Raw genomic sequence first — 57,671 nt, 5'->3', positions numbered from 1 at the left:
AACCAGCAACAGCAGCTCAGTAATGCCGCTATCCAGATCACCCGCAGGGCCTGGTACAACCCCAATGTCGAGTCACGCTGGAGCATGATGACCGCCATGGTGGCGACCCTGAGCATTATTCAGACGCTGATGTTGGCGGCCTTGTCGGTCGCCCGTGAACGCGAACAAGGTACCTTCGATCAGCTATTGGTAACGCCACTGGCTCCGATGCAGATCCTGGCAGGCAAGGCGATTCCGGCGATTATGGTGGGGCTGGTGCAGTCGACTTTGGTGTTGCTGATAAGCCTGTTCTGGTTTGGTATTCCGTTCCGCGGCGAACTCTGGCTGATGTATCTGGCGTTACTGGCTTTCACCGGTGCCGGCGTTGGTATTGGCCTGACGATTTCAGCGATATCCCTGACCATGCAGCAGGCCATGCTGTACACCTTTCTGATTATTTTGCCGCTGATGTTGTTGTCCGGGCTGATCACCCCGATCGACAACATGCCGGAAATTCTCCAGCTGAGCACCTGGGCCAACCCACTGCGTTTTGGTATTGAGCTGATCCGGCGGATCTATATGGAAGGGGCTGTTTTTGCGGATATCGCCCACGACTTCATCCCACTGCTGATCATGGCGGCATTTACCCTGCCACTGGCAGCCTGGATGTTTCGCCACCGATTGGGCTAGTAATCGGCAGACCAGCAAGATCTTTGCACAGTCCGTGAAATGCAAAAATGTCGTCAGATTATTGGTGGCCATTGGCGGTATTCTGAGAATGGATTTCAGCATCTTGGATCAGCCTGCCATGACCTTCCCCGCCACGGCCTCCCGGACGTGCCTTTTTGCTATCCATCATTGTTGCCGTTGGTGCTGGCCAGGGCTACCGGCAGCGTTGCATGCAAGCATCTGGTTCGGTGTTTTCCTGCTCTCCAGCCTGGGCCCCGGCAGCGCCCATGCGACCCTGCAATTGAACAGCGACCAAAGCTATTCTTTGTCCGGTCAGCTGCAGCAATTGCAACCCGAGATCGCAACCAATGACATCAATCTGGTTGCAAGTGGCCAGGCGGGTACTTTCCTCCCGCTCCCCGGCCAGTTGATTGAGGGAGTCGGCGGCACTCGCTCAATCTGGTTACGGTTTTCCCTGCAGCGAACCCGCAGCGGTCCAGATAAACTCTATTTACGCATCACACCACCCTTGCTCGACCATATTGAGTTCTATCAGCCCGGCCCTGATGGCTGGGTCCGAATGGTCAGTGGCGACCAGGTTCGCCATTCCGAATGGCCTGAAGACGATCGCACTCCCGGTTTTCTGATTGATCTGACCCGGCAGCAAACAGGGACAGATCCGCAAGACTACTACATCCGCTTGCGTCAGAACGGCTTGATGAATGCCTATTTCATACTCTACCCAGTCAGCCAATACCAACAGCGTCAACAGGATGAATCACTGCTGTTCGGATTGTATTTCGGCGTATTCTTTTCTCTGATTCTGATCAATCTGCTGCACTGGATCAGCTTGCGTGAGCGTATTTTCGGTGAGCTGACGATCTACCTGGCCCTGCGTGCTGCCTTTTACCTGAGCTTTAACGGACTCATTTTTCAGTGGTTATTGGGTGATGAGCCACTGCTGAACGAGTATGTGCTGAAAACCCTTACGGCACTGACCGTCGCCAGCCAGATTTTCCTCACTGCCAGGGTACTGGAACTGACAAGCAGTTATCCGCGCATGGCCCGGCTTTACACGGCACTGGGAATATTGTCACTGGCCATTGGGGTGTCGGTCTGGTTTGGCTGGTTCACCCTGCTGATGGGAGGGCTGGCATTGGCGCTGGTACTCACCGGAGTGCTGAATGTTGTGATTGCCCTTGACCAGTTGCGCCAGCAGCGGCCATTGGGACGCCTGCTCCTGGCGGTGATGACCATTTTGTTGTTTTGTCAGCTGGCCATTTCGCTGCCGTCATTACGCATTAATTCCGGCATGATGGTGGACTTGTACGGCAGCCAGGTTGGCTCGCTGATTATCTCAATGGCAATTCATGTGGCCGTTGCCATGCGGGTTTCCCAGTATAAAAAAGCCCGCAACGCCAATGCGGAAAGCGCCCGCATCGCCGCGGCCGAAGCAGATTCCGAACGAGCTGCAAGACAAGAACAGGCAGATTTTGTCGCCATGCTGTTTCATGAGATCAAGACACCGCTGGCCGAAATTGATTCAGCCACAACCATACTGGAGCATCTGGACGATGGGACTGTTCGAGGTACCGGTGACCGTTATGACACGATTCATAGTGCCGTGGAGCGACTGAACCGGCTGGTCGAACACAGCCTTTCGCGCGACCGCCAGGGGCTCGACGCGGCCCACCTGAACCGCACTCCCACCCGCTTGCGGCCGCTGGCAGAAACCGTAGTGAATGATTTTCGCGGCTTTCGCAGCAACCCCTTGTTGCTCTGTGGCGGCGAAAGCCTGGCCGCGTTGCACATTGACCCGGAAATGGTGCGGGTTGCACTTGCCAACCTGATCGACAACGCAATCAAGTATTCGCCGGCTGGCAGCACGATTCGTATCGATCTTGATCAAACCGTTCAATCCCAGACATTGTCTGTATGTGACAGTGGCCCTGGCATGGATGCTATAGCGGCAGACCGGGCCTTTGACCGCTACTGGCGTGGCAACACCAGTGGCAGCACTACAGGCGCCGGGCTGGGGTTATATCTGGTACGCAAGATCGTGTTGGCCCATGGCGGCCAAATCCAGATTGATTCCCGGCCCGGGGTTGGCAGTCGATTTATTCTGACCCTGCCGGAGTTTTCCACATGAATCCTGTTTCCCCCTCTGCCGCCAGCATTCGCTGTCTGGTGGTTGAAGACAATCCCAGCCTCAATCGCGATTTACTGTTTTACCTCAACAGTCAGGGGATAAATACCACTGGCGTAATGGACGGCAAGGCCATGGACCTGGCACTACAGCAGCAGGCTTATGATGTGGTTATTCTTGACCTTGGCCTGCCCGGCGAAGACGGCCTGAGTATCGCCAGCCGACTGTCGGCCAACCGCAATCTGGGGCTGATAATCCTCACCGCGCGGGACATCCTGACAGATCGTCTGGCTGGCTGGGAAAGTGGTGCCCATGTCTATCTGGTCAAGCCGGTGCCACTGGAAGAAATCACTGCAGTCATCAACTCGGTCTATCGCCGCTTGAACCCTGCGCCAGTTGATCCGCAGTCACAGGCCTGGCGTTTTTATCCGTTACGGCGGGAGTTGATTTCACCGCTTGGTGCCACCATCCCACTGACTTTTCGTGAACGCCTGCTGATCAATGCCATGGCTGAAGCACCACAACAATACATACCGCGCGACATGGTGCTGGAACAAGATACCGGCGGGGCCATCGACGCCCTCATTCATCGGCTACGCCGCAAGCTCAAACAGCATGGTGATCCGATCAGGACTGTCTATGGAGAGGGATTTGTTTTTGAGGGTGAGCTTGCGCTGTGCCTGCCTGAAAATAATTAGCCATCCGCCACGCCTTGGCCATCAAATGCAAGGATTTCGTCAGAATTGCCACTGGATGGGGGGTTAAAGTCAATTGCCACTGGATAACAACAATCAGGCAAGGAGTCCCGCATATGTCATCACCCCGCCAGCCCAACATCTTGCTCATCATGACCGATGAGGAGCGATTTCCACCGCATTACGAAGGACAGGAGGTTGCCGATTATCGCGCCAAACACATGCCTGGTCGTCAAAAAATCCGCCAGGCATCGGTTAGTTTTCAGCGCCACTACGCCGCCAGCACCGCTTGCGAACCGAGCCGGGCATCGCTGTTTACCGGTCACTACCCATCCCTTCACGGCGTTAGTCAAACCAGTGGCATGGCCAAGAGTTCATCCGATCCCGGCTTGTTCTGGTTGCCACCCAATACCGTGCCAACCATTGGTAACTGGCTCAAAGCCGCTGGCCAATATCGCACCTATTACCACGGCAAATGGCACATATCTGATCAGGACCTGACGATTCCTGGTAGTCACACGGGATTGCTGACCACTGACAGCCAGGGAAATAACTTCCCGCAACGCGAAGCTTTATATCGCAATGCCGATCGCTTGCAAGACTACGGTTTCCATGGCTGGATCGGCCCCGAGCCTCACGGCTCGCTGGCCGCCAACTCTGGCACCATTCGAGACCCGGGCTTCGCCCAACAAACTATTGAGATGCTGAAAGAGCTTGAAGCGGAAGCCAGGGTAAATGCCGATTACCAGCCGTGGATGGCAGTCTGTTCGTTTGTGAACCCACACGACATCGTATTCTCTGGCCAGTCATGGAAGATGATCGGCCTGCAACAACCGGACCTGTCAGGCATTCCGGTGATCAATCCACCAACCCGCCATGAAAATCTGGCCACCAAGCCTCGCTGCCAGAAAGACTATGTGCTGGATTACGGTTTGATGTTCTATCGCCAGCCCACCATGGACAGCTATTACCAGCTGTATCTGTACCTGCAATCAAAAGTTGATGCCCTGATTGACTCGGTCTACACCACCCTGAGCGAATGCCCCAGCCTGTTCAGCGACACCATTGTGATCTTCACCTCGGACCACGGTGATGTGCTTGGTGCCCATGGTGGAATGCACCAGAAATGGTACAACGCCTATGATGAGTGCCTGCGCGTGCCGCTGTATATCTCCACCCCACAGCAGCGGGCTTCGGGCACAGCCCGCACTGAAGACGGCCCCACCAGTCATGTCGATTTGCTTCCAACGATTCTACAGCTGGCCGGAGTGGACACCGCAGTGACAGCCCACACCCTGGCTGAAGATCACACCGAAGTTCATCTTCCGGTTGGTCGCAGCCTGGTACCGCAGCTGAACGGTGACAGCACTGCTGACAAGCCGATTTATTTCATGACCGATGACGAAGTTGATGAGGGGCTGAACGAAATCAGCGCGCCCAAAATCACCGAAATGTTTTTTACCGAAGCAGCCGCTGGCGACAACAAAAGCTGGCAATCAGCACTGACGTCAGGACTGGCCCAACGAGCAACACAACAGCCCTATCGCCCGGTTATTGAACCCCACCATATTGAAACTGTGATTGCGCGTATTGATGGCACCCTCTACAAACTGAGTCGTTACTTTGAAAACCCGCGTTTCGTCGGAAATGCCGTCGGCAACCCGGACCAGACAGCGGCACAATACTACGTGCCTGATGAGTGGGAAATGTATGACCTGGACCGCGATCCATCCGAGACCAACAATCTGCTGTCCGGGCTGGCCTCACCAGAACCTTGTGCACAACTGATAGCGCAATTGAAAGCCTTGCTGGTCGAACAGCGCCAAACCAAGCGCTTGCGCCCAACTACATTAAACATCAACGCAGAAATGCCCCACTGACCTCTTTTGAGTAGCGCCGGTTTCGTCTGCACCACCAATCCCGCAGTCAGGCCGGTTAGCTACTCATCCCATCAGCCATCCACTGTTTCACTGACATAAGATGACACGTCAATCTTCGACAAACCGTTAAACTCCTGTCGATGAAAAGAAGCTATTTCCTTCGCTTCACATTTGCGCAAACGACGTAAGGAATACAGTAGTGGGCTTGATTGATGCATGGAACAAACGTAAGGCTGTGAGAGTTTTTGAGAAAAAACTGGGAGATCAACTGGGGGTTGAATGGGGAGTAAAAAATAGATACCAGCGTCAGCAGGTAAAGCAAACCATTGCCCGGCACTACCCGGAACACGCAATCTATACCTCCTCTGCTGTGTATTTCTGGTGCAGCAAGCAGCAATACAAATTGTACTGTACAGAGCATGGCATCCCGCTGGATGCCAGAGAAGTCCCTCGATCATCCCCTCGGGATAACACCCTTTATGGAGATGACGGTGACTCCTCCTTCGATGGCGGAGGCGACTCCAGCGACTGTGATTTTTCCAGCGACTGCGGCGGCGGAGGCGGCGAATAAACATCCGCCGCCATGAAATTGCTTCAGTCAGATTTGGACGATTTAACAATCATCACCAGCATCAGCTTTTTGGGGCCCCGGCAATCGCCGTGGCAGTGCGTTCAAAAGTAAAGCCAATACGCTCCATCATGCCTTCAACCAAAGTCAGATTGGCAGTCGATACCCCGCTACTTGCAAGCGCCTGCCGTAAGTTGTCGCTGGCCCGGCGAAAGTTGGTGTTGAGCTGGCCATCAGCGCTGAGCAAATAGGCTTCAGACAACGCCTGTTGCCACTCCTGCAGACATTGCTGCACTGGCGGCGTAAAGACTTCATCAGTCACCAGCCGTCGCAATCGCATGGATACATGCCCAAGGTTCAGGCCAGTCAGGCCCAGGTCGGTAATGTGTCGCTGCGAACTGCCACTGCTGCGATCAGACAAGGCCAGCTTCAGCAAGCGATCTCCCATACGACTGTTAAACCAATCCTCCGGCCGTTCGCGGGGTTCGGCAAGCTCCAGCAGATCCCTGGCAGTTGCCTTCAGCAGACGCTGCTGCATGGTGTGATCTCCCGGTGGCGTTATCAGTCGAAAAACCCAATAAAGAACCACTACACCGGTCAGCACACCAAATGCCGTACTCAGTGATGAAGCCGCATTAAAAGCCATGCCATTACCGGGTTGCAGAATAATGGTCATGGGTATCAGGAAACCCAGGCCATAAGGCAGCGTTGGCCGATTGGCCAGCGCCAGCAAACCCGGGAAATACACTGCTGACATCACCAGAATCAGCATTTCCCAGTCACGGCTGGATTGTGACAACAACCCCAGCACCAGCATGCCAACCACTGCAGCAGCCATAACGCCATGCACCAGTCGTGTTACCACCACAGGAATCATTGCTGAAGGCAACCGGGCGAACATAATCGAGAAGACTACCGGCATGATCATTAACATCATGGCCGCAGTACTGGCGGTGTAGACCCAGACCACCGCACCGATGCCAAACACCAACATGGAGCGGGATGCATTGACTGCCGCAACCAGCCAGTCGCGATAGCTTTCGATACTGCTGGCTTTCAGCAAGGTTTGGTCCGGGTATTCCAGAGCCTGATAGGCGCGCAAAACCACGATCAATTCAGCGACCAGGTCAGCAGCAATTTTGGCCAACCGAAATTGCAGCGGCGATGAAAATGTTTGCTCCTTCTGCAAGCGGCGCAGTTGCTGGCGTAGCTCTTGCGCCTGCTTACGGGCGACTTCGTAGTCGCGGGTTTCACGCATGGCATCAAAGCTGGTCACCATAGTCGCCAGCCACTGCCGATACCAGGCTTCAACCTGATCGGGATAGTTGCGCTGGAAGCGCCCAAGAATCTGCACTTCTGCCAGCAACGACATTACCCGATTGCACAGCAAACTGGCCGCTCGTCCATGCCCTGGCCCTTCCGGGCCTTCAAAGGTCACCGCGCTGGCGTCATCCGTGACGGCCATCAAGCCGTCGAGAATCAGGTCTGCGTGCGCATGACGTTCTTCATGAGAGCTGTTCTCGCTGAGTTCCAGCGACATATAGGCCAGCGTCTCATTAACAATCAGCTGGCCGCCTTTACGCAGTCCGGCCTTCACACTGACAGGCCACAACAACTGGCTCACCAGCACCGCGCAGGCCGCGCCGACAATCAGCTCGGCAACCCGTGCATGGGCGATTTCATAGACACTGGCACTGCTGGCTGATGACGCATCCAGCATGGTCAGCAATACCACCAGAGCCGCCGACATGCCCGCCATTGCAAAACCATAGGTGTAATTTACGCTGCGAACTGTCGTTGACAATGCCGAGTGCAGGCCGATCCACAGAGCTACCGCGCCCAGTGCCAGGGCTGGATATGGCATAAATGCCGCCAGAATACCGATGCCAACCAGAGCACCAATCAGTGTACCGCCGATCTGGATCAGGCCCTTCTGGATCACCAGACCGGTTTCCGGTCGCACCTGCAAAAACACAGCAGAAACGACTGCCCATGACGGCCGCTCCAACCCCAGCGCCATGGCGACCAGCAAGGCCAACGCCATGGAAATCACACCTTTGATGGCAAAGATCAGCGCACTTCGGTCCGGTAGCAACAAGCTTCCTGTCAGCGGGTGCATAACACGTGTCAGTCTTGCTGCAAATGTATAGATGCGGTCATGCCAGCACTGAGATGAACGCCATCAGGAACAGATTCCAGTTCGATATCAACGGGGATCCTTTGTGCCAATCGTACCCAGTTAAAGGTTTGCTGAATCTGTGGCAGCAACTGACCATCCGCAATCGTATTGGCATTGGCGATGCCCTGACCAATGGTGCGAACCCGACCAATCAAAGGCTTGCTGTAACCCATCAGATAGATAGTCGCCAGCTGTCCTTCACGCACGCGCTGGATTTTGGTTTCTTCAAAATAGCCAGTGACATAAAAAGACCCGGCTTTGACCATCGACAGCACTGCCTTGCCCTGAGCAACATAGTTGCCACTGTTCAGATTCAGGTTAATGATGGTGCCGTCTGCTGGCGCCTGTACCCGGGTACGAGTAAGGTTGATCTGATCCGCTGCGAGTTTCGCTTGTGCCAGCGCCAGACTGGCTTGTGCCGAGTCGGTTTTGATGCGGTAGGATTCCAGGTCTTCTGAGCTGATTGCTTTTGAGGAAGTCAGCTGCTGTCGCCGCTGGTATTGGTGTTGGGCCAGTTCAAGGGCGTAACGTGCTTCTTCTACGGCAGCTTTGTCTTCAATTACTGCCGCCTGATAGCGCTGGTCATCCACTGCAAAAAGCAAGTCGCCCTTTTTTACCGCCTGGTTGTTGGCCGCAGACAGCTGTGTAATCCAGCCAGAGACGTCCGGCGCAATCGTAATAACATCGGCCCGAATTCGACCGTCGCGAGTCCAGGGAGAATACAGATAATGATCCCAGACCCATTTGCCTGTCAGTAAGGCTGCCGCCACGACGACTAACGTGATAGCAATCCGGATACTGTTTTTCATCGCCTCAGCGCCCTCCTATCCACACAACCAGGCCGATGTAACACACCAGCATCGACAGATCGAACCAGGCTGGCTTCCATATCCATTGTCTTAAATTAAACTTGTGCATCAGCCATTGCGTCAGCCAGTACAACAAGAATGCGATTGGAACAAACACCACCATCGGGCTGAACAGCATCCCGGCAAACGAAAATTCATGCAGCATTGTTTCATCTCCAGGTGCGGCAATTACCCCAGAGAATAATAGAGGATAGTTTCAGTTCCCTGCCAGCACTGCATATCACTGTTCCCAATACCCTGCAGTGCCGTGGCTTGTTACTCATCAGCCGTTTTATCGGTAGTCAACAAAGGGGCTCGACCAGCTCCTAAATGTCGTTCAATGATTTTGCTTGGCAAGGACGACTTGCCATCCAGATAACGCATAGCGGTGCGGGTATCGCGCCAGCCAATCCATTCCGTCAGCTCGGCCACGGACGCTCCCGAATCGATAATCCAGTTGGCCACACCACGACGCATACTATGACTGGAGTATTCGGTAGCATCGACACCGGCTTTCTGGAACAGGCTTTTAATCATTTTATTAACGGAGTTCGGATGAATGTGCTGGCTGGAGATTTCACCCCAGCGCGAAACCGCAGCAAACAGCGGCGCATCACTATTCAGAAAGGTCGGCCGTGCGACTCCATGAAAACCAGCTTCCAGCCAGGTTCGGATAGCCTCCATCGGGCACAGGTTCGCCAGCGACTCCAGCTTTTTAACCTGCCCCAAGCCTTCACGATCCGTTTTCGACTTGGCTAGATAGAGTTCCATATATGGCACTTCAGCATCCCAGTGCAGCGTCACATCACACACCCGCAGGCCAATTAGCTCGCTGGAGCGCAGGCCAAACCAGAAAGATGTCAATAACATTGCCTTGTCTCTGAGTGCCTGGCGAAAAACTGGCGGGCTCTCAGTGTTATGCAGGGCTTGTTGATCCAGCCAATTCACCACCTGATGAATAAGTCGTAAAGGAGCCGGCCGGGCCTGTTTTTGTTTTCGGCCGTATTTACGCCGAATGCCTCGCATCACCTGCCGCACCAGCTCACTGTCATTTGGATTGGTCGCAAAACCATTTTCCTTATGCCAACGCCCCAGCAAAACCCGCCGCTGTTCCAGAGTCGCGACACTTAACTCGCCCGCGTAACGAACCAGATAGTTTTTCAACTGCTCGCCGGTGCATGGCAGCAAACCACCGTATTCCAGGGTGAAGTGATTCACAGCCCCCTCTATCGCCCGCCGGGTATTAACACTTTCGGATGCGTCCAGAATCGCCGCTTCCTTGGCCAATATGTCCAGCTCGGCGGCGCGGCCTTGATGGAGGGCATCTTGCTGATCGGATTGTTTGTTCATCTTGCACTCCTGGCTTCACCGCAATGCTATCCCAATCCTTACAAAAAATTAAGACGTGATAATGTTCTATTATCAAGTCTTTACTTTTTAAATAACTGGTCGTTTAAAAATAAGTTTCTTATCTTTTTTCATGTCACATGAAATACTACAATTAAAACACTTTTGAGATGCCAGTCAGCCCGGAGCGCAACCATGGCCAGACCCCCAGTAATCGGCTACAACGACGTCGAAAGCGCCGTCAAAACCCTCCGGGAACAACACAAACCGATCAATCCCTATCAGATCCGCCAGCTATTGGGAAAAGGCTCGGAAGCCAAAATTCTGTACTTTCTGAAAGGCATGGATCTTGACCCCGAAGACATGCAAACAGACCCCCTCACCCGCCGTCTGGCTGGACTACTCAAGCCAGTAGCCATGGAACTGCGAGAGGAGTTGTCAGACCAGCTCGAACAGTGCCGAGCAGAATTCGAGCAACAACTGCAACAAGCCAACAACAAAGCCAATGAGCAAAAAAACCTTGCAGAAACCCTGCAAAAGGAACTCAACGAACTGAAAAAGCTGGCCCAAAACCAGGCAGAAACCATCGAAAAGCAGCGAGAAGCAGAAAAAAGACAGACAGCCGAGCTGGCCAGCAGTCATCACCAGCAAGAACTATTGAGGCGGGATATACAGAACCAACAGACCAAACTCGCCGAGAAAAATGAGCAGATGCAGAAGCTGCAAGCAAATCATCAACACCAACTAACCAGCCTACGAGATGAACATCAGCAGGATAAACAAGAAAAGCGTCAGCTGATTGAACAGCTCAACCAATCCATCCAGCAGCAGGCTATTCACACACAACAGGAAATGGCCAGTCACCAGACCACCCGACAGGAACTACGCCAGGCTTATGAAAAGTTGGGAGCCAGCATGGAGAAAAACCAAAGCCTGAGTGATCAGATTGTTGAGCTTCGAGAGGATAAAAAGCACCTTGAAGTAGAATTGGCTGAAGTCAGAGATGTGAGGCTGAAGCAGGATGAAAAAATTGCCGAGCTTGTGGATGAGATACACCTCCATAAAAATGTGCTGAAAATCTACTCCTCCAAGCTTCAAGAAAAATTATGAAATACCGTAAAGAAAGGCCACAATTGAACTATCCGACCCTATATGTACCATTTGCATGATCGCTAGTAATTTCAAAAGCATGCCAATGTTATACCGGGTTATTATTTCGATCTTAAAAGGAAGGTTATGAAAGGCATTCAATTTTTCACTGAAGATGCTGAATCAAAAAACGTAGCAAGCAAGGTCAACCTTTCAGTATTGACGGATTTGAATCAGGGCTTCGACGAACCAGATCTTATTGATGATATTGACATTAACACCCTCAATAAACGTGATAAAAAAATACTCATTATTCAAGATCCTGTTGCAAGATTCATATCGAATTATAAAAAATTAATTGAAGATGGCGTTCTCTCTTCAGCAGAGCCCCTGTCTGAGCCAAATCTAGCGACCCTCCCCAAAAGCCCATCACTAGAATATTTTATCGACAATCTCGAATCATACGAGGCCATTCCAGAGGTACACCAAAGAATCCATTCCTTAAAAAAAATTCTTAACGGCAAATCTCTAGATTTCTTCAATCATATTTATAAAACCCATAATATTGAATCTCTTCTCAGAAGCCTGCCGAATGAGGCATCCTTAAGAATCAAAGCTTTAATACCATTTTTCTCCACTGAAATTCCAAAGCTATCAAGCGAACGACTAAACAAACTTCTATCTTTTTACGAAGATGATTTCAACCTACTATTAGGGTACTACAGCAGAATAAGTACGATTGAATATCATACTGAGAAATGTTTTTCAGTAATCAGCTCCGACCTTGAAGTTCGCCCTTTTATAATCTGGACATTCAGAAGAGCCGGAGGAACCAATCTCGCAAGCGCAATGTTTAAAGAATCATACTACAGCCCAATAGAGCACGAGCCATTCAACTCAGACAGAGTTTGGGGTGATGCTGTCATTGACTGGATAAATACAAAAGATACGATTTTGCTCTTCAAGAAGATTCACCAATGCTTGGCAGAGAAGAGGCTGATTAAACATTGCATGGAGATCATGCCATCAACTTTAAATGCAGCACTAATGGAATTATCCATCCGTCATGGTTACAACCATGTTTTCCTATACAGGGAGCACCCGACAGATAGGTTATTAAGCCTTAACTATGCATCCCTGACAGGTATATGGGGCCCAATCCAGAAAAAAGAAATCAGAGTTGATGAGTCGATTTTTGATACACCTATCGATATAGATAAGCTCTTAGGACACGAGAAGGTGTGTCGTCAGAAAATGCGCTCCATATACAAAGCATTGAAAATATCCGGGCAAGCACCAATAAATCTTAGCTTTGAGCAACTATATGAAAACAAATCTTTCGAACACTCAAAGTATCTGGTTAAAAATACTTTCGAAAACCTTTCAATAAATCCAGCCTCCCTTACGGCTGGATTTTTCTCTAAAACACTAAAACGCGGCAGCCAAGGAACCAAGAATGACTACACGCGATTCCCTGGAGCAGAAGAATTCATTCAGGAATCAAAAAAGCTACCGTCCTTCTTATTAAATAAAGCTCCTGCCAAAGTAGCTTCTGAAAAGATTGAAAATATCCTTCACTTTGAAGTCTGGAAACCTGTAAATTCAGCCAGGCCAGACGAGTTCTTTTTAACCGGTATATTGCTAACGGAAAACGAATCAGAACTCCGCGCATACAACCAAGGTTCAAACCTGGAAATCAATGCCGAATTTAATCTACACTCCCAACGTATAAAAAGCCTTTTTCCAAGCATAAAAAGCGCATCGAACTGCAGATTCATTATTGGTCCAATTTCCAGAGGTGCATCAATCACAATAGAAGAAAGCCAAAATAATTCCCCAATAGCAAAATTCCATATAAAATAATAATTTTACAGCCCTTGCCAATCATGGCAAGGGTGGTTATTTTAAGAATCCATGACTAGAGATATACAAACTACAAGGACCTGATTTTTCTTTTATATTCAGATATTTTTTTTCGTATAAAGGGTCCATCAGGACGAATCTTCTCAGCCAAAAGCATTAATGATAGGGCTTTTTTTAAATCAGTATTTTCAAGCGCTACAGCACCATCCCTCAAGGCATCAGCATACTCATCAGACAAAGGGAAAACCTTTCTGTTCACTATCGAGAAAATCTCAACCATTGAGTCTATGTTAAAATCTTTATCAGACAGAGTACTATCAACAGCTTTTGAAGCTGGTTCAAAAAGCGCTCCCGAACCGCCTAAAAACGCCTCATTGACAAGCACATTTGAATCGTAAAACGTTTCGTATATTCTAACCTTGACATCTTCTGGGATGGACAACCCCTTGCCCTTGAAATTTTCGTAAATAAAATCAATTGCTTCTACTCGCGCCAAGTCGACATATCCATGATCTGTATACTTAGGCAAAACCACATTCACCGCGCGGCCCAGAAACATTCCTAGCATACTAAGAGATTCATTCTGAATCTCAAAATCTCTATTTACATATTGAGGTAGCTCATCATTTAACAGAGAGAAAAAATCATCGAGCAAATCGCCATTTCTAAAAAATTTCCGGTCAAACTTCCTAACAAAGAGGTTTTCAGATCCGAATATAGATGCCCAATTACTAAGCATTTCATAGTAGTTATAATAATTATTGTCAACACTACAGCGAGAAAAAAAGATATCTGGATCTGGATTAAGTCCCGCCTTGATGGCTGTAGAATACAACGAGTTACATGTTTGCGCCTGTTCCCGTAAGTAGCAAATGATACGCACTTGATCAAAAAATGGAGCCAGCACTTCGGACACTGCTATTATTTCAGCAAGGGTATTAGTTCTGGAATGGAAATGTTCACTGGAGATAAGTACCGTATGTATCGATTCACCCAGAGAATTTATTTCGGTCGCAAACCTATCCAGAAAATCCGCCCTGAACCTTTCTTTTAATTCAATACTGGTTATTTGACGATCTTTGAAAAAATCATCATATTTCTCATCTGCCATGCAACTGGAAGGGAAATGCCTATTATTTTTTTCACCAGCACATTGCAAGAAATGAATACCAAATCCAGACAAAAGCTCTCTATTCAAGTAGAGAGCTTCCTGAATTGAGGTGGTTCCTGTTTTTTCTGTTCCAATATGTAAAATAGCAGTTCTTTTCATTTAACCCTCGACTCAGCAGAAACCAACATTATTTCAATGCTCGCTTGCGCAAAATGTTTTCATCTACTTCCTGTTTATTCCCTTGCGAACCAGTCCGTCCCTTCTCCGATGAGAGGCGCCTCGCATTTAACGCTTTCTGAGCGAGACGCCTTTTATGTGCTCGTTTTTGTTTTCCGCCAGAGCGAAGAAGGCGCCGTCCATCAACTCCAATTTCGGTTCTCTCGACAATTTTCTTGATAGCCTCACCATCTGGTCGAAGCTTCAAAGCCTTACTAGCAACACTATGCGCCTGCGCATACTTTCCTGTACGCTCCAATAGCCGCGCAAGCTCTCTTAACACATCAGCCTGGGAAGCTTTAGGCTGCAAAACAGAGTTTAACTCATCCTGGGTCAGTCCAGCTCCACCTCCCGTTAATGAGATATCGCGAAAAGGAATTCGAAGCCAGCTGGCGAGCTGATACATTTCATAAGCATTATTACCCTCTCTCAATGCATCAAGCGTCCTGATTTTCAGGTAAGAATGTAACTGCTCATCCCCAAGAACAATCTGGGCTACATTTTCAACAGTTTCATACATAGATCCGGAAGTTGTTTCATCGCTGTACGGTATATCAATGGAATAAAGCTCTGAAATTTCATCGACTATAGGCTGATATATAGCTTTCAGCTCGTCAAAAAGCTCGTTGCCTAGAAGATCATGAAGACTAGGCCTGACTGGCAATTTTTGATCCGAGTAAGCCTGCAAAATTAAATCAAGCTTGCCGTTCAAGCGAACTTGATCACGATCTAAGATAAGATTAACAATCCGCTTAAACTCAATAGCCGCTGGAGTATAGCTATGGTTTATTCGCGGTGCTGGCTTCTCATATGGCAATCCGAGCAGCGTACAAATTTCTCCTGGAGAATCCGTGCTACTACTCTGAAGCTCAGTATAAGGGATAAGTATGACCCTATCTATTCCGAACAGCTCTGCCCACCTCAATAGAATCTTCCCGGTGACACCATCCTGAGAGCGATGCCCTTCATGCTGAGCCAAAAATGAAATTGGGTGTGGAGAATAATGCCGTTTGACACCCTGGTTATAATAACTCTTAAATGCTTCCAGTGGATGTCTGAAAAAACTTATAATCTGAACATTCAGGCCTTCCAGAACCTTGAAAATACCCTCCGGCTGAGTAAAGAATATCTCACCCGACAGGATCAACGTACAATTTTTCTTGTCAGCTTCAGACATGAAGCCATCAACGATAGCTCTCGCTTTACTGAAGTTTTCATTATCAATTTCCACCCCTATTCGCCCGTGGCCACCAGATATGCCGTTAACATCAAGACCATGAGGGGGGTAATATATCCCATACCTCTGAAAGCTTTCAGAGTTATTTGTGAAATAGTTTTGAATTGCAGAGGATCCGGTCTTGGGAGACCCAATATGCAATATTAATCTTTTTCCTGGAGAGGGCTGGGCTAGAAACTTTCCGACACCGCCAACAACAAGAGCTTTCATTTTAGAGTACATGATCGATTATCTCATAACTGGATTTTGAAAGATCGAAATTAGGATTGTAATATGGATCGCTATCAAGAGATGTTCCCCACTTACTCCTCATATACTCAATTTCTTTTCTAAATCGAGCTTTCTTTTCGGGCGTAATCTCATAGCCCCTAGAAGCAGATTCATGATGATACAGGCATGCGTATGGGGTCCATACATTTCGGTACCCGGAATCCCTGACGCGAATACAAAAATCTATATCATTAAAAGCCACAGGCAAGCCCTCATCCAACCCTCCTACTGATGTGTAAATTTCTTTTTGGACGACGAGGCATGCAGCGGTCACAGCAGATACATTATTAGTTATTAATAATCGATCAAAATATCCAGAATCAAACCTTCCAGCGCCAGAACAACTATGGCCAGCAACACCACCGATCCCTAAAATAACACCGCCATGCTGCAGCGTATTATCAGGATAGAGTAACTTGGCACCAACGCAGCCAATTCCAGGCTTCAGAGCCAATCCTACCATTTCGTTCAACCAATCAGCTTCAATGATTTCAATATCATTATTCAACAAACAAATAACTTCTCCTGTAGCCACTTCTACAGCCATGTTATTTAACCTGGAGAAGTTAAAATCAATTGGAGCTTCAACTATTTTTACTCCTTCAATAGACTTAATCGCATCAAAATATATCAACGTCTCAGTACAGTCCGATCCGTTATCAACTACAACCACTTCAAAATCCGGATAGATCGTCTTTTCCAGCAAGGAGTCAATACACACCCTCAGTAAATCCACTCTGTTCTTTGTCGGAATTATAATGCTGACCTTAGGCAGACAACCATGATATTCCAGTCTGTAGGTATTAGGAGAAACTCCAAACTCAGCTTTAAATGGTATTTCAGAGATCTTACAGTAATCTTTCAATGACTTGAGCCCCGCATTCCATGTGTACGATTTCTCACTTCCAGACAAGGCTGTAGAACCAGGGTGTGCCCGCCAGTGATATAGAATTTTGGGGATATGAATAACATTTTGAGGATCTAGAAAGCAGGATACACGAAGCAGTAAATCATAATCCTGAGCTCCTTCATATCCCTGCCGCAAGCATCCAACTTTTTTTATTAAACTAAGCTTCAATACTGTTAAATGCGAGATATAGTTCTGGGAAAGCAATGTTTCCGGGCTATAATCAGGCTTAAAATGTGGAGAATATCGAACATCATTCTCATCAACCTTATCTTCATCAGAATATATCAATAAGGCTTCTGGATTATTAAGTAAAGCATTCTGAATTTCAGCTACAGCATTGGGGCTAAGAAGATCATCCTGATCCATAAACGCGACATATTCTGAATCAGCAATCATCAACCCAGAATTGGTTGCCTCTGATATATGCCCATTAACCTCTCGCCGTACCATTTTTATTTTTTGACAAGATCTAACCAACTCTTCAAGATACTTAACGACTTCAGGATCAGTCGAACAATCATCAACAACTACAAGCTCCCAATCTAAAGATGTCTGATTCAATACGGAGTTGATGGCCCTTTTCAAATACCTGAGATCAGGGTTATAAACCGGTATAACTATACTTATAGTGGGGATATTTTTGGAAGAATCCTTCATCACCCACATAAACGGTTCGACGTATTCAATCCATCCTCTATAGTCAGCCAAGGTTCCCATAGAAAATTTCAAATTATATTTATCAAAAATAGATTTAATCTGGCTACGTGGAAAATGTCCACCCAGCTTTCGATTCATTCGTGCGCAGGCGAATTTACGGGATACCTTTACGAATCTGAGCTCCAATACAGTGGCATCAGAATTATCCAGGCAAAGAAAATCTAGACTCTTTATACTATTTTTGAAATATAATATTCGCTTATTCGTTGAGTTCGCCTTCAATACTGGCAACGCCATCCTGACTGATGGATTATCACACAATACCAAACAGGCTTTAATACTAGATGATGAAGGATTGGTAATTTCTATCATGTACCATCCACTAAACACTCGACACCAGGAGTCCAGTAAAACCTTATAAACCCCAGAGACTTTGGCAGACTCATTCAGAGCAAGAAAAGCTCTCCTCCTCGCAAAAAGCCATGCCATCAAGCTATTCATCATACTATTAGAACCCAAGCTAACCACAGAGACAGACAAATTCAATGAAAAGAATCCAGAAATATGAAGAAAAACAGTTTCTGGTCATATTTTTCCCTACTAAAAGATGCTTAAACAGGATACCCGGACTGTTTCGAGCAGACCAGGTATCTCTCCTAGCCTACAACTCAATCAGTAGTGGTAAATACCTTATCCATATACCCACTTTCAACCAGAGAAGATGAGCCATGATATTTCCTGGAGCATTCAGACGAATAGATCTGATTCAAAGCGCCACTACCTAACATTTTCATATATCTCTTATACTCTTTCGCACCATTCCAGTGCTGCCCAGCTTCAACCTCTCGAACAACCTTTCGATGAAATCCCGAATGATATTTAAAATGCATGATTGCACATTTCTGGTCAAAAACTACGCAACCATCAATAAAATGAAGACCTTCTACAAAACGCATTTCAGGATTGTAACGAATAAAGTTATATTTTTGATTCAAGTAATTGGGGGCTGGATAGAGGTTGTACTTTCCAAATATACGCTCCCTCATACCACCTGAAAAGACCATAGAATTACTAAATGGCCCATATTCAGGGAGACCTTGAATCCTCATCGTGGATATATCATCAAAGTAATCACATACATCAAAAAATGAACTTTCATCCTGTGGTAATACAGCAGCGTCCAGATGTCCTTTGGGATAAAAATCAACCATAGGAGACAAAACCGCATTAGCGCCAGACATCTCCAACTGAGAAACCAAGTCACCAATGCTACGATTTTCAAAGTCATCAAATACAAAAAGTTCATCTGAATCGATCAGCAGCGTCCACTTGCCAACACAATAATGAGAACACAATGTCTCCTGCCAATTAACCCCAAATCTTGAGAAGCGATAATCCTGACTAGCTACAAAAACAGATACATCCGACTGCTCCAACATATAACCAAGTGATTCATCACGTGAGCAATTATCTACATAAAGGAAGTGTTCAACACCAAGCTTTCTGTGATGAGCCAGCAAACCTGGAAATAATTCACTTTCATTTTTTCCAACAATAATAGCAACAACACGGGACTTTCGAATCGCCCATTCATCAACCTTCAGGATTTCAAGAATTGGAGATAACCCTTCCACTCCCAACCATTCGGGCTTCATATGATCAATAGAATCTCGATATATAAGAGCAGGTAGACTGGTATTTTTCAAATGCAAGCCTAATCCAACATTTAATCTGGTCTCGTCATCTTCGGTATGAAACACTTTTACGGGAACATCACTCCCTGGAATTAATCCGTAGTCCCATATCTGAACATCACGCCCCCCAGCAACGTTTCTTTTCACCGTAGTTCGGTAACCAGTGCCTGTTGGTTTAATGTTAGCCAATGACAATAAGTCACCGACAAGCTTATCTTCACAATAAGAGGCAGATACTAGCTGAGCAGATGATTGCAAAGACGCAACCTCCCCCAATTTTCTGATGGACTCTCGATTTAGAATATACCCAGTGGAACCATCACAATATCCTGACGTTTCAGGACTCAAATCAAGAGCACTCTTCGCTTTATCTGATTTTGATTTGGCTTGGTGCCATTTTCTATCAATCAAAGAACCGGTGGAGATTCGACCAAAATAATCACAACCCAGATAAGCCGGATCTCCGAACATATCCAGCACATTCAGAACGCAATCATCATCTATCTTATAGTAATAAGCATGATTACTGGTGTGCGAGGCATACTCGAACATTCTTAAGGTTTTCAAGGGAAGTTCTTCATAAGTGTCACCAACGGCAAGTGCCATTATATCATCTTCAATATAATCAACATCTACACCACCAACGACAATATTGTAAGAAATCCCGTAACGAGCCAAATCCTTTATCCATGTTTCTCGCAACACTTCATGTCGGGTATCCTTATATGCCTGACAACTATAGATGAGAACTTTACAGTAAGGAAACTGGCACAATTCCCTAACCAGCTTTGCGACCTTCTTACAACTCGTAGAATCTGAAAGATCAGTTAGCGTATAAAAATGTTGCTGCAGCACAGCATGCAAAGATGCCAATGCGCCGGAACAATCTTCGAACATTTGATCCAGGTCTTCTACGCCCTTAAACTGCTTTTCAGCAAGGTAAAGATATATAACTGCAAGATTATATTTATCCTGGGCGAATTCAATGTAGCACTCTTCATATTTAATCAGAAGTGCGCGAGCTTTCTCAGGGTCGAAAGACGCCAAAAATATTACTTCACTTAATGCCAGTCGAGTCAGATCAACCCTGTAATTGTAGGGCATGATTTCATAGCTCAAGCAGCTAGTCATCAGCTGTTCGATAAAACTACAAATTTGCTCATGCGAGCCATCATTATCCGCACGGGCCGTCAGTGCATCTCTGTACCAAGATGATAATGCATAGCCAGGTGAGTTATGCACCTGAAGCAAATCTTTCACCAGATAATTTTTTCTACCATCCCTTGATGCTGACAGCGCCCCCCATTTATCACCGATACTTTCCAGTACGTTAGCAACGTATCTGGAATCTGAAACACCCTTGCCATTGAGAAGAAAACGTGTCAAATCTAGAATGATTTTTTTTGCATCTGCCACCTGGTGTAGCTGATCAAGTTTAGAAAGCAAGAAAATTGCGTTTTCCACATCACCAGATGTTGTATCATCCATGCTAATGCTTTCAACAAACTCCAGTAAATGCCGACAAGGCAAATACAGATCTGCCATGACTTCATAGAGCTTCATATCAAACAGCTTTAGCCTTTCAAAATCCAGGTGAAAAGCATAATCCCGATTCATGCAATAGTGCTTTCTAACATTGCCTTCCAATATAATGGCATCATCAGTGAATTTGGAAAACCCTATATTCAAAAATCGAACAAGTACGTCGATAAAGGTTTTTTTGGTATGATCTTTTTTTTCCACGATATAGCGATGCATACTTTCAAAAGCATCTTTAAGGATGCTATATGATTTGGCATCAATATCATTATCCAAAATTTGATTAACAAGTAGCGAAAAAACATCAAGTTCAGCATAGGACTTTCTCCAAACTCCCCATGAGTATTCCCTCAACAGGGCAGCTGTGGACTCAATATTCTTGCCAAGCACATATTCCTGAGCTACCAGGTTCAGGGAATACCAACAATTTGACTTAACCAGCTCTTTAACTATTTCATTACGACCTCCTGCAACGCTACCTACCGGTAAATATATTGCAGGATCAACAGCAATAAATCTCAAGGTTTTAAGATCTTTCTTATACACCAAAGAGCCAGCTACAACGGGCCAATAGTCCTTTTTAGTCGCTGCATCCAGTGAAGACCATAGCCTGTTCGCTTCCTTCCAGTCTGAAGGGAAATTCTCGGCGAAATTGAATTTCTGTTCTTCTCTGCCGCAGCAACGTTCGATCAACTTATCTTTAACCCTGCTACTCTCAGCCAGCGAGTTATTTATCAACTCCTTAGCTTCAAAATACACCTTCCCTTGTAGCACAGGAACTACCCGGTTAATAAAAGGATGCTTAAAACAATCATCCTGAAGAATATTCAGAAAATCGCCGATAAAATCTATGCTATATACAATTCGTTCTAGCTGTTCGAGTGCTTTTTCGTCAAGATATTCTGACTTAAAGTCAATAAATACTGCCTTTTTTAATCCAGAATAATTATCTGGTAGCAACTTAAAAAATTCTTTCTCATAAAACATATTTAGAATGAAAAGCTTCTTATCATATGAGATATAAGACAGTGACTCTTCGCCAATCAAGGGAAGGACAGAAATGTAATCATTAACATCGTAACCAAGAGGAGCAAAAATAGACTCATAAAAATCTGAAAGAGCAATGCTCTTAACCTGGCCAACCATCCCGCCCCTACGACGTACGGCTATTAAAGCTTCATCCTTCCCTACCAATGCTGGCAATATATCCTGAACAGGAATGCTTACATCAAACCCTTTGCCATGGCTTAGCTCAGGGATGTTTAACAAGTCAGGGCGATTATCTGAGGCCTCAAAAGCATGTACATGAATGCCGTTTACAAAAATATCACATGAATACTTAATTCCGTTTTTTAACGATTTCTCGTACTCTGAATCTGCGACCCATCCACGAACTCTAAGGCCATCAACTTCATCAATACAACCCAAAACCCTATCCGATGAAATTATTTCAGAAAAAGAAGATTTTACGATGTTATCTCCATCATTAGACAACATTTTCTTTTTGCTTTTTCCAAAAATTTTTTTAATATTCACAATCAAACTCCCCTAAGCCTTCCAGATATCTGGCAATATAATCTGAAGCCCGCGCACCCAAAAAAACACCTGAATTACTAAAATCTTTCGAAGCATACTCAACAATTTGAGTTATAATATCTGCATCATCTATTGATAATGGCAACAGCAACCCACTACCCAGCTTCCTCAATCTTGACCCAATTGCCCCAATGTCTAGCGCAACCACTCTTTTGCCAAGGGCAATCACCTCACTGAGCGTATAGCTGTAAGTTTCTACGCACTCTCCAGGAAAGAGAACCACATCTATGTCTTGCAACAGGTCAGGCAATTGATGCGAGCTGAATTTCCCCTTAATGTCTACCGGGCCATGAGATCTTAAAAAATCATCATTGACGGTTTCGCCAATAATCTTGATATTCAGAGTGCGACCACCATTCACCCCCACGAGCCTGCACACCCTATAAAATCCTTTATGCACACCTAGGGAGCCAACAATCGCAATGTTAACTTTACGGGAGGATATCCCATGGACGGATACAACATCCACATCTGCACTCCGGTCTATATGTGGCAAAACATTAAGATTCTCTAGCGGAAAATACCTCAAAAGACGTTTTGACACATCGACATCCGGAACAAAAATCCTCCTTGCTGAAACTAAAAAGTCTCTGAATGAGTTACGCCAGCACTCAATATCATCATTAAAGACACTTGAGCTTAAATAGATAGCATCATTAAATCCATTTTTTTTGATACATCCATTACAACCAGCAGATGAATCAGGTTCGCTACAATATTTTCCTGCCGAGTCATACATTGACAGTCTGGGGCAGGCATAGAGGTAATCATGAATCTGCACCACATAAGGCGTTCCAGTATCTGCCGGCAATGCAAGAACCTTCAGATCAAATTGTGCGATATGGTGATAATCAATCCTGACCACATTCAAACAGGCAAGAAAGTTTTTAATGTCTTCGTACTCTTGCCTGAAGTCAAAATCGATTACAACACCCGAGACTGTGTCAATGAACCTCCATAAGCCATCCTTATTCTGATTGAGGATTACCGCTCTCTGTCCACTTGAGTTCAGCAGTTCAACCAACCCATCTGTCGCTACTTTTGTCCCCCCTCCAAAATTATGGGTAACAATAAGGATAGAAGGCATCGGCTCCCACAGCTCTTGCAGCAGCCTCTTTCCAAGTAAAACCCGAGTATGCCTTAAGACATTATTATCGATAAAATCCTGCACCAGCGAGCCATATTCAGGATAAAGCTTACTAAGTTTTGCCGCATTCTCTATTTGTAGTAGCTGCGCTTCACCAGCAAAAGAAACAGACCCATGGTGATATACAAAGGAGCTGAAAGTTACAACATTTCTCCAGCCCAGTGAGGCCGCCCTCATAGACAGATCATTTTCTTCTCCATACCCCCTCCCCCACAGCTGCTCATCAAAGCCGCCGACTTCATCCAGCATAGTCCGCTTCAGATACATACAGAAGCCATGTGCCGAAGGAATGTCTACAACATTCAGTTCAAGAAGTTGACATTGCTCATTTACCTTAGAAAGCATGCCAATATCTTTTGGGAAATCATTGACGACGCCTGGGACTGGATAGCCATATAAGGTTGCATTATTTGATGTAGGAGTGACCGTTCCGATAAATTGGTCAGTATTAGCAGCTTTTACCAAAGCATCAATCCACCAATCTGAAACCAACGTATCCGCATTGAGTAATATAACATCACACTCAGGATACATATCGATCCCCTTATTGGCTGAAAAAACAAAGCCTTTATTGACATCATTTGGGTAAAACTCAAAATTATATTCTTTGCTTAGCCTTTCCAGCTCAGTGGCCAGCCGTTTATCTGGCCCGCAGTCATATACCACTACAAGTCTATATTTGGCTTTATTTTTTGCATTAATTACACTTTCGACACACTGAATGGTTTCTAAATACCCACCATATACTGGTATAACAACACAAATCCCAGAAGCTTCTTCTGTATTATTCGAAGCGATGATTGAGGAGAATTTATCTCTTCCTCGCAAATGCCCCATCAGTGATGGCATAAGACGATTTCTAATATTACCATCAGATAAAAGCCTGCGAAGCTCTATCTGCGCCTGCATCATTTCTTTTATCAGAAATAAATCATTGGGGTTTTCATAAGATATTGGAATCAACAACTCCCTGTCAGCCGAGAAAAACTGAATTTTTCCTCCTTTTCGACTATAACAATAACTATCCACCTCAAACCCGACATGCGAGCTCTCACCATTACGGAACTCAACCCAGTTGTTACAGAAAATTTCGGCAACAACCTCACCATCAATCTCGATATATATGTTGTGAATTTGATCAGGGTTCGCAACATCTCGGATCCACCCACGATATCTCCCATTACCCAATTCGTTAAGTTCATACTCAATTTGGGCGGGCTGAACCACTAATGGAGAGCCTTGTAACATTCGGTTATCACGATGAAAACAGACATCAATAATTGCTTGTTCCGATCTCTGACAATAGCGACGTAAGTCAAGAGGAATAGCAAAAGCGCATTTACCAACCCCGGCTCGGAACAGATCTTGACGATATAAATCTGCTACTCCACTGACCGCCAAAGAACCGTTTACATACACATCCACTTCAGCGTCAGGGACTTCGCATTTAGCCCATCCCTGAACAAAGGTACCATCGTAGAAGTCAAGAACGCCTTCTGACCGAACCCCGCTTTTTTGCGTACGCTTATGCAGTCGTCGCAGCAAACTTCTTATGCTCATTATTCAGACAGCTTACAATGCCAGAGCTACGGCTGCAGACACTGCTATTTGATAGATTACCTGACTAATGTCCTTGGTCAGTTGCAAAGCCTTTAACTCCGGTTTGGCCAATACAAATATTTCGTCCCCTGGATTCACCATCCCCTTTTTATTCAAGCGCTTGTTTGCTGACACGAAGCTTCCATTGGCTTTCATAACCAGAGTATTCATATCTCCAAGAGATCTGGTTGCACCACCAGACTGTTCAATATAATCATCAATTGTTTTACCAGAGTCATAAGTTATCGCTGTAGGGAATAAAACCTCTCCATGGATCATGACCAGATTTCTCTTGGCTGGAATAACAACCTTATCACCTTGAACCAATATTACTTTGGAAGGATCATAGCCATCGGAAAGTAACACCTGACCACGAGGCTTTACTTGCTTTGCTTTCTCAATCCACGACAAGACTGATTGGGCTTCAATTTGACGTAATTCGGCCGCCTCTTTTGTCGCGGATGGCGCCGTCAACACACTTTGTTCCAGCGCAGAAAGAGATGACATCAACATGTCTTTTTGACGCCTCGCTACCTCTTCTCGAAAGAGCTGAACCCCGTTTTTATTAGAGAGAGCCGTGTATTCAATTCGATCAAGCAGATCTTTTAATGTCGCTCCCCAAGGTAACACCATTTCCATGGCAGAGTTGTGTTCACCAAGCACTGCAACACTGATACTTTCTGATCTAAGCTGAGAAGATATCTTTATTGTTGATCCAACTTTAACGGTGACTCCTTTCAATTCTCCCAGCTTGTACTGAGCAGCCGAAACAGTGCCATCATCAGGAGTAACAACAGTCACATGAGTCGCTTGCTCACTGACAGAAATGGCTGATATGACATTTTCAAGCGGCGTATTTTGATCTGCAAGTTCATACCGCCCCTGAAACCCCGCCAACCCTTCAATAGCAACCAGTCCAACCCTTGAGCCGACAAAAACCAAATCACCATCCTGCAGCTGAATCTGGGGCATATCGCCATGGTTAAGAAATTGGTACAAATCAACATCAGCAACAACTTTGTTGTTCCTCTTGACCTGTATATTACGATAGCTTCCTAATTCTTCTTTAATGCCACCTGCTTTATCTATGTATCGGAGAACACTGTCTGCGCTCTGTCCTTCATAGATTCCTGGTTTTTCTACCATTCCAGTAACAAATACTTTGACTGTTTGACTCGAAGCAAGGGTCACGTAGGCCTCTACATTCTCCTTGTAAACACGTTTGATAGACTTCAGTACAACCTGGTTTAGATCTTTATTTGCAACACCAGAAACTCTAACAGGGCCTACCCGCGGGATAAAAATCTGTCCCTGAGCATCGACCGTTACATCCTGCTGTAACTCTATTCCTCCCCACAATTGCAGTAACAATTGATCACCTTGTGAAATACGATACTCAGGATTAACACCACTGAAAGATGTGTCAATAAAACCACCAGAAAACAACCAGGATCCAAACAAATCACTGTGATTGATATCAAGTATCGATTCAGTCTGAGCAGCTTCCGATGGAGTGTTACTAACCTCAATCGCTGCCTCTGTATTCATGACTATAGATAGCACCATGATCCAAAATACGACAATCCTACTCAACAACATAATTAGTCTCGATGCTCTTTAATAATGGACACAATAATAGTAATCATGAAGTACAAGCCAAGCAGCCCTATAGCCCAGGTAACAATTTTGTACGCACGCTGAGGATACGTCTCTTCTTCCGGCATGACAGGCCCCTGAACAACCAGCAAATGTTTCATTTTCTGGATTGCCTGAGAGCGGACAGCATCCATTCCTGCCAAAGTTGACTTGTAGAGATCGACGGCAAGCTCGGCCCCCATCGATATTTCCTGATAGTCCATATTTACCTGACTGAATCCGTCATCTCCGGACTCCGTCAGTCGGCGCTTTTCTTCATCCAGTTGTGCTCGCAAAGATCGAATCAGGTTTTTTTGTGCTTTAACCTCTGGTGCATCTTCACGCATTACCGCCACCAACTCTTTCAAACGAGCATCAGCCTTCATCACCTCGACCTGAAGCTCACCAACACCACCAAGAATGGCACCGCCCTCTTGCTCTGGATTCAACGATTTATACTTGCTTTGAAATTCCAGCAACTTGGTCTGCCAACTTCTCATAATATCATGGGTTCGGTTTACCTCACCTTCGATATAAGTCATTTGCTCCTTGATCATCTTTCCACCAAGCCCATTGATAAATCGCTCACTGATATCCATTGCTGCCTGAGACAATTTATAGGCGAACTCAGGGTCAAAAGCCTGAACCTCCAGCTTCAATATTCCTGATGCATCATCAATCACGACTTTTACATGACTTTGATAATACTCATAATAATTCTCAAAGCTCGCTCCAGCATCAAGACGACTAAACATATCAATATCGTTATTCTGATAATGCTTCCGTAGCCCCAGCTGATCATCCAAAGCCAAGGCTAGAGCACTGGAGTCTATAAATGCCTTAACAATCTGCGCATCTTTCGAGGAAGATGACACAGCCCCCAGAGAAGCAAGCCCGCTCAGCTCCGTTTGAGCTCCTGACTCCTCAATTACAAATTGGGTTTCGATCGCATATCTTGGAGTTGCAACAACACCATAATAGTAGCTGACAAGAACAAATATCAGCGCGAATACGATCCCTGGGCCGAATGCCAGTTTTTTTGACATGCTATTATTCCTCACGCTCCGACCCAGCAGAATCTTCCTGAAGTTGCTGGCGAGCTCTGTTTTTACTCACTGCCTTGTCTGTATTTTTTAACGCCTGCATAGCCATTGATTGATTTTTCCCTGGGCGGGTGAATTCATTCCGATGGACATCGCCAGGCTCTCTGGTGTCGTGATCATTCCCGGCATTCACCATGTTCGATGCGATTGATCTTTTCAGTTTTTTTTCTTGGGTAGAGTGAAGCTTTTCTGCATCTACAGATTGTTTCTGACGGCCTTCCCATTGTCGTCCCTTAGACTCAGACAAAAGCTGCGCACGCTGCCTGAATTCCTCCCCGGCGTTGCCTTTGGCTGCATCAGCCGGCGGAGTTTCATCCGATTGTTTTCGATTCTTCTTCCATTGTTGTTTCTGAGTGCCTGCCATAAGTTGCCTGCGCTGTCGCGCCCGAGCTTTATTTCCCCCCTCTGGATTGGAAATATCAGTTTCTTCAGCCGCCTTCGGACGTCTTTTCCATTTTTGCTCCCATGACACAGGCAAATGCGTTTCACGCTGAGGCTCTCTGGCAACTTGCTCATGTGCAAGCAAATCAGGCTCATCGGGCTTTTCCAACTCCTTGGCTTTGTTTTTCCACCGCTGCTCCTGAATTCCGGGTAGACGCTGATTGCTCTGTTGGTTCCAATGCTCACGCTTCCGTTTAACGGAGGCTGGACCATCAACTTCAGACAATTTCTGACGTCTGTTTTGCCATTGTGTGTCTGCAGGTTTCACCGGGCGTTTCTGATGTTGGACTCCTTCGGAAGCGGATTCATGTCTAACACCCGAACCATCCTTCTTGCTTAAGGCACCAGCTTTTTTTCCACCATTTCTCCACAGCGCCCCTGTAGTATCAGAGAACTGCTTTTGGATATTTGTCCGTTTAGCCTTGCACCGGGCTTTAATGTTCGTCAAATCCCGTACATCAGAATCATCAGGCTGGTGGATACCTGTAACTATCGATCTGTTTTCAGCTCCCTGCACTTCAAGCTGACCATCAGTTTTCCCACTATTACATTCCACACGCTTGTTAACGTTTTGCCGCGGAGACTTACAGTCGGTACTTTCAGCCCCCCCATCCCGGGATTTCAATTTGCCTGGATCAGATAACGTTTTATCTGTCGCTTTAGTATCCCCACTGTATAGGGCAATGGCATCGTTAATGTCGTCAAAATAAGTAACCTTACCTTGATCAATCCACAATCCGGCCTTACAGAACCGCCTGAGTTGATCAATCGAATGGTTCACCATGATAACTTTGGTGGATGTAAGATGCCCTTCCAGAACCCGGGCAGCTTTTTCCTTAAACGCCGCATCACCAACAGCAGTCAATTCATCTACAAGCAAAACATCAAATTTGAGCTCAAGTGATGTTGTAATACCAAGCATTAGACGAGCACGCATTCCACTAGAGTAAGATTTGACAGGCTCATCGAAATACTTCCCTATTTCGGCAAATTCTGCGACTGCTTTCTCCATCCTCTTGGTGTCTTTGAAGCCGTTAATTCTCGCAAGGAACCGAGCATTTTCTCGTCCCGTCATCGCTCCCTGAACACCACCCTGCAATCCCAGAGGCCATGAGATATTCATATCCGTAATAATTTGACCTCGAGAAGGAATGTCAGCCCCGCCAATCATTCGTATCAGAGTTGATTTTCCCGCACCATTTCGTCCTAAAACACCGACGCTCTCGTTCATAGGTATTTCAACGTTGACGTCTTTATATATGTAGTGCCTCCCTGAACGGGTTGGGTACCACTTGGATAGATTCTCCAGTTTAATCATAAGGTAATAAACCGGACACGGTTGATACGGTATAGGCTCAATGCCAAAAGCCAGGTAAAGAATAAAACTTCAAAGAGATACATCCAGGATCCAAAACCAGCATAATAAGTGGCAAAATAAGACTCGCGAATTAGTTCAATCGCGTGAAAAGCAGGGTTCCAGGACAGCAGGTACCAGTACTGTGCCGGAATCATTCCGGCACAGTACAGAACACCAGAAACCAGCATCATAGGAGTCATGACAATGCCAAGTACTTTGCTGGCATCATCCCAATAAGACACAACAGAGCACATGATTAAGCCAAACCCCAGAGCAATGAGCCCCATAAGAATCAATGCGCCTAAAACTTCAGCAGGACGGTCTGGAACTACCTCATAGCCCCAAAACCACCCCATCACAGCCATAAGAAGAATAAATACTATGATCGTAGTAAGCAGCTCAATCACGAACCGCGTCAAGAGAGGATCAATAGGCTCCACCTGACGATAGGCCAATAAGGTCTTATTAGCCTTTATTGCAAATGCAGACTGGGAAATTGTCTTCGAATAGATCTTATAGGGGATGATACCGCTGAGCAGAAAGACGGCCACTTCCACTCCCGCAATACTGTTACGCCCAACCAACGTGAACAGAGTCGCCATAATTGCAGCCTGGCCTACCGGCTCGGCCAGAGCCCAGAAATACCCAAGCCGATTGTCACCAAAACGAGTGCGTAACTCACGAATAAACAGTGCAAAAATGGTGTCGACCATTATTTGCAGCGCTGATCTCGACTTTCTCGTACTCACACATACCCCATTTAAAACGCAAGAAATCTACTGCACTTCGAGCCTTGGAAAGTATACACATTTTACTGACGTCTTCCATTTTGACTCAGCCATGCAGCTGGACAATCTCCTTATTTTTCAAACACTAATGAGATTGAATTGATACAAAACCGCAATCCTGTCGGCGCCGGACCATCCGGAAACACATGTCCGAGATGTGCATCACAGCAGGAGCAGAGAACTTCTGTTCTGACCATGCCATGCGAAGTATCCAGCCGCTCCGTTACCGCGCCATCAATCTCTTTATAGAAGCTCGGCCAGCCACAGCCGGAGTCAAATTTGGTGTCCGAATAAAACAGCGGCGAATTACAGCAAACACAACGGTACAAACCAACGTCCTTGTGGTCGTAATATTCGCCAGTGAAAGGCCGCTCAGTACCCGCCTCACGGGTAACATAGTAAGTCTGCGGATCCAGCTCCGCCTGCCATTGCTGCGGGGTTTTGACGATTTTTTTCATTTCTGTCGGCTCTCTGGAATCGTCAGACATTTCTTACTCCATTCATCAAACGTATCAAACGCACTCAATAGGTATAGCCAACGAATGCGGATGGTTACTATCGAACACAGAGTGACCAGCACTTTGTGATCAGGTTCAGACTGCGCTCTTTAAGGCGACTCGCTCAAGCGCTATCATTTCCCTCACTGTAACAGCATTTATATCCATCTCGCATCCGCTCCAAACCCTCCAAGGTGTAAAGCCAGCGTCTACACAGGCAGTTCTACCCATGCAGGAAATACGCAAGTCCGATAAGCTCGCAAATGTTTTTTATGATATTCGTGGTCCGGTTCTTGAAGCGGCGAAGCGAATGGAGGAAGAAGGGCATCGAATCCTCAAGCTCAACATCGGCAACCCAAAACCATTCGGACTGGACGCACCTGAGGAAATCATTCAGGACGTAATCTACAACTTGCCAGATTCCGAAGGCTATTCCGACTCCAAGGGTTTGTTTTCTGCGCGCAAGGCCATCATGCAGTACGCCCAGCAGAAAAAAATCCAGAACGTCGCTATTGAAGACATCATCATTGGCAACGGTGTCAGTGAGCTGATCGTGGCTTCCATGCAAGGCCTGATCAACAACGGTGACGAAGTACTGATTCCAGCGCCGGACTACCCACTTTGGACCGGTGCAGTCACTCTGGCAGGCGGCCGAGCCGTGCATTATATCTGTGACGAACAGTCTGACTGGTATCCTGATCTCGACGACATGCGCGCCAAGGTGACCGATCGCACCAAGGCAATGGTACTGATTAACCCGAACAACCCAACCGGTGCGGTTTATCCGAAAGAACTGCTGCTGGGCATGCTGGAAATCGCCCGTGAGAACAACCTGGTGGTGTTTTCCGACGAAATCTACGACAAGATCCTGTTTGATGGCGTCGAGCACGTTTCCACCGCATCGCTGGCTGACGACCTGCTGATCATCACCATGAACGGCCTGTCGAAAAACTACCGTCTGGCGGGTTTTCGTTCCGGCTGGATGATTATCAGTGGAGCCAAACACCGTGCCCGTGATTACATTCAGGGGCTGGAAATGCTGTCCTCCATGCGACTGTGTGCCAATGTGCCGGCGATGTTCGCAATTCAAACAGCTCTGGGCGGCTATCAGAGTATTGATGATCTGGTTGCGGAAGGCGGTCGCATTCGCCAACAGCGCGACATTGCCTATGAAGCACTGAACAGTATTCCAGGCATCAGTTGCGTCAAACCCAAAGGCGCGCTGTACTGCTTCCCTCGCATGGATGTCCAGAAATTCAATATCCGTAACGACGAGCGTATGGTTCTGGACCTGCTGGAGCAGCAGAAAATCCTGATCGTGCATGGCGCCGCCTTTAACTGGAGCACACCGGACCATTTCCGGGTGGTGTTCCTGCCAAGGCCAGAAGACCTCAACCTGGCCATGGATCGCGTTGGGCAGTTCTTCGCGAGTTACACCCAAATCTGATCAGAATGGATAACGGATGCTGGACGTACACATTGATGAGTTTTTCAGGGATTGTGCTGTTATTTTGCTGGCAGGCTTGCGAAATTTTCCAAGACCGCAAACCCTGTTTGTAGAAGATATATCCGGGCCAGATGAGATGGATGAATTTGGCCTGCACAGCAACCGTTATCTGTCTGCTTTTGGAACCATTTGTTGGTTACGCGAAGAAGGCTATATACGCTTCAGTGGCTTTGATCGTCAGGAATCAGTCGACGACTTTGTACTGACAGCCACAGCGTTGCGGCGCCTGCTGGCACCTTCCCGGCAAAGCCTGAAGGACAACGATACTCCCACGCCGCTGTTTCAGGTACTGGAGTATGCAACCTTGCAAGCAGACAGCATCTGGATCACCCAACTGGTGATGGAACAGGTATTCAGCCGCGAGACCCTGCTACCAGCCTGAAACCAACAAAAAACCCGCCGTGGCGGGTTTTTTGTTGTCCAATTACACTACAGGTTATTTGGTTCGAACGCTAAAGCCAGCGGATTCGAGCAATTGCTGCAACTCAACACACTTGGATGGCACACCCACCTTCAGGGTTGGAATATCACGCCGCAACGGGTAATCCCGACGCATCTCATCAAACGCTGCCTTGATGTCCTTGGCCCGATGCAAACGGGAACGCATCAAGCCATCGTCAACACGCACTTCATAGGAAGCACGAATCGCCGTGCGCAGTGCCTGATGCAATGGCACCTGATCCGAGAAGTTAACCCGCTTGATACCCGGCTCTGGCAGGAACTGCCCCAGTTTACGGCGTATCGGCAAGCCGAAATAATCACACGCGGCCTGATAAATCATTTCAGTGCCACGCATCTTGCCATCCAGGGAATAACCGGCAATGTGCGGTGTCGCCAGCAGGCAGCGATCCATCAGATCGAGATTCAGGTATGGTTCTTTTTCCCAGACATCCAGAATCGCTTCGAAGTCTTCTTCGGCGATCAGTCGCTGCAACAAGGCAGTATTATCAACAACCCCGCCACGGCTACTGTTAATCAGACAGGCATTCGGATTCATCTTTGCCAGCTGTGTTTCGTCAATCAAGTGCCAGGTTGGATGCTCACCCTCTTTGGTGAGTGGTGTATGCAGCGTGACGACATCCGCTTTCAGTACTTCATCCAGACTGGTGAGTTCACCCACCACCTGCGGATCCTTGAAAGGATCAACCGCCAGCACGGTTACGCCCATCTCTTCAAGCCGGGTACGCAAGGTAAAACCAACATTACCGACACCAACAATCCCGACTGTCAGGTCTTCGAAACGGACTGCCCGCAAGTCAACCAGCACACTGATCGCACTCAGCACATAGTCCACTACCGCCTGGGCATTACAGCCGGGCGCACTGGCGAAACCGATATTGCACTGCTGCAGATAATCCATGTCGATATGGTCGGTGCCAATGGTCGCCGTACCAACAAACTTGACCGGCGTGCCTTGCAGCAATTCCGACCCAACTCTGGTTACCGAGCGCACCAGCAGCATATCGGCATCAGCCAGGTCGGCACTGGTAAGATTGCGGCCTGGCAGCCGTACTATGTCTCCGAATTCGGAGAAAAAGGAGTCGATCAGGGGGATGTTTTCGTCAGCGACTATTCGCACTTGGGGTGGCCCGTAGCAGGATACTTGGCTGCATTCTCTCAAATGCAACCGGGTGATGACAATCCGGCACAGCTGATTGCAACGCCCGGCAAGAGAAATAGTGCAAATCAGAAACGCGCTGTTTCCGCTTTTCTGCCAATAACAGGGTTTTGTCCTTCTTTTGTCCAACAAATGATCAGCATTTCCTGTGTGAATGCCGGACATCAGTAAAAACACTTACGTGCCACGCAATTACGACCTTAGCCTTTCTTAACCAGCGCGTCGCATTCTTGTATACTCCGGGCCCTGAATTCCAAATGGAACCATAACATCTGATGGTTACTGGGCCCCTCACAAGGGGGCTCGATGTGAATCTGACGATATAGAGACGAGGAAAACACCGTGTTAGAAGCTTATCGTGCTCACGTTGCCGAGCGTGCAGAGCAAGGTATCCCACCAAAGCCTCTGAATGCTGATCAAACTGCAGCTCTGGTCGAACTGCTGAAAAATCCACCTGCAGGCGAAGAAGAAACCCTGGTAGACCTGCTGGAAAACCGCATTCCACCAGGCGTAGATGAAGCAGCCTACGTTAAGGCAGGCTTCCTGAGCGCAATCGTGAAGGGCGATGCGACCTCTCCTCTGGTTTCCAAAGAAAAAGCCGTACAGCTGCTGGGTATGATGCAGGGCGGCTACAACATTGAAACCCTGGTTGCCCTGCTGGACGACGCTGCCCTGGCCGAACTGGCTGGCGAACAGCTGAAAGGCACCCTGCTGATGTTCGACGCCTTCAACGACGTGAAGGAAAAGATGGAAGCAGGCAACGCAGTTGCCAAGTCCGTAATGGAATCCTGGGCCAACGGCGAATGGTTCTCCAAGAAGAACAAGGTTGCCGAAAGCATCAAGATGACCGTATTCAAGGTCACTGGCGAAACCAACACTGACGACCTGTCTCCTGCTCCGGATGCATGGTCCCGTCCAGACATCCCGCTGCACGCCCTGGCTGCCTACAAGATGACCCGCGACGGTCTGGAGCCAGAAGAGCACGGCGTTAAAGGCCCAATGTCCCAGATCGAAGCCATCAAGGCCAAAGGTCTGCCAGTTGCCTTCGTTGGTGACGTAGTGGGTACCGGTTCTTCCCGTAAGTCTGCCACCAACTCTGTACTGTGGTTCTTCGGTGACGACATGCCTGGCGTGCCTAACAAGCGCGGCGGTGGTGTGTGTATCGGTTCCAAGGTTGCTCCTATCTTCTTCAACACCATGGAAGATGCTGGCGCACTGGTATTCGAAGCACCCGTTGACAACATGAACATGGGCGACGTGATCGAGATCCGTCCTTATGAAGGCAAGATCCTCAACGAAGCTGGCGAAGTTATCTCTGAATTCGGCTTCAAGTCCGACGTAATCCTGGACGAAGTTCAGGCTGGCGGTCGTATCCCACTGATCATCGGTCGTGGTCTGACCACCAAGGCTCGCGAAGTTCTGGGTCTGGGCGCAACTGACATGTTCCGTCTGCCAACTGACCCGGCTGACAGCGGCAAGGGCTTCTCTCTGGCGCAGAAAATGGTTGGTAAGGCATGCGGTCTGGCAGAAGGCCAGGGCATCCGTCCAGGTACTTACTGCGAACCGAAGATGACTACCGTTGGTTCCCAGGACACCACTGGTCCAATGACCCGTGACGAACTGAAAGACCTGGCCTGTCTGGGCTTCTCTGCTGACCTGGTGATGCAGTCTTTCTGTCACACTGCTGCTTATCCGAAGCCGGTTGACATCGAAACCCAGCACACCCTGCCAGACTTCATCATGAACCGTGGCGGTGTTTCCCTGCGTCCAGGCGACGGCATCATCCACTCCTGGCTGAACCGCATGTTGCTGCCAGATACCGTGGGTACCGGTGGTGACTCTCACACCCGTTTCCCAATGGGTATCTCCTTCCCTGCAGGTTCTGGTCTGGTGGCTTTCGCAGCCGCTACCGGCGTTATGCCTCTGGATATGCCAGAATCCATTCTGGTTCGCTTCAGCGGCAAGATGCAGCCTGGTATCACCCTGCGCGACCTGGTACACGCAATTCCTTTCTACGGCATCAAGCAGGGCATCCTGACTGTTGAGAAGAAAGGCAAGATCAACGAATTCTCCGGTCGCATCCTGGAGATCGAAGGTCTGGAGCACCTGACTGTAGAACAAGCGTTCGAACTGTCTGACGCTTCTGCCGAGCGTTCCGCTGCTGGCTGTACTGTAACCCTGTCTGAAGAGTCAGTGGCTGAGTACCTGCGTTCCAACATCGTTATGCTGCGCTGGATGATCTCTGAAGGTTACGGCGACCCACGTACTCTGGAGCGTCGCGCCCAGAAGATGGAAGAATGGCTGGCTAACCCAAGCCTGATGCGTGCAGACGCTGACGCTGAGTACGCTCACGTTATCGAAATCAACCTGGACGACGTCAAAGAACCTATCGTTTGCTGCCCGAACGACCCGGACGATGCCAAGCTGCTGTCTGACGTTGCTGGCGACAAGGTTGATGAAGTATTCATCGGTTCTTGTATGACCAACATCGGTCACTTCCGTGCCGCAGGTAAACTGCTGGCTCAGCACAAGGGTGGCATGTCTACTCGCTTCTGGATGGCTCCGCCAACCAAGATGGACGAAGCCCAGCTGATGGAAGAAGGTTACTTCAACATCTACGGCACCGCCGGTGTTCGCACTGAAATGCCAGGCTGCTCCCTGTGCATGGGTAACCAGGCTCGCGTACAGTCTGGCACCACCGTACTGTCTACTTCTACCCGTAACTTCCCTAACCGCCTAGGTGATGGCGCCAACGTATACCTGACTTCAGCCGAGCTGGCTGCGGTTGGTGGTATTCTGGGCAAACTGCCAACTCCAGCCGAGTACATGGAGTTCGCGAAGAACCTGGACAGCATGTCTGCTGACATCTACAAGTACCTGAACTTCGACAAGATGGACGAGTACACCAAGAAAGCCGCTACTGCCGTTATCGCTACCGATAAGGCCTGATAGCCCTTTCAGGCGATCACCCCGGTGATCGCCAATCAATAGAAAACCCGGCCTTCGCGAGAAAGCCGGGTTTTTTTATTGGTTGTCTATTTAACGCCTGTAATACACAACTACCGGATGAATAGTCATCCCGAACGAGCTGGCGAGATTCGGAATCCATGCGATATTGATGGTTTCAGTGCGGTATAAATCCCACCTATAACGCAATACTGCTCACTTAACCAATTTGGTCTGAATCGGGAGCACAGGAATTGTGCTCAATCACGGCGCTGTCCCGACATGTCGGGACCCTACAACGTTATAAAAAATCGATTTTCTCAGGGACAAGTCAGATGTGGGCGAGACACCCCCGCTCCCGTCCAGGAGCGGTCTTAATCGCCACTTGGACCCCACGCAGCTTTATAAGAAATCGATTTCCGTAGGGGCAAGGCATGCCTTGCCTGCAATTCAGATGCGGGCGAGACGCCCGCATCTGCCAGGCTTAAGTTATTATTCAGCAGCCGTATCTGCAGCACCGCTTGTCGCAACCAGCTGACTCAATGAACCACTCAACTTGTCCCAGACCTGGCGTGAAACCTGAAACCAGCCACCGTTCGCAACATCTTGACGGCGCAACAGGAACTGGTCCCCTGCTCGCCGTCGGTTAAACACCACTTGCTCGCCATTGGCAGCAGTGACGCGCAAGTCAGTCAGTGGGCCATTGTCTGGTGATTTGGTCGCCGGTGCAGACGTTTTCGCTGCATCCAGCTGCTGCTCCACGTCGAGATTTTCAAACGCAGTCACCAATGCCAGTGCCTTCCCTTTATCGGCAGCCACATCCGTTTGACCCGACTGCTGCAGATACCAGCTGTCCTCACGCTTCACCAGCGTCAAATCCCCCTGCTGAATCGACACTGGCTGTTTGACTGACAGCAAGGCGTGATCCAGCCAATCCGATGCCTTCAGGCCCATACCAAAACGATTGACCTTGCCGGTTACCACCTCAGTGGCGCCCGTCAGACGCAAATAGCTCTGTTTGAAACCCGGTGAGTTACCGACCAGCAATTCAATCTGTTTGCCGTTAGAGAGCGCCAGCGTCAGCTTGCGATAATAATCATCATCGGCGACTTTCAGGCGCTGATAGCTGGATTCATTGGTTGCCACCGGTGCGCTTGCCTGCAGCGCCACCAGGTCATCCAGCAGCGATTTCACCATTGACGGATTGGCGGGCAAGCCGTTGTCAGATTGCCAGTGATCGCCAGATTTGGTCAGCACTTCACTGCTATTGCCATCGCTGATCGTAATCTTGCTGACATCGCCAGCCGTCAGCTCAATCAATTTGCCACTGGCAGTGGCCGGGGCATAAGCCCCGTCACCACGTCCAGCCACAAATGAACCGATCAATTGCAACACCAGCAAGGCCAACAAGCCCCACACAGCTTTTTGCATCAACCCGCCAGCCGAGGCGGAATAATTGGTCATCGTAGTCATCTCAATTTCTCCTTCAGGCTGCCGCAGCCACCAGTTGACCGTAACGCGCTTCGCGGCGACGGCGTGACAGACTCACCACACCCCACAGCACCAATAGCAACACCAGGGCTGAGCCATAGTTCAGGTATTCCCAGAATATCTGCTGCTGCTCCGTCATAGGTGGCAAGGTACGGTTGAATTCTGAACGTGAACGAATCGTCAGCAGATCGCGATCCTGCAATGACCAGTCAACCGTGTTCATCAGCATTTGCAGTGGATTCAGATAGTCCTCCTGACTGGCGCTGCGTCCAAGACGCAAGACCATGTCACGGTCCAGATCACTGGACGCGAACAGTACGATGCGGGCGCCCGGCAGCGACTTGCTCAGTAACTGATCCTGCAGCAGATTCGGTTGTTTGGCCTTGGCCGCGTTTGAATCTTTCACCGCTGCAGTAGCCGACTGTTGGGCAGCCGTATCCGCGGGTTTGTTGTCAGCAAAGAAGGAATCAAACTGACCTTCAGACACCACCCCCATCAGCTGGGCAGACAATTCCCCCTGTGGGCGATAAGGCACCACAGAATTGCCTTGCAGTTTTGGCGTGATCGACAGGGAATCAGACACCCAGCTGTCTTTTGAACTACTCAATAAAGTCGTCACCTGACGCTGTTCGGATTCAGTCACCTTGATCGGCGAGGCCCACGGCACGGTTACCTGAGGCAAGCCACTGGTAATCAAACTCTGCTGATTCAGCTGATCGCCCCGCAGGTCCGGGAAGTAGGGATAATCCAGCATTACCAGTTGCTGCATCTGGAAACCACCAATATTGCGAGTAACCGGAATCGGGAATGCCGCATTGTGAGGGTCCATTACCAGGGTGCTCTGAATATCCAGACCATTGTGCTTGAGCCAGGCCTCAAGGCCGGAGCTGTGTTTTGTCATCACCAGTGACTGATCCACCACCCGCGCCTGGAACGGTGACGTTGCCAGAATCACGGTGCCACCCTGCATCAAGAACTGATCTACGGCCCGCACCGCTGCCGCTGGCAGATTTTCCGGTGACATCAGCATCAGTACGTCGGCATCAGCGCTGACATGGCCATCACTGAGATCTTCATCCTCGACGTTGTAGTCCGCAGCCAGCAGCTGACGCAGCTGGTTGTATTGAGGCGCACTGGCCAGCGATGGATCGTACTGGGCCATTTGCGGGTCAATCACAGGAGCGACCAGCGCCAGGGTTTTGGTGCCACCGGCAGCAAAGCGCTTGATACTGGCTTCGAGGCTTTTCTGCAACTCGGCCACATCGGTGGTTTCCACCGGCACCGTAACGTTACGACCGCCCTGGCTGATCAGCAGGTTGAAGTAGAAACCCTTGTCGCTGAATAAGCCGGTTGGCACCTTCTGGAAACCGTATTGGCTGGCAATTTGGTCACGAAACGCCTGATCTTTGCTGTCCGGGTCAATCCAGTTCACCTGTAAATGACCATTAGCCTGTTTCTGCAAATCACTGATTGCCTGATCTGCCTGCTGGCGGAAATCCCGCAACTCTTTCGGCATCCGGCTGGCGTCAGAGACATAGGCATTCAGGGTCAGATCGCCAGTGAGGTTATCAAACAGCTTGCCCTTGCTCTGCCAGGCATTGAGCGTCTGACGGATTGCACGGGTCAGGTCGTATTCCGGGTTTTTCAGATTCACCTGAATGTCTTTTTCAGAGCGGGCCTGCACATCAATCAGATCGCGGAAGTTGAGCACCACGTGCTCATCACCGTATTCCACCAGAACATCAAAATAGGAGCTGACAATCGAAGACTGATAACGATCAGCCACCTGGAATGGCACGGGTTTGATGTCGTATTTTTCGGCAGCTTCTTCAGCCAGATCCTGCGATTGCTGCGGATCAACAAATTCCACCCGCACCTTGCCATGGGAAGCAATGGCGTACTCCTTCATCAGGTCCTTCAGGCGCGGAACCAGTGGGGCCAGCAGCGGATGCGTGCGCTCGCTGAAATAGCCACGCAGCAACAAGGGTTCCTGCAACCGACCAAGATAGCTGCGGGTTGCCGCTGAAATGGAATACTGGCCGCCTTGGGTTACATCCAGCCGCACACGATCAAGCTGACCCAACCAGATATTGGCAACCAACAGGTTGACCACCGCCAGCACAGTGAAAACCCGCCAGCGGGCATGACCGGCCTGGCGCGAACGACTGGCCGTTGCCCAGCGTTGTTGTTCGAGGAAATACACATTCAGGCACAGGAACACCACGGCGAGGCCGAGGTAATAGTACAGATCACCCAGATCCAGCACGCCACGGGCAATCGACTCAAAGCGCGCACCAGTGCCGATCGAGCGCATCACATCTGCTACCTGCTCCGTCGCCAGGCTGGTCAGCGTACTGCTGCCAGCCAGATACAGCGCGCCACCCAAAGCACAGGACAGCAACAGGCTGACAATCGGGTTGTCCGTCCGGGACGACACCGCCAGTCCCAGTGCGATGTACACAGCACCAAGCAACAGGGTCGCCAGATAACCGGCAACCACCGGACCCCAATCGAGTTCGCCCATCAGGCCAACAGAAATAGGCAGCGGCAAGGTCAGCAGCAGCGCCAGCGCCAGCAATACCCAACAGGCGAGAAACTTGCCAACCACAAACTGCCACAGTGGCACCGACTGAGTCAGCACGTGCTCGATGGTGCCGTTACGGCGTTCGTCACTCCACAGGCGCATGGTCAACGCGGCAGAAAGGAACACCAGCAGAATCGGCATCCACTCAAAGATCGGCCGCACATCGGCGATGTTGCGAGCAAAAAATGCCTCACCCCAGAAGAAGGCAAACAGGGTCACCAGAGTAAACACACCGAGGAACAGCCAGGCCACCGGTGATGAGAAAAACAGAGTCAGTTCCTTGCGGGCAATACGCCAGATCTGCGCACCAGCGGCTTGCTGAGCCGATCTATTGGATGCGTTAGACAGCGTCACATCAGGCTGCATGATTCACCTCCTCAGATCCATGCGCAGCAAAGGCGGCCAGGTTGTCCTGATTGACTTCGTTGAACAGACCTTCGAGATCGCGCTGCTCAGGCTGAATACGCTGCAGACTGGCACCATGGTCCAGCGCCAGACGAATCAGCGCCGTTGTGGTTGCTGCCGTCGGTACCGCTTGCAAGCGCAGACGCAAGCGACTCCAGCCCGGGCTGGAGTCCAGAATTGACAGCTGTTCGACACCCTCAAAAGCAGCCAGAGCCGTCCGGCAGGCATTATCCAGCTGACCTTCGAGAATCAGGCCGTTCTGACTGCGCAGCTGCAGCAGCGATTCATCCACCACCAGACGCCCCTGCTTCATCATCAGTACCCGTGAACACAGGGCATCAACTTCCTGCATGATGTGGGTCGACAGAATCACCGTCGCGTGTTTGGCAAGGTCGCGAATCAGCTCACGCATCTGGGCCGTTTGTTGCGGGTCCAGACCATTGGTTGGCTCGTCGAGAATCAGTAGCTGCGGATTCCCCAGTAACGCTTGGGCAACCCCCACCCGCTGCTTGTAACCACGCGACAAGGTACCGATACGCTGATGAATCTTGTCTGCGATGTCGGTTGAGGTAATCGCCCGGCGAATCTGTTTCCACTTGTGGTCATTGCCCAGCTGCTTCAGGTTAGCAGCGTAATCGAGGTAATCCACCACCGTCATATCCGCATACAGCGGCAGACTCTCCGGCAAATAACCCAGCTGCGACTGCACCCACTGGCGATGGCCCAGCAACGACTGTCCGTCCAGCAGTACCTCACCGCTATCGGATTCCAGATAACCGGTGATCATTTTCATAATGGTGGTTTTGCCGGCACCGTTGTGGCCCAGCAGGCCCACAATCTCACCTTGTTCAATCGAAAAACTGACGTTGTCGACAGCGACAAAATCGCCATAACGTCGGCTTAGCCCGCAGATTTCGAGCATGACTTATCTCCTCATTGCTAACGGCATGAGTTATTGGTTTTTTGGTGGTTAGCGGCCGAATGGCCCTGGCTGAGTGCGCCGGGAACAGTTACCCGGGCGGGGAACGGGAATAAATCACCCGTGACACGGACACGTAATACATGGATTCAATTCCTCGAGGTGTCTGCAATCCAGACATGGATTGATCGCTGTCAGAGTGATCACCGCAACAGAAAGTTCTTTGACCGGACCGTAAGGAAATGCATAGAAAAACAAGGCTATGGCAGCCTGTTTAGATGGGGCGTAAAGAGATGAGTCAGAGTGCTGATATCACAGCTGAAAAACCCTGCTCAGGCATGATCAGGGTTAACGGAAGGTTAAAACTGCCCAGCTGCAGATCGGTACAGACCCTTGCGGCGGCCTGCCGATCTCGCAGTACAGACATGACAACACTGACATGACTGCAATGACGTGACAGCCCAGGCGGGCGTCAGGATGCCTGTAGTAACGATTCGGCAGCGAGCCTGGCGGCCGGATGCAATTCATTGGCAGACTGCTGCAAGCTCAGCGTCAGCTGTTCTTTCATACGGCGCGACCAAAACTTGCGGACATGGTCAGCCACCACAGCGGCAACGGCGCTTTCGTCACCGACGCTGATGTTGTTAATGGCAATGTGATTGATCAGCTTGATCAATCGTTCCTGTTCACTCGGATACATGGGTTAATCTCGCTAATTCAGAAGTCTGGTCATGCCCGCCAGCGCGGTGGTAAACCACATGACGCCCCGGCCGGGCAAAACCAATCAGATTAATACCAGCGGCTTTGGCATGCTCCAGCGCCAGACTGGTGGGTGCAGAAACGGCGACCAGATTGGCAATCCCCGCAGCGGCACACTTGTTAACGATCTCGTAGCTGGCCCGGCTCGATACCAGTACAAAGCCGGGTTGCTGTTGCAGCCCACTGCCTTGCAAGGCACCGATCAGCTTGTCCAGCGCGTTGTGGCGGCCAACGTCTTCCCGCAACAGCAGGATGTCGCCAGCACTGCTGCACCAGCCGGCACCATGCACAGCACCAGTGACCGACTGCAGCGGCTGATTGTCCGTCAGCTGCTGCAATGCCCGCTCAACGGCGGCGTCAGACGGTAAATCCGCGCTCGAAACCAGCACCGGCGCAGCAACGGCTTGCTGCAATGACTCAGCGCCACAAAGACCGCAGCCAGTGCGCCCGGTCAGATTGCGACGCCGCTGTTTCAGCCCGGCAAAACATTCACTGGCGATTTCAATCTGTACTTCAATACCGTTGCACTGCTCGACCACTTCAATGCCGTAGCATTGATCCGGCCGGGCAATGATGCCTTCGGTCAGACTGAAACCCAGCGCAAAGTCTGCCAGGTCGAGTGGCGAACTCATCATAACGGCATGGGAAATGCCGTTATAAACCAGTGCCACCGCCACCTCTTCGGCCAGCAGGTCCTGAACCCTGGCAGCTTCACCACGCTGCCAGCGTTCAACCGGATATGACTGACTGCCAGTCGACATCATTCAACTTCCGGCTGGGCCTGCCGCAGGAATTGCTGCTGACGCTGGTGGTTATCCTGGAAGTTACGCTGCCATTCCGACGGCTGGGTCACTTTTTCAACCTGCACCGCCGTCACCTTGAACTCAGGACAGTTAGTTGCCCAGTCGGAGTTGTCGGTGGTAATCACGTTGGCGCCACTGCCCGGATGGTGGAACGTGGTGTAAACCACGCCCGGCTGCATCCGCTCACTGACCAGCGCCCGCAACACAGTATGTCCGGCACGGCTGCTGATACCCAACCAGTCGCCATCCTGAATGCCGCGTTCTTCGGCATCGTGTGGATGCACTTCGAGAATATCCTCGCTGTGCCAGGCCTGGTTGTCGGTACGACGAGTCTGGGCACCCACGTTGTACTGGCTGAGAATCCGCCCTGTGGTCAACAACAGCGGATAACGACGATTGGCACGTTCGCTGGTGGCGACAAACTCGGTCATGGCGAACTTGGCCTTGCCAATCGGGAAGCTCTCGGTGTGCATGATCGGCATGCCCAGCGGATTGGTGTCGTTGCATGGCCACTGCAGGCTGCCATGTTGCTCCAGCTTGGCGTAGCTGACACCGGCAAAGCTCGGAGTCAGGCTGGCGATTTCATCCATGATTTCCGCTGGGTGGTTGTAGTTCATCGGGTAACCCAGCGCATTCGACAGCGCTACCGTCACCTGCCAGTCTTCCATGCCTGCCAGCGGTGGCATCACCTTGCGAACGCGGTTGATACGACGTTCGGCATTGGTAAAGGTACCGTTTTTCTCGAGGAAGCTGGAACCCGGCAGCAGCACGTGAGCGAACTTGGCGGTTTCGTTGAGGAAAATATCCTGCACCACCAGACACTCCAGTGACCGTAAGGCTTCTTCAACGTGTTGGGTGTTCGGGTCGGACTGGGCGATGTCTTCGCCCTGCACATACATGCCTTTGAAATGGCCTGCCAGGGCAGCGTCAAACATGTTGGGAATCCGCAAACCAGGCTCATGGTCCAGCTCAACGTTCCAGGCCTTTTCAAAACGGCCACGGGCGATTGGGTCTGCCACGTGCTGATAACCCGGCAACTCGTGCGGGAAAGAGCCCATGTCACAGGAACCCTGCACGTTGTTCTGGCCACGCAGCGGGTTCACACCGACACCGTCGCGACCAATATTGCCAGTCGCCAGCGCCAGGTTAGCGATACCCATTACCATGGTGGAACCCTGGCTGTGTTCAGTGACGCCCAGACCATAATAGATGGCGGCGTTGGGTGCCTTGGCATACTGGCGCGCAGCGGTACGAACCAGTTCGGCGTCAACGCCGGTAATGTCAGCAACCGCTTCCGGTGCGTGACGGGCTTCAGCGATAAAGCTGCGCCATTGATTGTAGGCTGAAGTGTCACAACGGCTGGCAATGAAGTCAGTGTCTTCCAGACCTTCCGTCACAATCACGTGTGCCAGGGCGTTAACCATGGCAACGTTGGTGCCCGGCCGCAGCGGCAAATGGGTTGCTTCACCCAGATGGGGAGTGTCGAGCAGGTCAATGTGACGCGGATCAGCAACGATCAGGCTGGCGCCCTGACGCAAGCGTTTGCGCAGTAGCGAACCAAACACCGGGTGAGCATCGGTTGGGTTGGCACCAATCACCAGCACGCAATCGGCTTTCATCACCGAGTCAAAAGTCTGGGTTCCGGCGGATTCACCCAGGGTCTGCTTGAGGCCATAACCGGTCGGGCTATGACACACGCGCGCACAGGTGTCGGTGTTGTTGTTGCCGAACGCCGCCCGAATCAGCTTCTGCACCAGATAGGTTTCTTCGTTGGTGCAACGGGACGAGGTGATCCCTCCAATGCTTTCGCGGCCATATTGCTGCTGAATGCCTTTCAGCTTGCTGGCGGCAAAGCCCAGTGCTTCTTCCCAGCTGACTTCTTGCCACGGCTGATCAATCGAATCACGGATCATTGGCACCCGGATACGATCCTTGTGAGTGGCGTAGCCAAAGGCAAACCGACCCTTCACACAGGAGTGACCATGGTTCGCTTCGCCGCCCTTGTAAGGCACCATGCGCACCAGCTTGTCGCCTTTCATTTCGGCCTTGAAGGAACAGCCAACGCCACAGTAAGCGCAGGTCGTCACCACACTGTGCTCCGGCTGGCCCATCTCGATCACCGAGTTTTCGCTCAGGGTCGCCGTTGGACAGGCCTGCACACAGGCACCACAGGAAACACACTCGGAATCAAGGAAACCTTCGTCCTGACCGGCAGCGATTTTGGAATCAAAACCGCGGCCCTGAACCGTCAGGGCAAAGGTGCCCTGCACTTCAGAGCAGGCCCGCACACAGCGGGAACAGACGATGCACTTGCTAGCATCGAAGGTGAAATACGGGTTGGAGGTATCTTTTTCCGCCGCCAGGTGGTTATTGCCGTCGAAGCCGTAACGCACTTCGCGCAGCCCCACCGCCCCCGCCATGTCCTGCAGTTCGCAGTCACCGTTGGCCGGACAGGTCAGACAGTCGAGCGGGTGATCGGAAATATACAGCTCCATAATGTTGCGACGCAGTTTGGCGATCGCTTCATTCTGGGTGGTGACCTTCATATCCTGCGCCACCGGTGTGGTACAGGACGCCGGCATGCCACGACGACCTTCAATTTCCACCGCACACAAACGACAGGAGCCAAAGGCTTCCAGATTGTCGCTGGCGCACAGTTTCGGGATGGTGATATTGGCCAGTGCCGCCGCCCGCATCACTGACGTGCCTTCCGGCACGGTAATCTGGATGCCGTCGATTTCCAGCGTCACCAGGGTTTCACTGACAACCGCTGGTGTACCATAGTCACGCTCGTGATCAACCGCTATACCAACAGAACGATCGCTTTGGGGATCAAAAAATTCCAGCATGATCAGGCCTCCTCAACCGCGTTAGTACGAAAATCTTCGGCAAAATGCTTCACCGCACTCTGCACCGGAATCGGCGTCATGCCGCCCATGGCGCACAGCGAACCAACCAGCATGGTGTCGCACAGATCGGCCAGCAGGGCCAGATTGTTATCGACGTTCTGACCGGCACGAATACGGTCGATCACTTCCACCCCACGGGTCGAACCAATACGGCACGGCGTACACTTGCCACAGGATTCCGCCACGCAAAATTCCATCGAGAAGCGCGCCTGTTCGCTCATATCGACGCTGTCATCGAACATCACTACGCCACCGTGGCCCAGCACAGCACCGACTTTGGCAAATTCTTCGTAATCCAGTGGCGTATCCCACTGGCTTTCCGGCAAATAGGCGCCCAGCGGGCCACCGACCTGTACTGCTCGCAATGGCCGCCTATTAAAGGTACCGCCACCAAAATCGAACATCAGTTCACGCAGGCTCGGACCAAATGCCAGTTCCACCAGACCGCCCTGTTTGACGTTGCCCGCCAGCTGGAATGGCAGCGTGCCACGCGAACGGCCCATACCGCAGTCAGCGTAGGCTTGCGCGCCCTGGTCGAGAATAAACGGCACTGCCGCCAGCGACAGCACGTTATTCACCACGGTTGGCTGGCCAAACAGACCGACCAGCGCAGGCAACGGCGGTTTGGCACGCACCAGACCGCGCTTGCCTTCCAGGCTTTCCAGCAACGAGGTTTCTTCACCGCAAATATAGGCACCTGCGCCCATCCGTACTTCCAGCTGAAAGCTCCGGCCAGAGCCAAGAATGTCTTCACCCAGCAGCTGGTTGGCAACCGCCGTTTCGATTGCCGCGTTGAGGTTTTTCACCGCCAGCGGATATTCAGAACGGCAATAGATATAACCCTGAGTCGCGCCGACAGCGAGACCTGCGATGGTCATGCCTTCGATCAGCATAAAGGGATCGCATTCCATCACCAGCCGGTCAGCAAAGGTACCGGAGTCGCCTTCGTCGGCGTTACAGACGATGTACTTCTGCGCCGCTGGCGCATCAGCAACGGTCTGCCACTTGATACCGGTCGGGAATGCAGCGCCACCACGGCCGCGTAAGCCGGACTCCTTGACCGCATCAACAATCGCCTGACCGCTCAGAGCCAGCGCGTTACGCAGCCCCTTGAAACCGTTATGGGCCTGATAGTCATCCAGCGATAGCGGATCGGTAATGCCCAGACGAGCAAAGGTCAGTCGCTGCTGCTTTTTCAGGTACGGAATTTCTTCAACCAGACCCAGCGCCAGCGGATGTTCGACGCCTTCGCCGAGCCAGAATTTGGCCGCCAGCAAGGAATCCAGATCACGCAGCTTTACCGGCCCAAAACCATAACGGCCAGATTCGGTTTCAACTTCCAGCAGCGGCTCCAGCCAGTACAGGCCACGGGTGCCATTGCGGCGAATTTCCAGTTCAACACCCTGTTCAGCCGCCAGCTTTGGCAGTGCCGCCGCAATGCGGTCAGCCCCCAGCGCCCTGGCAGTAGTGTCTGATGGCACATAGATACGAATGCTCATCCCAGCACCTCCACACGTTCGGTACGCAGCGCATCGACCAAGGCATCAAATTCGGCAGCATCCACATTGGCGTGGATTTCGTCACCTACGCGAACCGATGGCCCACAGGCGCAGTTGCCCAGGCAATAAACCGGCTCCAGCGTGATGTTGTTGTCCGCTGTCGTCTGATGGTAATCAACCCCCAGAGAGGCTTTGGCATGGGCTTCCAGTGCACGGGCACCACGAGCCTGACAGGCTTCGGCGCGGCACACCTCAACCACATGACGACCTGGCTCATGCGTGCGGAAATGGTGGTAAAAGCTGACCACGCCGTGGACTTCGGCACGGGTCACCTGCAAAGCCTGGGCGATCATCGGGATCACGCCGTCGGGGATCCAGTCAAAACGATCCTGCAATGCGTGCAGAATTGGCAGCAGCGCCCCCGGCTTGCTTTTGTATTCATCAATAATGGCTTGCGCGACAGATGGTTCCCATCCCGCAGATTCCGGTGTAACCATGGTTGTGTACTCCTGCCGCTCATATATGAACTGATTTTCATATTATGGCGAAAGTGTTGCTTTGATATTGCTCTTATAATGCCGGGCAACTTAACATTGGCGCATTCCAAGCAAAATATGAAAAAAAATGCCTATTCAAAAAATAAGCATAGTGCCGACCTGGTCGTTCCGGGATGACCAGGGCCGAACACTCGACCCACAGCTGTTCGGCCTGCTGAAATGCATCGAAGACGACGGCAAATTGACTGCCGCCGCTGCCAAGGTAGGAATTTCCTATCGACACGCCTGGAACCAGCTCAATAAATGGTCAGACTTCTTTGGTAGTGATCTGGTTACACTGGAGAAAGGCCGCGGTGCGAGGTTGACCCATTTGGGTGAAAAATTGCTGTGGGCGGAGAAACGGGTAATCGCCCGACTGGAGCCCCAGCTCGACAACATCACCTCGGAATTGAACATTGAGCTGTCGCGGTTGTTGGCCGGCGTTCGTCCGGGGCTGCGACTGCACGCCAGTCACGGCTACGCGGTGGAGCTGCTGCCTCGCTTCACTGAAGAATTCGAACTCGATCTGCAATACAAGCCGGGCCAGGAAGCACTGGCGGCGATGGCGCGGGAACAATGTGATCTGGCTGGTTTTCACCTGCCGGTCAGTGTAATCAGCGATGAAATGATGGGCTGGATCGACAAGCTGCTGAAACCCCGCGCCCACCGCATCATCTGCTTTATCACTCGTCAGCAAGGCTTGATGGTACGGCCGGGTAATCCGCTCAATATTCGTGGACTGGATGACCTCTACCGCCCTGACGTGCGTTTCATTAATCGCGACAAGGAGTCCGGCACCCGCAAGCTGCTAGAGGAACTATTGCAGCGTAGCGGCAAACGCATTGAAGACTGCAACGACACCCCCAACGCTGAATTCACCCACTCCGCTGTCGCCGCCCATATTGCTTCCGGCATGGCTGACGTCGGCTTCGGCGTCCAGGCCGCCGCCAGCCAGTTTGGCCTCGACTTTATCCCACAGGCGGAAGAACGTTATTTGCTGGCCTGCCACCAACGTACGCTGGAAACCCCGGTGATGCAGACGCTGCTGACAACCTTAAAGTCCGATGACTTTCGCAGCGCCGTTGATGATCTGCCCGGCTACAGCGCCGAGCATTCCGGCGAGCTGATCAGTTTGCAGGAACTATTGGCAGGTGCCGGGCGCTGACGGCAACGGCAGAAACTCAAAGGTAACTCCTGCTCGTTGCTGTAAACGCTCTATCAAAGCGCCCCCCAGCAGACTGGCAGGCGTATAGAAACCGCCTTCCTGTGTCTTGCTGACAACCATATCCAGTGCCAGACACACGGCGGCTTCGCCGGCCATGCGTGAGGTTGCACCATAACCGGGGTCACCCTGGGCGCAGACTTTTAACAGCTGGGTCAGTTTACCGTCGCAATAGCCATAAAAACGCATATCAAAGAAACCGGCAGCAATGGCGGCTGGCGTTGGGCCGCTACCCGGTTTGGGCAATATCCACCGCTCCATTAACGTACGCGATAGCCGCTGATTCAGCAGCCACAAACCAGCCGCCATGACACCGGTTGCGATCCGGGCACTCAATTTACCCTTGCCACCAGGGGCGATCATCACGCCTTCGCTGTAGCTGAACGCAGCTCCAGCCTGGCCATACAGCAAGGCATTAGTGCGATAAACAACGCGTTCATTAATCGGCGCCATGATAAAGGGCATACACCAGTTGCCTGATGGCGGATGGAACGTCGCTCCGGCCAATGACTGGGTCGCAGCTGAATGATGAAAATCTGCCGGGCACAAGGACCAGGGATCGGCCAGCTCCTGTTTCAGTGCCGGGTTGTCCTGCAGTTCTCGAATCGCCTGCAACAGGCTGCCGATGGTGCCACCTGAAAAACCTCCACGAGCGCCTTTCAAGCGCATTTCAACAGCGTCACAACGCTTGCCAGTAGCTTCCACATTACGCTGCTGCAACGTCAGTACGCCAAGATCGGAAGGCAGTGAGTCGAAACCAATACAGTTGACTATACGGGCTCCGCTGCGCCTGGCCACCGCCTCATACGCTTGCTGCATCCGACGAATCCATTGAGGTTCACCGGTCAGATCACAGTAGTCGGTGCCTGTTTCTGCGCAAACACGAACCAGCAAATCACCATGCACGGCATAGGGTCCAACGGCGGAGAAAATTACCCTGGCTTGCTGGCAGAGCGTCTTTAAATCAACTTCATTACGGGAGTCAGCCAGCAGTATTGGCAAAGTCTGAAATTCAGCCCCATAGTCTTTTACCAGCTGCGCTTTCAGTTGCGCCAGCCGGTCTGGATTACGACCAGCAATCCCCCATGTCAGAGACTGCCCGGCGCCGTAGCTGCGAGCCAGATAATCCACTACCAGACGACCAACAAATGCCGTCGCGCCAAACACCAGAAGATCCAGCTTCTGTTCCATTGCCTGTACTCCCGCAGGGATTTCCCTAATCAGTCTGGCGCTGATTCTGTCATTAAAGGTCAGCTTCCGACCACTAAAACATTCTGACTAACGACTGGTAGTTATTTGCTGACGCAACAAAGCAGCGGAGAGATGAGCAAAGTAGTGACTGAACGCCTGATTGATTCGTGCCCTGTGGGCACCCGAAGGATACAAACCCAATTGGGCTTCTTCAGATTGTTGTGTGCCTTTCACCAGGAAACGGTTACGAATCGCTGCGTCCTGAATCCAGGCTTCAAAGCTGCGTGCTGCCATTTCTTCCGGCTTGCTGTAATAACTTACCGACAGCTTGCTATCCACCGCCACACTGGCCTGCACCAGATCACTCGGCGTCTGGCCATCCTCCGCCAGCATAATGGCTTCGAAACATTTGCACAGCAGCACATTTAACGGGTGTTCTTCCGCCGTGTTTTCGAGCCACAACGACGACGCAAAGGTTACCGGCTGTAGCGCCCAGATTGGCTCCGCAAACGCCTTGCTGGCCATATAGTGATCAAACGCATGAAACCACTCATGGGCGATACTGCCTGGCCCGGCATTTTTAGCCAACGAGAATGTCCGCTGCAAGGGCGCATAGTGAGCCGACACCCCGGGGCGCCCTCCCTTGCCGTATTGCAGACCCAGCGTTCCACGCAACGACACCAGTTGCTGCCCCAATACCAGCTGCTGTTCCGTTGTCAGGCTACGCCCAGCCAAAATCCGGGTCAGGTCGCTGAGGGCATCAAAGAAATGTCCGGCGGCCTGTTCCTGCTCCTCCCAGGTAACCCACTTGCCGAGCTCAACTGAGGCGAAATCAAACCACTGCCGAATGGTCAAAAAATCCGGTATGACGCCTCCCAGCAAGGCGCGATGGTCTGGTCCCGCGCGGTAAAAACGATCAGGTTTATTCATCGATTTAGCGTTAACAACAGGCTTTCGGGCAGGCATTGACAGCTCCGTATTATTAGCTCAACGGCCAGCTTAATCTGTCGCCAGTCATCCGCAAAGCCCGAAAATCGTTTGTCTGTCTAACGGCTGCTTCGTCAATCTCTGTTGATTAGTGCCGGTCAGGCGTCTGGAAATTACAGCAGCAGGAAAAGCTGGGAAGCCGACGCTTGTTGATGCCTGGATGATTCAGGAATATGCGTCCGTACGGCATTTCCCCTGACAATCTTCCGGAAATAACATGAGTTTTTACTACTTCTCTCGTCCGACTTTGGCAATTTGTATGGCAGCGGGTGTTCTGACACTCAACGGTTGCGTTGCTACCGATGACACCGACAGCAGCACCGATGTCAGCTACTCCATCCTCGATAGCGGCACTGACCCGATCAACACCGACGAAAGCAAATTCACCAAGGTAATCTACAACCAGTACGATTACGAAAATGAATTGGCCTACTACACGACTGACGACGCCGACGATATCGACTTTGATACTCACCGGGTCGTTTTAATCGACCTTGGTGAACGCGACAGCGACGAATACGCCCTCACCCTCAACGACATCAGCAGCTCCGATAACGCTGTCACCCTGAGCTATACCATTAGCGTTCCGGACAGTACATGCACCAGCACAACCAGCACCAACCCTTACGCCTTGCTGTCACTGAAAACCACCAAGGAAGTGTTGATCAAGGAATCTATGGAAACCGTCAGCTGTAATTGATGAGACTTCAGCTGAGCCAAGTCGTCCTCCGAACAGCATTTGGCGCCATATTCTTGATCAATGGCAGGTAAACCCGGCCAAAAGCGCATATGCTGAAATCAGACAGAGAACAATAAAAAGGAGGACGATATGAGCTACTCAACCGTTAAAGACATCCTCAACCTCGCCCAGAAATTGCACCACCAGGCCAGTATTCTGTTTGATCAGTTGCGCGACAGCACCCAGAAAGAACGTGTCGACATGGTGATGAAGTTGCTCGCCACCCATGAAGAGCAGCAGTCACTGGCACTGCAACGGGTCGCCTCCGATGTGCGCGAGAGCGTAATGAATGAGTGGCACCAGCTGGAGCCAGCCGATCTCGCCGACATTCTGGAAGATTGCCAAGCCTGCCAGCCGGACATGAGTGCAGAGGAACTGGTCAACGTGGCATTAAAAATCAACGACTACCTGATCAGCCTTTACAAGGGGATGGCCGCTGAAGCCGGCAGCGATGCCTCCAGAACCCTGTTCGAAGGGCTTGCTGATCTGGAGAACCACCAGAAACAGGTTACTGTAAGATCTGCCCTGTCGGTGTCTGACTGGTAGCCGCAATACAGTGAACAATTCACCATCCCGCGCAGGCCGCCAGCAGCGGCCTGCCAACAGTCAGAGATACATATCCGTCACAATCTGAAAATCTTCCACCCAGATCAACTCACAAGCCCCATTGACGGTGTCGCCTCGCGTCAGCGATGAATGCCAGCGCCAGCCATCGGTCGCCTGAATATTTACCAGGTAGCCGGAAAGCTCAACAATATCGCCCTTGTGAACCCGCTTCCGCTCAGCGCGAATTTGATCATTAGCAGGAGTCACATAACTATAGATAACGGTATAAATAAGCGGAGCGATTTGCAACCATTCAGACGCTAATATCTTTTGGCCGAAGTGCCGTCAGCGAAGAGCCCCTGCAACCCAAGTGGCTACCCAAAAACAACAACGGGAGCCGAAGCTCCCGTTGTTCAAACTGTGCGGTCACCGTCAGGTGACAGCCTGTCCAGCGGCTTACTCAGCAGCTTTTGGCTTTTCACGCAGCTTGATGTGCAGATCGCGCAGCTGGGCGTTGCTGACTTCGCCTGGCGCCTTGGTCATCACACAGGCTGCAGACTGGGTTTTCGGGAAGGCAATCACTTCACGAATGCTGGTAGCGCCCGTCATCAGCATGATCAGACGATCCAGACCAAATGCCAGACCACCGTGTGGAGGACAACCGAACTTCAGTGCATCTAGCAGGAAGCCGAACTTCTCATGCTGCTCTTCTTCAGAAATTCCCAGACAACGGAATACAGCCTGCTGCATGCTCTGGTCGTGGATACGGATAGAACCACCGCCCAGCTCACAGCCGTTCAGCACCATGTCGTAAGCGCGCGACAGCGCCGCCAACGGGTTGGCTTCCAGCTCTTCCGGAGTACAGCTTGGCGCAGTAAATGGGTGGTGCAGTGCAGTGATGGAGCCGTCGTCGTTTTCTTCGAACATCGGGAAATCCACAACCCACAAGGCCGCCCACTCGCTGGTGTACATGTTGAGGTCTTCACCCAGCTTCACGCGCAGCGCGCCAAGGGCATCACAAACCACTTTGGTCTTGTCTGCACCGAAGAACACGATGTCGCCGTTTTTGGCTTCCAGCTTGGCCATGATCTTCATGGTGTTTTCATCACCAATGAACTTGATGATTGGCGACTGCAGGCCTTCAACACCCTTCTCGATTTCGTTGACCTTGATCCAGGCCAGACCCTTGGCGCCGTAGATGCTGACGAACTTGGTGTAGTCGTCGATCTGCTTGCGGGACAGCTCGGCACCACCCGGTACTTTCAGGGCAGCAACGCGGCATTTTGGATCTTTCGCCGGTGCAGCGAACACCTTGAAGTCGATTTCCTGCAGGAATTCTTCAACGTCGACGATTTCCATCGGGATACGCATATCTGGCTTGTCAGAGCCGTACTTGCTCATGGCTTCAGAGAACGGCATGCGTGGGAAGCTGCCCAGATCCACGCCCAGTTCTTTCTGGAAGATGCCTTTGATCATGTCCTGAGTCAGGCCCATGATGGTGTCTTCGTCGATGAACGAGGCTTCGATATCAATCTGGGTGAATTCAGGCTGACGGTCAGCACGCAGGTCTTCGTCGCGGAAACACTTGGCGATCTGGTAATAACGGTCGAAGCCAGACACCATCAGCAACTGTTTGAAGAGCTGTGGAGACTGTGGCAGGGCGAAGAAAGAACCTTCATGAGTACGGCTTGGCACCAGGTAGTCACGGGCGCCTTCCGGCGTCGCACGGGTCAGGATCGGAGTTTCGATATCAAGGAAGCCGTTGGCGTCGAGGTAGTTGCGCACGCCAGAAGTCACCTTGGAGCGGAAGCGCAGCTTCTCTTGCATCTCAGGACGACGCATGTCCATGTACCGGTACTTCAGACGGATGTCTTCACCCACGTCGGAGTAACCATCCAGCGGGAACGGCGGAGTCTGGGCCTTGTTCAGTACCACGATTTCCTTGCCCAATACTTCGATCAGGCCGGTCTTCATGTTGGCATTGGTAGTGCCTTCCGGACGTGCGCGCACGCGACCGGTGATTTGCAGAACATACTCGGAACGCACGCTGTCGGCGGTATTGAAAGCTTCAGCAGTATCCGGGTCGAATACCACCTGCACCAGACCTTCACGGTCACGAACGTCCAGGAAGATAACACCGCCGTGGTCACGGCGACGATGCACCCAGCCACAGAAAGTAACGGTTTGATCGATCAGGGTTTCGTTAATATCACCACAATAGTGCGTACGCATTCCGGGGTCCCGCAATAGTCAGTCAGATTCGTGGAGCCGGCGGCCTGCGCAACAATAAATTACAGGCCGTCATCGGCAGAAAGTGGCGCAGTATAGCCCTTTTGATCGGGCACAGACCAGCCCGTATGAGGTGTTAAAGCCAGTTGCTTTTGAACCAGCTCCAGATCCCCAGCGAAAAGCCCGGGAAAATATCGATGCCGGCAGCAGACTTGAGCAGATACAACATCAACAAGCCCAACAATCCACAAAATGTCAGCCCCAGCATGGCAACAAAGGCAACCATAAACAGCGAGAAGTGACGCTCACGATCACCCAGTCAGCGCCGGTTGCGGCCAGCCAGAATCACAAAATAGCCGCGCCAGTCGAGCGCGTGCTTGCCCCACTGACGGCTGCCGATGGCATTGCGTAAATGAAACAGCTGATCGTCGCTAAAGCTGGCCGCGATCTCATCCGGCATCCGTGCCAAAAACCGCATCACCGCCGGGTCGCGACGAATTTCAGCGACGGCTCCCACCGTGCCGTCTACAGAAAAGTTGTTGTTCATTAGTCTGGCTCATATGCTTTGCAGCAAGCCTAGTCAAAAACCCGCCACGCTGCCGACATGAACACCGACGACCTGACATTGACCGACTTGCTGACTTCAGTGCGCGCCTGCGAACATTGCAAGGAACAGCTGCCCTTTGCGCCACGCCCGGTGGTGCGCGCACAATCCTCCGCCCGCTTGCTGATCATTGGTCAGGCGCCCGGCACCAAGGTACACGCCTCCGGAATCCCGTGGGACGATGCCAGCGGCAAACGTCTGCGCGAGTGGTTACAGATGACGCCGGAGCAGTTTTATGACGCAGCAGAAGTCGCGATTATGCCGATGGGACTGTGTTATCCCGGCAAGGGAAAAAGTGGTGATTTGCCGCCGCGAACCGAATGCGCGCCCAGATGGCATAAGCCCTTGCTGGATTTGCTACCCAACGTCGAGCAGATTTTGCTGATCGGTCAGTACGCGCAGAATTATTATTTGCCCGCCGATTTTCTGAAAAAATATAAAACGCTGACAGAGCGTGTCCGCCACTGGCAAGAAGTGCCAGCGCCTTATTTTGTCTTGCCGCACCCCTCTCCCCGCAACCAGCTATGGCTCAAGAAAAATCCCTGGTTTGACGAAACAGTAGTGCCAGCACTAAGAGCCCGATTGGCAAATCATTACCCACCAGCCGATCCTGGTAATGAATAGCTTCAACCACTCGCTGAAGCCATTCAGGCAGACATCAAATCACTGATTTACCATTGATCACGCAGCGAACGCAGCGCCTTGAATACATCGCGGTCAGCTTGTCCCAACTGCGGGAATTCCTGCTGCAGTTTTTCCCGAATCTCTGGCTGATTCAGTCGCAGAAACGAGTTGTAGGTACGCTCCTGCCCCAGGGTCATTACCGGCATTTCATCGGCGTCAAACGCGGACACCTGATCAATCCAGTACTGGATCATTTCATTGCCTGGCTCACGGGTAAGAGCGAAGTTCAGATTGTTCTTCATGTAATCGTGACCCGGATGCATCAGAGTCTCATCCGGTAGCGGCTGAAACTGGGAGACAAAGGTGTCGTACATGGTATCCGGATCACCACCATTACGGCAGTTACCGGCGCAGGCGTTAAACAGGGTGTCACCAGAAAACAGCACCGGCTCACCATTAGGACCGCCATTTTCCGACAACAGACACAGGTGCG

General features: G+C 50.5%; 43 protein-coding genes (2 of these 43 only partly in view). 14 read left to right on the top strand and 29 right to left on the bottom strand.

Annotation, left to right across the window (positions count from 1 at the left end; all coding sequences use genetic code 11):
* From K6123_RS06455 to K6123_RS06435, 5 genes are all read left to right on the top strand, one after another.
* Positions 1 to 669, top strand: partial view of an ABC transporter permease gene (locus tag K6123_RS06455; RefSeq protein ID WP_221795359.1) — the 3' portion only. The gene continues 447 nt to the left of window position 1, outside the view; 669 of the gene's 1,116 nt are visible here — the last part of the coding sequence; its start codon lies off the left edge, out of view; the stop codon is at positions 667 to 669.
* Positions 670 to 874: 205 nt separating this feature from the next.
* On the top strand, positions 875 to 2,797 hold the full coding sequence (locus K6123_RS06450; RefSeq protein WP_221795356.1) for a sensor histidine kinase: 1,923 nt from the start codon (positions 875 to 877) through the stop codon (positions 2,795 to 2,797).
* Entirely contained in the window at positions 2,794 to 3,492 is a 699-nt protein-coding gene (locus K6123_RS06445) for a response regulator transcription factor (protein WP_221795353.1), read from the top strand. Before K6123_RS06450 ends, K6123_RS06445 begins: the two co-directional genes overlap by 4 nt.
* A 113-nt stretch (positions 3,493 to 3,605) precedes the next feature.
* Positions 3,606 to 5,369: a sulfatase-like hydrolase/transferase gene (locus tag K6123_RS06440; protein WP_221795351.1), complete on the top strand. Its 1,764-nt coding sequence runs from the start codon at positions 3,606 to 3,608 to the stop codon at positions 5,367 to 5,369.
* A 199-nt stretch (positions 5,370 to 5,568) separates the two neighbouring features.
* A complete protein-coding gene (locus K6123_RS06435) occupies positions 5,569 to 5,940 on the top strand; it encodes a hypothetical protein (RefSeq protein WP_221795348.1) in 372 nt (123 codons plus the stop codon).
* A gap of 61 nt (positions 5,941 to 6,001) precedes the next feature.
* Here the strand turns inward: K6123_RS06435 and K6123_RS06430 are convergent, their stop codons facing one another.
* The 4 genes from K6123_RS06430 to K6123_RS06415 all read right to left on the bottom strand — a co-directional run bounded on the left by K6123_RS06430 (position 6,002) and on the right by K6123_RS06415 (position 10,314).
* Entirely contained in the window at positions 6,002 to 8,032 is a 2,031-nt protein-coding gene (locus tag K6123_RS06430) for an FUSC family protein (RefSeq protein ID WP_221795345.1), read from the bottom strand.
* Positions 8,033 to 8,064: 32 nt separating this feature from the next.
* The gene (locus K6123_RS06425; protein ID WP_221795343.1) at positions 8,065 to 8,925 is read right to left on the bottom strand and encodes an efflux RND transporter periplasmic adaptor subunit; all 861 of its coding nucleotides are present in this window, start codon (positions 8,923 to 8,925) and stop codon (positions 8,065 to 8,067) included.
* Positions 8,926 to 8,929: 4 nt separating this feature from the next.
* The gene (locus tag K6123_RS06420; protein WP_221795341.1) at positions 8,930 to 9,130 is read right to left on the bottom strand and encodes a DUF1656 domain-containing protein; all 201 of its coding nucleotides are present in this window, start codon (positions 9,128 to 9,130) and stop codon (positions 8,930 to 8,932) included.
* 110 nt (positions 9,131 to 9,240) lie between these two features.
* A complete protein-coding gene (locus K6123_RS06415; protein WP_221795339.1) occupies positions 9,241 to 10,314 on the bottom strand; it encodes a site-specific integrase in 1,074 nt (357 codons plus the stop codon).
* A gap of 192 nt (positions 10,315 to 10,506) precedes the next feature.
* Here K6123_RS06415 and K6123_RS06410 point away from each other — a divergent pair, with 192 nt between their 5' ends.
* Entirely contained in the window at positions 10,507 to 11,421 is a 915-nt protein-coding gene (locus K6123_RS06410; protein ID WP_221795336.1) for a coiled-coil domain-containing protein, read from the top strand.
* Between the two features lie 126 nt (positions 11,422 to 11,547).
* Positions 11,548 to 13,263: a hypothetical protein gene (locus tag K6123_RS06405; RefSeq protein WP_221795332.1), complete on the top strand. Its 1,716-nt coding sequence runs from the start codon at positions 11,548 to 11,550 to the stop codon at positions 13,261 to 13,263.
* A 70-nt stretch (positions 13,264 to 13,333) separates the two neighbouring features.
* On the opposite strand, the gene K6123_RS06400 is transcribed toward K6123_RS06405, so the two are convergent.
* The 10 genes from K6123_RS06400 to msrB all read right to left on the bottom strand — a co-directional run bounded on the left by K6123_RS06400 (position 13,334) and on the right by msrB (position 31,021).
* Positions 13,334 to 14,533 carry a hypothetical protein gene (locus K6123_RS06400; RefSeq protein WP_221795295.1) on the bottom strand — a complete coding sequence of 400 codons (1,200 nt, stop codon included), beginning with the start codon at positions 14,531 to 14,533 and terminating at the stop codon, positions 13,334 to 13,336.
* 28 nt (positions 14,534 to 14,561) lie between these two features.
* Positions 14,562 to 16,037: a tetratricopeptide repeat protein gene (locus K6123_RS06395; protein WP_221795292.1), complete on the bottom strand. Its 1,476-nt coding sequence runs from the start codon at positions 16,035 to 16,037 to the stop codon at positions 14,562 to 14,564.
* 1 nt (position 16,038) lies between these two features.
* A complete protein-coding gene (locus K6123_RS06390) occupies positions 16,039 to 18,036 on the bottom strand; it encodes a glycosyltransferase family 2 protein (protein ID WP_221795291.1) in 1,998 nt (665 codons plus the stop codon).
* A 296-nt stretch (positions 18,037 to 18,332) separates the two neighbouring features.
* The gene (locus K6123_RS23450; protein ID WP_221795289.1) at positions 18,333 to 22,433 is read right to left on the bottom strand and encodes a glycosyltransferase family 2 protein; all 4,101 of its coding nucleotides are present in this window, start codon (positions 22,431 to 22,433) and stop codon (positions 18,333 to 18,335) included.
* Positions 22,423 to 25,185: a glycosyltransferase gene (locus K6123_RS06380; RefSeq protein ID WP_221795287.1), complete on the bottom strand. Its 2,763-nt coding sequence runs from the start codon at positions 25,183 to 25,185 to the stop codon at positions 22,423 to 22,425. Before K6123_RS06380 ends, K6123_RS23450 begins: the two co-directional genes overlap by 11 nt.
* A 27-nt stretch (positions 25,186 to 25,212) precedes the next feature.
* Positions 25,213 to 26,787, bottom strand: a complete 1,575-nt coding sequence (locus tag K6123_RS06375; RefSeq protein WP_246624642.1) for a polysaccharide biosynthesis/export family protein — start codon at positions 26,785 to 26,787, stop codon at positions 25,213 to 25,215.
* 53 nt (positions 26,788 to 26,840) lie between these two features.
* The gene (locus K6123_RS06370; RefSeq protein ID WP_221795285.1) at positions 26,841 to 27,920 is read right to left on the bottom strand and encodes a KpsE/RkpR family capsule polysaccharide export protein; all 1,080 of its coding nucleotides are present in this window, start codon (positions 27,918 to 27,920) and stop codon (positions 26,841 to 26,843) included.
* Between the two features lie 4 nt (positions 27,921 to 27,924).
* Positions 27,925 to 29,736: an ABC transporter ATP-binding protein gene (locus K6123_RS06365; protein WP_221795283.1), complete on the bottom strand. Its 1,812-nt coding sequence runs from the start codon at positions 29,734 to 29,736 to the stop codon at positions 27,925 to 27,927.
* Positions 29,733 to 30,488, bottom strand: a complete 756-nt coding sequence (locus K6123_RS06360; RefSeq protein WP_221795281.1) for an ABC transporter permease — start codon at positions 30,486 to 30,488, stop codon at positions 29,733 to 29,735. Before K6123_RS06360 ends, K6123_RS06365 begins: the two co-directional genes overlap by 4 nt.
* A gap of 146 nt (positions 30,489 to 30,634) precedes the next feature.
* Positions 30,635 to 31,021, bottom strand: a complete 387-nt coding sequence (gene msrB, locus K6123_RS06355) for a peptide-methionine (R)-S-oxide reductase MsrB (protein ID WP_221795618.1) — start codon at positions 31,019 to 31,021, stop codon at positions 30,635 to 30,637.
* Between the two features lie 268 nt (positions 31,022 to 31,289).
* Between msrB and K6123_RS06350 the strand changes: the two genes are divergently transcribed.
* Entirely contained in the window at positions 31,290 to 32,507 is a 1,218-nt protein-coding gene (locus K6123_RS06350; RefSeq protein WP_221795279.1) for a pyridoxal phosphate-dependent aminotransferase, read from the top strand.
* Positions 32,508 to 32,523: 16 nt separating this feature from the next.
* Positions 32,524 to 32,949 (top strand): hypothetical protein, encoded by a 426-nt coding sequence (locus K6123_RS06345; protein WP_221795277.1) that lies wholly within the window; start codon positions 32,524 to 32,526, stop codon positions 32,947 to 32,949.
* Between the two features lie 54 nt (positions 32,950 to 33,003).
* Here the strand turns inward: K6123_RS06345 and pdxB are convergent, their stop codons facing one another.
* Positions 33,004 to 34,146, bottom strand: coding sequence for a 4-phosphoerythronate dehydrogenase PdxB (pdxB, locus tag K6123_RS06340; RefSeq protein ID WP_221795274.1), 1,143 nt, complete (start codon positions 34,144 to 34,146; stop codon positions 33,004 to 33,006).
* Positions 34,147 to 34,527: 381 nt separating this feature from the next.
* Here pdxB and acnB point away from each other — a divergent pair, with 381 nt between their 5' ends.
* On the top strand, positions 34,528 to 37,134 hold the full coding sequence (acnB, locus tag K6123_RS06335) for a bifunctional aconitate hydratase 2/2-methylisocitrate dehydratase (RefSeq protein ID WP_221795272.1): 2,607 nt from the start codon (positions 34,528 to 34,530) through the stop codon (positions 37,132 to 37,134).
* 489 nt (positions 37,135 to 37,623) lie between these two features.
* Here the strand turns inward: acnB and K6123_RS06330 are convergent, their stop codons facing one another.
* The 8 genes from K6123_RS06330 to K6123_RS06295 all read right to left on the bottom strand — a co-directional run bounded on the left by K6123_RS06330 (position 37,624) and on the right by K6123_RS06295 (position 48,997).
* Entirely contained in the window at positions 37,624 to 38,604 is a 981-nt protein-coding gene (locus K6123_RS06330) for a DUF4340 domain-containing protein (RefSeq protein WP_221795270.1), read from the bottom strand.
* 13 nt (positions 38,605 to 38,617) lie between these two features.
* Positions 38,618 to 41,572 (bottom strand): Gldg family protein, encoded by a 2,955-nt coding sequence (locus K6123_RS06325; protein ID WP_221795268.1) that lies wholly within the window; start codon positions 41,570 to 41,572, stop codon positions 38,618 to 38,620.
* Positions 41,562 to 42,533 (bottom strand): ABC transporter ATP-binding protein, encoded by a 972-nt coding sequence (locus K6123_RS06320; protein WP_221795267.1) that lies wholly within the window; start codon positions 42,531 to 42,533, stop codon positions 41,562 to 41,564. The genes K6123_RS06325 and K6123_RS06320 overlap by 11 nt, the downstream gene beginning before the upstream one ends.
* Positions 42,534 to 43,002: 469 nt before the next feature.
* The gene (locus K6123_RS06315; RefSeq protein WP_221795265.1) at positions 43,003 to 43,230 is read right to left on the bottom strand and encodes a formate dehydrogenase subunit delta; all 228 of its coding nucleotides are present in this window, start codon (positions 43,228 to 43,230) and stop codon (positions 43,003 to 43,005) included.
* Positions 43,217 to 44,053: a formate dehydrogenase accessory sulfurtransferase FdhD gene (fdhD, locus tag K6123_RS06310; RefSeq protein ID WP_221795263.1), complete on the bottom strand. Its 837-nt coding sequence runs from the start codon at positions 44,051 to 44,053 to the stop codon at positions 43,217 to 43,219. Before fdhD ends, K6123_RS06315 begins: the two co-directional genes overlap by 14 nt.
* Positions 44,050 to 46,941, bottom strand: coding sequence for a formate dehydrogenase subunit alpha (fdhF, locus tag K6123_RS06305; protein WP_221795261.1), 2,892 nt, complete (start codon positions 46,939 to 46,941; stop codon positions 44,050 to 44,052). The genes fdhD and fdhF overlap by 4 nt, the downstream gene beginning before the upstream one ends.
* Before the next feature lie 2 nt (positions 46,942 to 46,943).
* Positions 46,944 to 48,500 (bottom strand): formate dehydrogenase beta subunit, encoded by a 1,557-nt coding sequence (locus K6123_RS06300; protein ID WP_221795259.1) that lies wholly within the window; start codon positions 48,498 to 48,500, stop codon positions 46,944 to 46,946.
* The gene (locus tag K6123_RS06295; RefSeq protein WP_221795257.1) at positions 48,497 to 48,997 is read right to left on the bottom strand and encodes a formate dehydrogenase subunit gamma; all 501 of its coding nucleotides are present in this window, start codon (positions 48,995 to 48,997) and stop codon (positions 48,497 to 48,499) included. The genes K6123_RS06300 and K6123_RS06295 overlap by 4 nt, the downstream gene beginning before the upstream one ends.
* A 127-nt stretch (positions 48,998 to 49,124) precedes the next feature.
* On the opposite strand from K6123_RS06295, the gene K6123_RS06290 reads away from it, so the two are divergent.
* Positions 49,125 to 50,201, top strand: coding sequence for a substrate-binding domain-containing protein (locus K6123_RS06290; protein WP_221795255.1), 1,077 nt, complete (start codon positions 49,125 to 49,127; stop codon positions 50,199 to 50,201).
* Here the strand turns inward: K6123_RS06290 and K6123_RS06285 are convergent.
* Both K6123_RS06285 and K6123_RS06280 read right to left on the bottom strand, forming a co-directional pair.
* Positions 50,178 to 51,449, bottom strand: a complete 1,272-nt coding sequence (locus K6123_RS06285) for a saccharopine dehydrogenase family protein (protein ID WP_221795253.1) — start codon at positions 51,447 to 51,449, stop codon at positions 50,178 to 50,180. The two genes, K6123_RS06290 and K6123_RS06285, sit on opposite strands and share 24 nt — an antisense overlap.
* Positions 51,450 to 51,536: 87 nt before the next feature.
* Positions 51,537 to 52,379 (bottom strand): CLCA_X family protein, encoded by an 843-nt coding sequence (locus tag K6123_RS06280; protein ID WP_221795251.1) that lies wholly within the window; start codon positions 52,377 to 52,379, stop codon positions 51,537 to 51,539.
* A 274-nt stretch (positions 52,380 to 52,653) separates the two neighbouring features.
* Between K6123_RS06280 and K6123_RS06275 the strand changes: the two genes are divergently transcribed.
* Together K6123_RS06275 and K6123_RS06270 are read left to right on the top strand one after the other, a co-directional pair.
* Positions 52,654 to 53,136, top strand: a complete 483-nt coding sequence (locus K6123_RS06275) for a protease complex subunit PrcB family protein (RefSeq protein WP_221795250.1) — start codon at positions 52,654 to 52,656, stop codon at positions 53,134 to 53,136.
* 129 nt (positions 53,137 to 53,265) lie between these two features.
* Positions 53,266 to 53,721, top strand: a complete 456-nt coding sequence (locus tag K6123_RS06270; protein ID WP_221795247.1) for a hypothetical protein — start codon at positions 53,266 to 53,268, stop codon at positions 53,719 to 53,721.
* 60 nt (positions 53,722 to 53,781) lie between these two features.
* On the opposite strand, the gene K6123_RS06265 is transcribed toward K6123_RS06270, so the two are convergent.
* From K6123_RS06265 to K6123_RS06255, 3 genes are all read right to left on the bottom strand, one after another.
* The gene (locus tag K6123_RS06265; RefSeq protein WP_221795245.1) at positions 53,782 to 54,030 is read right to left on the bottom strand and encodes a hypothetical protein; all 249 of its coding nucleotides are present in this window, start codon (positions 54,028 to 54,030) and stop codon (positions 53,782 to 53,784) included.
* A 147-nt stretch (positions 54,031 to 54,177) separates the two neighbouring features.
* Positions 54,178 to 55,953: an aspartate--tRNA ligase gene (gene aspS / locus K6123_RS06260; RefSeq protein WP_221795244.1), complete on the bottom strand. Its 1,776-nt coding sequence runs from the start codon at positions 55,951 to 55,953 to the stop codon at positions 54,178 to 54,180.
* Between the two features lie 316 nt (positions 55,954 to 56,269).
* Positions 56,270 to 56,497: a hypothetical protein gene (locus tag K6123_RS06255; RefSeq protein WP_221795242.1), complete on the bottom strand. Its 228-nt coding sequence runs from the start codon at positions 56,495 to 56,497 to the stop codon at positions 56,270 to 56,272.
* 57 nt (positions 56,498 to 56,554) lie between these two features.
* On the opposite strand from K6123_RS06255, the gene K6123_RS06250 reads away from it, so the two are divergent.
* Positions 56,555 to 57,178 carry a uracil-DNA glycosylase family protein gene (locus K6123_RS06250; RefSeq protein WP_221795240.1) on the top strand — a complete coding sequence of 208 codons (624 nt, stop codon included), beginning with the start codon at positions 56,555 to 56,557 and terminating at the stop codon, positions 57,176 to 57,178.
* Between the two features lie 47 nt (positions 57,179 to 57,225).
* Here the strand turns inward: K6123_RS06250 and K6123_RS06245 are convergent, their stop codons facing one another.
* Positions 57,226 to 57,671, bottom strand: partial view of a hydroxyacylglutathione hydrolase C-terminal domain-containing protein gene (locus K6123_RS06245; RefSeq protein ID WP_221795238.1) — the 3' portion only. 349 nt of this gene lie beyond the right edge of the window; only the last 446 of its 795 coding nucleotides appear in the window; its start codon lies beyond the right edge, outside the window; the stop codon is at positions 57,226 to 57,228.

Origin of the sequence: Oceanobacter mangrovi (assembly GCF_019740315.1) — a bacterium.
Classification (GTDB): domain Bacteria; phylum Pseudomonadota; class Gammaproteobacteria; order Pseudomonadales; family Oceanobacteraceae; genus Oceanobacter; species Oceanobacter mangrovi.
Note: the sequence above shows the minus strand (reverse complement) of the source record. Positions and strands in the feature narration are given on the sequence as shown.

Coding starts and splice junctions, on each gene's coding strand:
- K6123_RS06445 (WP_221795353.1), top strand. CDS start 2,794: ATGAATCCTGTTTCCCCCTCTGCCGCCAGCATTCGCTGTCTGGTGGTT.
- K6123_RS06440 (WP_221795351.1), top strand. CDS start 3,606: ATGTCATCACCCCGCCAGCCCAACATCTTGCTCATCATGACCGATGAG.
- K6123_RS06425 (WP_221795343.1), bottom strand. CDS start 8,925: ATGAAAAACAGTATCCGGATTGCTATCACGTTAGTCGTCGTGGCGGCA.
- K6123_RS06420 (WP_221795341.1), bottom strand. CDS start 9,130: ATGCTGCATGAATTTTCGTTTGCCGGGATGCTGTTCAGCCCGATGGTG.
- K6123_RS06415 (WP_221795339.1), bottom strand. CDS start 10,314: ATGAACAAACAATCCGATCAGCAAGATGCCCTCCATCAAGGCCGCGCC.
- K6123_RS06410 (WP_221795336.1), top strand. CDS start 10,507: ATGGCCAGACCCCCAGTAATCGGCTACAACGACGTCGAAAGCGCCGTC.
- K6123_RS06405 (WP_221795332.1), top strand. CDS start 11,548: ATGAAAGGCATTCAATTTTTCACTGAAGATGCTGAATCAAAAAACGTA.
- K6123_RS06400 (WP_221795295.1), bottom strand. CDS start 14,533: ATGAAAAGAACTGCTATTTTACATATTGGAACAGAAAAAACAGGAACC.
- K6123_RS06395 (WP_221795292.1), bottom strand. CDS start 16,037: ATGAAAGCTCTTGTTGTTGGCGGTGTCGGAAAGTTTCTAGCCCAGCCC.
- K6123_RS06390 (WP_221795291.1), bottom strand. CDS start 18,036: ATGATAGAAATTACCAATCCTTCATCATCTAGTATTAAAGCCTGTTTG.
- K6123_RS06375 (WP_246624642.1), bottom strand. CDS start 26,787: ATGAATACAGAGGCAGCGATTGAGGTTAGTAACACTCCATCGGAAGCT.
- K6123_RS06370 (WP_221795285.1), bottom strand. CDS start 27,920: ATGTCAAAAAAACTGGCATTCGGCCCAGGGATCGTATTCGCGCTGATA.
- K6123_RS06365 (WP_221795283.1), bottom strand. CDS start 29,736: ATGATTAAACTGGAGAATCTATCCAAGTGGTACCCAACCCGTTCAGGG.
- K6123_RS06360 (WP_221795281.1), bottom strand. CDS start 30,488: ATGGTCGACACCATTTTTGCACTGTTTATTCGTGAGTTACGCACTCGT.
- msrB (WP_221795618.1), bottom strand. CDS start 31,021: ATGAAAAAAATCGTCAAAACCCCGCAGCAATGGCAGGCGGAGCTGGAT.
- K6123_RS06350 (WP_221795279.1), top strand. CDS start 31,290: ATGCAGGAAATACGCAAGTCCGATAAGCTCGCAAATGTTTTTTATGAT.
- K6123_RS06345 (WP_221795277.1), top strand. CDS start 32,524: ATGCTGGACGTACACATTGATGAGTTTTTCAGGGATTGTGCTGTTATT.
- K6123_RS06330 (WP_221795270.1), bottom strand. CDS start 38,604: ATGACTACGATGACCAATTATTCCGCCTCGGCTGGCGGGTTGATGCAA.
- K6123_RS06325 (WP_221795268.1), bottom strand. CDS start 41,572: ATGCAGCCTGATGTGACGCTGTCTAACGCATCCAATAGATCGGCTCAG.
- K6123_RS06320 (WP_221795267.1), bottom strand. CDS start 42,533: ATGCTCGAAATCTGCGGGCTAAGCCGACGTTATGGCGATTTTGTCGCT.
- K6123_RS06315 (WP_221795265.1), bottom strand. CDS start 43,230: ATGTATCCGAGTGAACAGGAACGATTGATCAAGCTGATCAATCACATT.
- fdhD (WP_221795263.1), bottom strand. CDS start 44,053: ATGATGTCGACTGGCAGTCAGTCATATCCGGTTGAACGCTGGCAGCGT.
- fdhF (WP_221795261.1), bottom strand. CDS start 46,941: ATGCTGGAATTTTTTGATCCCCAAAGCGATCGTTCTGTTGGTATAGCG.
- K6123_RS06300 (WP_221795259.1), bottom strand. CDS start 48,500: ATGAGCATTCGTATCTATGTGCCATCAGACACTACTGCCAGGGCGCTG.
- K6123_RS06295 (WP_221795257.1), bottom strand. CDS start 48,997: ATGGTTACACCGGAATCTGCGGGATGGGAACCATCTGTCGCGCAAGCC.
- K6123_RS06290 (WP_221795255.1), top strand. CDS start 49,125: ATGCCTATTCAAAAAATAAGCATAGTGCCGACCTGGTCGTTCCGGGAT.
- K6123_RS06285 (WP_221795253.1), bottom strand. CDS start 51,449: ATGGAACAGAAGCTGGATCTTCTGGTGTTTGGCGCGACGGCATTTGTT.
- K6123_RS06280 (WP_221795251.1), bottom strand. CDS start 52,379: ATGAATAAACCTGATCGTTTTTACCGCGCGGGACCAGACCATCGCGCC.
- K6123_RS06275 (WP_221795250.1), top strand. CDS start 52,654: ATGAGTTTTTACTACTTCTCTCGTCCGACTTTGGCAATTTGTATGGCA.
- K6123_RS06270 (WP_221795247.1), top strand. CDS start 53,266: ATGAGCTACTCAACCGTTAAAGACATCCTCAACCTCGCCCAGAAATTG.
- aspS (WP_221795244.1), bottom strand. CDS start 55,953: ATGCGTACGCACTATTGTGGTGATATTAACGAAACCCTGATCGATCAA.
- K6123_RS06255 (WP_221795242.1), bottom strand. CDS start 56,497: ATGAACAACAACTTTTCTGTAGACGGCACGGTGGGAGCCGTCGCTGAA.
- K6123_RS06250 (WP_221795240.1), top strand. CDS start 56,555: ATGAACACCGACGACCTGACATTGACCGACTTGCTGACTTCAGTGCGC.